Annotated in this window: 49 protein-coding genes and 3 pseudogenes (2 of these 52 running past the window's edge); 34 read left to right on the top strand and 18 right to left on the bottom strand. The window is 72.7% G+C overall.

Features of this window, described 5'->3' with window-relative positions; genetic code table 11:
• A protein-coding gene (locus AB0L75_RS01270) for a LysR family transcriptional regulator (RefSeq protein ID WP_365173700.1) crosses the window boundary here: on the bottom strand, positions 1–692 show its 5' portion. It extends 166 nt beyond the left edge of the window; the window shows 692 of its 858 coding nt (coding positions 1–692); it begins with the start codon at positions 690–692; its stop codon lies beyond the left edge, outside the window.
• Between the two features lie 247 nt (positions 693–939).
• Here AB0L75_RS01270 and AB0L75_RS01265 point away from each other — a divergent pair, with 247 nt between their 5' ends.
• From AB0L75_RS01265 to AB0L75_RS01235, 7 genes are all read left to right on the top strand, one after another.
• The gene (locus AB0L75_RS01265) at positions 940–1,773 is read left to right on the top strand and encodes a M55 family metallopeptidase (RefSeq protein ID WP_365173697.1); all 834 of its coding nucleotides are present in this window, start codon (positions 940–942) and stop codon (positions 1,771–1,773) included.
• Complete coding sequence (locus AB0L75_RS01260) at positions 1,766–3,070, top strand: M20/M25/M40 family metallo-hydrolase (protein WP_365173695.1); 1,305 nt, start codon at positions 1,766–1,768, stop codon at positions 3,068–3,070. Before AB0L75_RS01265 ends, AB0L75_RS01260 begins: the two co-directional genes overlap by 8 nt.
• Before the next feature lie 3 nt (positions 3,071–3,073).
• Positions 3,074–5,077 (top strand): prolyl oligopeptidase family serine peptidase, encoded by a 2,004-nt coding sequence (locus tag AB0L75_RS01255; protein WP_365173693.1) that lies wholly within the window; start codon positions 3,074–3,076, stop codon positions 5,075–5,077.
• Entirely contained in the window at positions 5,074–5,997 is a 924-nt protein-coding gene (locus AB0L75_RS01250; protein ID WP_365173691.1) for an LD-carboxypeptidase, read from the top strand. Before AB0L75_RS01255 ends, AB0L75_RS01250 begins: the two co-directional genes overlap by 4 nt.
• Before the next feature lie 167 nt (positions 5,998–6,164).
• Complete coding sequence (locus AB0L75_RS01245; RefSeq protein ID WP_365173689.1) at positions 6,165–7,937, top strand: CocE/NonD family hydrolase; 1,773 nt, start codon at positions 6,165–6,167, stop codon at positions 7,935–7,937.
• A gap of 131 nt (positions 7,938–8,068) precedes the next feature.
• On the top strand, positions 8,069–8,620 hold the full coding sequence (locus AB0L75_RS01240) for a GNAT family protein (RefSeq protein ID WP_365173686.1): 552 nt from the start codon (positions 8,069–8,071) through the stop codon (positions 8,618–8,620).
• An 86-nt stretch (positions 8,621–8,706) separates the two neighbouring features.
• Complete coding sequence (locus AB0L75_RS01235; protein ID WP_365173684.1) at positions 8,707–10,701, top strand: DUF5107 domain-containing protein; 1,995 nt, start codon at positions 8,707–8,709, stop codon at positions 10,699–10,701.
• Between the two features lie 4 nt (positions 10,702–10,705).
• Here AB0L75_RS01235 and AB0L75_RS01230 read toward each other — a convergent pair whose 3' ends face one another.
• The gene (locus tag AB0L75_RS01230; protein WP_365173682.1) at positions 10,706–11,053 is read right to left on the bottom strand and encodes a VOC family protein; all 348 of its coding nucleotides are present in this window, start codon (positions 11,051–11,053) and stop codon (positions 10,706–10,708) included.
• 214 nt (positions 11,054–11,267) lie between these two features.
• Here AB0L75_RS01230 and AB0L75_RS01225 point away from each other — a divergent pair.
• The 5 genes and pseudogenes from AB0L75_RS01225 to AB0L75_RS01205 form a co-directional block, all read left to right on the top strand.
• A pseudogene (locus tag AB0L75_RS01225) lies at positions 11,268–11,666 on the top strand (FAD-dependent oxidoreductase); the annotation flags it as partial.
• 167 nt (positions 11,667–11,833) lie between these two features.
• A complete protein-coding gene (locus AB0L75_RS01220; RefSeq protein ID WP_365173679.1) occupies positions 11,834–13,681 on the top strand; it encodes a transketolase in 1,848 nt (615 codons plus the stop codon).
• On the top strand, positions 13,678–14,613 hold the full coding sequence (ligD, locus tag AB0L75_RS01215) for a non-homologous end-joining DNA ligase (protein WP_365173677.1): 936 nt from the start codon (positions 13,678–13,680) through the stop codon (positions 14,611–14,613). Before AB0L75_RS01220 ends, ligD begins: the two co-directional genes overlap by 4 nt.
• A 301-nt stretch (positions 14,614–14,914) precedes the next feature.
• Positions 14,915–15,670, top strand: a complete 756-nt coding sequence (locus AB0L75_RS01210) for a GvpL/GvpF family gas vesicle protein (protein WP_365173675.1) — start codon at positions 14,915–14,917, stop codon at positions 15,668–15,670.
• A gap of 161 nt (positions 15,671–15,831) precedes the next feature.
• Positions 15,832–16,593, top strand: coding sequence for a GvpL/GvpF family gas vesicle protein (locus tag AB0L75_RS01205; protein WP_365174826.1), 762 nt, complete (start codon positions 15,832–15,834; stop codon positions 16,591–16,593).
• A gap of 6 nt (positions 16,594–16,599) precedes the next feature.
• On the opposite strand, the gene AB0L75_RS01200 is transcribed toward AB0L75_RS01205, so the two are convergent.
• The 3 genes and pseudogenes from AB0L75_RS01200 to AB0L75_RS01190 form a co-directional block, all read right to left on the bottom strand.
• Positions 16,600–16,767: a hydrophobic protein gene (locus AB0L75_RS01200; RefSeq protein ID WP_365173672.1), complete on the bottom strand. Its 168-nt coding sequence runs from the start codon at positions 16,765–16,767 to the stop codon at positions 16,600–16,602.
• Between the two features lie 42 nt (positions 16,768–16,809).
• Positions 16,810–17,631, bottom strand: coding sequence for a methyltransferase domain-containing protein (locus AB0L75_RS01195; protein WP_365173670.1), 822 nt, complete (start codon positions 17,629–17,631; stop codon positions 16,810–16,812).
• Positions 17,632–17,756: 125 nt separating this feature from the next.
• Positions 17,757–19,203, bottom strand: a pseudogene (locus AB0L75_RS01190) (phosphatase PAP2 family protein).
• Between the two features lie 81 nt (positions 19,204–19,284).
• Between AB0L75_RS01190 and AB0L75_RS01185 the strand changes: the two are divergent.
• From AB0L75_RS01185 to AB0L75_RS01175, 3 genes are all read left to right on the top strand, one after another.
• On the top strand, positions 19,285–19,941 hold the full coding sequence (locus AB0L75_RS01185) for a histidine phosphatase family protein (protein ID WP_365173668.1): 657 nt from the start codon (positions 19,285–19,287) through the stop codon (positions 19,939–19,941).
• A 365-nt stretch (positions 19,942–20,306) separates the two neighbouring features.
• On the top strand, positions 20,307–21,926 hold the full coding sequence (locus AB0L75_RS01180; RefSeq protein ID WP_365173666.1) for an ATP-binding cassette domain-containing protein: 1,620 nt from the start codon (positions 20,307–20,309) through the stop codon (positions 21,924–21,926).
• A gap of 188 nt (positions 21,927–22,114) precedes the next feature.
• Complete coding sequence (locus tag AB0L75_RS01175; protein WP_365173664.1) at positions 22,115–22,372, top strand: DUF6158 family protein; 258 nt, start codon at positions 22,115–22,117, stop codon at positions 22,370–22,372.
• A 150-nt stretch (positions 22,373–22,522) separates the two neighbouring features.
• Here AB0L75_RS01175 and AB0L75_RS01170 read toward each other — a convergent pair whose 3' ends face one another.
• Positions 22,523–22,900 carry a DUF2795 domain-containing protein gene (locus AB0L75_RS01170; RefSeq protein ID WP_365173662.1) on the bottom strand — a complete coding sequence of 126 codons (378 nt, stop codon included), beginning with the start codon at positions 22,898–22,900 and terminating at the stop codon, positions 22,523–22,525.
• A 262-nt stretch (positions 22,901–23,162) separates the two neighbouring features.
• Here AB0L75_RS01170 and AB0L75_RS01165 point away from each other — a divergent pair, with 262 nt between their 5' ends.
• Both AB0L75_RS01165 and AB0L75_RS01160 read left to right on the top strand, forming a co-directional pair.
• Positions 23,163–23,624 (top strand): cyclic nucleotide-binding domain-containing protein, encoded by a 462-nt coding sequence (locus AB0L75_RS01165; RefSeq protein ID WP_365173659.1) that lies wholly within the window; start codon positions 23,163–23,165, stop codon positions 23,622–23,624.
• A gap of 26 nt (positions 23,625–23,650) precedes the next feature.
• Complete coding sequence (locus AB0L75_RS01160) at positions 23,651–24,310, top strand: CBS domain-containing protein (RefSeq protein WP_365174823.1); 660 nt, start codon at positions 23,651–23,653, stop codon at positions 24,308–24,310.
• A gap of 530 nt (positions 24,311–24,840) precedes the next feature.
• Here AB0L75_RS01160 and AB0L75_RS01155 read toward each other — a convergent pair.
• Both AB0L75_RS01155 and AB0L75_RS01150 read right to left on the bottom strand, forming a co-directional pair.
• Positions 24,841–26,559, bottom strand: coding sequence for a GAF domain-containing protein (locus tag AB0L75_RS01155; protein ID WP_365174821.1), 1,719 nt, complete (start codon positions 26,557–26,559; stop codon positions 24,841–24,843).
• A 415-nt stretch (positions 26,560–26,974) separates the two neighbouring features.
• Positions 26,975–28,045: a zinc-dependent alcohol dehydrogenase family protein gene (locus AB0L75_RS01150; protein WP_365173657.1), complete on the bottom strand. Its 1,071-nt coding sequence runs from the start codon at positions 28,043–28,045 to the stop codon at positions 26,975–26,977.
• 190 nt (positions 28,046–28,235) lie between these two features.
• Between AB0L75_RS01150 and AB0L75_RS01145 the strand changes: the two genes are divergently transcribed.
• From AB0L75_RS01145 to AB0L75_RS01125, 5 genes are all read left to right on the top strand, one after another.
• Positions 28,236–28,961 carry a CBS domain-containing protein gene (locus AB0L75_RS01145; RefSeq protein WP_365173655.1) on the top strand — a complete coding sequence of 242 codons (726 nt, stop codon included), beginning with the start codon at positions 28,236–28,238 and terminating at the stop codon, positions 28,959–28,961.
• A gap of 56 nt (positions 28,962–29,017) precedes the next feature.
• A complete protein-coding gene (locus AB0L75_RS01140; RefSeq protein ID WP_365173653.1) occupies positions 29,018–29,719 on the top strand; it encodes a response regulator transcription factor in 702 nt (233 codons plus the stop codon).
• Positions 29,720–30,129: 410 nt separating this feature from the next.
• The gene (locus AB0L75_RS01135; RefSeq protein ID WP_365173650.1) at positions 30,130–31,095 is read left to right on the top strand and encodes a hypothetical protein; all 966 of its coding nucleotides are present in this window, start codon (positions 30,130–30,132) and stop codon (positions 31,093–31,095) included.
• Between the two features lie 223 nt (positions 31,096–31,318).
• Positions 31,319–32,575 carry an aminotransferase class I/II-fold pyridoxal phosphate-dependent enzyme gene (locus AB0L75_RS01130; protein WP_365173648.1) on the top strand — a complete coding sequence of 419 codons (1,257 nt, stop codon included), beginning with the start codon at positions 31,319–31,321 and terminating at the stop codon, positions 32,573–32,575.
• Entirely contained in the window at positions 32,458–33,735 is a 1,278-nt protein-coding gene (locus tag AB0L75_RS01125) for an MBL fold metallo-hydrolase (RefSeq protein ID WP_365173646.1), read from the top strand. Before AB0L75_RS01130 ends, AB0L75_RS01125 begins: the two co-directional genes overlap by 118 nt.
• A gap of 50 nt (positions 33,736–33,785) precedes the next feature.
• Here AB0L75_RS01125 and AB0L75_RS01120 read toward each other — a convergent pair whose 3' ends face one another.
• Positions 33,786–34,400: a VTT domain-containing protein gene (locus AB0L75_RS01120; RefSeq protein WP_365173644.1), complete on the bottom strand. Its 615-nt coding sequence runs from the start codon at positions 34,398–34,400 to the stop codon at positions 33,786–33,788.
• Positions 34,401–34,414: 14 nt separating this feature from the next.
• On the bottom strand, positions 34,415–35,188 hold the full coding sequence (locus AB0L75_RS01115; RefSeq protein ID WP_365174818.1) for an MBL fold metallo-hydrolase: 774 nt from the start codon (positions 35,186–35,188) through the stop codon (positions 34,415–34,417).
• Between the two features lie 124 nt (positions 35,189–35,312).
• Here AB0L75_RS01115 and AB0L75_RS01110 point away from each other — a divergent pair, with 124 nt between their 5' ends.
• The 4 genes from AB0L75_RS01110 to dnaK all read left to right on the top strand — a co-directional run bounded on the left by AB0L75_RS01110 (position 35,313) and on the right by dnaK (position 40,688).
• The gene (locus AB0L75_RS01110; RefSeq protein ID WP_365174815.1) at positions 35,313–35,714 is read left to right on the top strand and encodes a hypothetical protein; all 402 of its coding nucleotides are present in this window, start codon (positions 35,313–35,315) and stop codon (positions 35,712–35,714) included.
• 182 nt (positions 35,715–35,896) lie between these two features.
• Positions 35,897–38,128, top strand: coding sequence for a phage holin family protein (locus AB0L75_RS01105; RefSeq protein WP_365173642.1), 2,232 nt, complete (start codon positions 35,897–35,899; stop codon positions 38,126–38,128).
• Positions 38,129–38,271: 143 nt separating this feature from the next.
• Positions 38,272–38,697 (top strand): OsmC family protein, encoded by a 426-nt coding sequence (locus tag AB0L75_RS01100; protein ID WP_365173639.1) that lies wholly within the window; start codon positions 38,272–38,274, stop codon positions 38,695–38,697.
• 137 nt (positions 38,698–38,834) lie between these two features.
• Complete coding sequence (gene dnaK, locus AB0L75_RS01095; RefSeq protein ID WP_365173637.1) at positions 38,835–40,688, top strand: molecular chaperone DnaK; 1,854 nt, start codon at positions 38,835–38,837, stop codon at positions 40,686–40,688.
• A 102-nt stretch (positions 40,689–40,790) separates the two neighbouring features.
• On the opposite strand, the gene narJ is transcribed toward dnaK, so the two are convergent.
• The 5 genes and pseudogenes from narJ to AB0L75_RS01070 all read right to left on the bottom strand — a co-directional run bounded on the left by narJ (position 40,791) and on the right by AB0L75_RS01070 (position 44,162).
• Entirely contained in the window at positions 40,791–41,285 is a 495-nt protein-coding gene (gene narJ / locus AB0L75_RS01090; RefSeq protein WP_365173634.1) for a nitrate reductase molybdenum cofactor assembly chaperone, read from the bottom strand.
• Between the two features lie 22 nt (positions 41,286–41,307).
• Positions 41,308–41,382: pseudogene (locus tag AB0L75_RS01085) on the bottom strand (hypothetical protein); the annotation flags it as partial.
• Positions 41,383–41,520: 138 nt separating this feature from the next.
• Positions 41,521–42,330 (bottom strand): SAM-dependent methyltransferase, encoded by an 810-nt coding sequence (locus AB0L75_RS01080; RefSeq protein ID WP_365173632.1) that lies wholly within the window; start codon positions 42,328–42,330, stop codon positions 41,521–41,523.
• Positions 42,331–42,366: 36 nt separating this feature from the next.
• Entirely contained in the window at positions 42,367–43,230 is an 864-nt protein-coding gene (locus tag AB0L75_RS01075; RefSeq protein ID WP_365173630.1) for a helix-turn-helix transcriptional regulator, read from the bottom strand.
• Between the two features lie 98 nt (positions 43,231–43,328).
• Positions 43,329–44,162 (bottom strand): helix-turn-helix transcriptional regulator, encoded by an 834-nt coding sequence (locus tag AB0L75_RS01070; protein ID WP_365173628.1) that lies wholly within the window; start codon positions 44,160–44,162, stop codon positions 43,329–43,331.
• Positions 44,163–44,265: 103 nt separating this feature from the next.
• Between AB0L75_RS01070 and AB0L75_RS01065 the strand changes: the two genes are divergently transcribed.
• From AB0L75_RS01065 to AB0L75_RS01055, 3 genes are all read left to right on the top strand, one after another.
• Positions 44,266–45,339, top strand: coding sequence for an ADP-ribosylglycohydrolase family protein (locus AB0L75_RS01065; protein WP_365174813.1), 1,074 nt, complete (start codon positions 44,266–44,268; stop codon positions 45,337–45,339).
• Positions 45,340–45,481: 142 nt separating this feature from the next.
• Positions 45,482–45,790 (top strand): 4a-hydroxytetrahydrobiopterin dehydratase, encoded by a 309-nt coding sequence (locus AB0L75_RS01060; RefSeq protein ID WP_365173626.1) that lies wholly within the window; start codon positions 45,482–45,484, stop codon positions 45,788–45,790.
• 5 nt (positions 45,791–45,795) lie between these two features.
• Complete coding sequence (locus tag AB0L75_RS01055; RefSeq protein WP_365173623.1) at positions 45,796–46,545, top strand: class I SAM-dependent methyltransferase; 750 nt, start codon at positions 45,796–45,798, stop codon at positions 46,543–46,545.
• A gap of 29 nt (positions 46,546–46,574) precedes the next feature.
• Here the strand turns inward: AB0L75_RS01055 and AB0L75_RS01050 are convergent, their stop codons facing one another.
• Complete coding sequence (locus tag AB0L75_RS01050) at positions 46,575–47,009, bottom strand: heme-binding protein (protein WP_365173621.1); 435 nt, start codon at positions 47,007–47,009, stop codon at positions 46,575–46,577.
• A gap of 94 nt (positions 47,010–47,103) precedes the next feature.
• Positions 47,104–50,022, bottom strand: coding sequence for a glycoside hydrolase family 48 protein (locus AB0L75_RS01045; RefSeq protein ID WP_365173619.1), 2,919 nt, complete (start codon positions 50,020–50,022; stop codon positions 47,104–47,106).
• Positions 50,023–50,282: 260 nt separating this feature from the next.
• Between AB0L75_RS01045 and AB0L75_RS01040 the strand changes: the two genes are divergently transcribed.
• The 4 genes from AB0L75_RS01040 (at position 50,283) to AB0L75_RS01025 (ending at position 55,550) form a co-directional block, all read left to right on the top strand.
• A complete protein-coding gene (locus AB0L75_RS01040) occupies positions 50,283–51,758 on the top strand; it encodes a cellulose binding domain-containing protein (RefSeq protein ID WP_365173617.1) in 1,476 nt (491 codons plus the stop codon).
• Between the two features lie 75 nt (positions 51,759–51,833).
• Positions 51,834–53,549, top strand: a complete 1,716-nt coding sequence (locus AB0L75_RS01035) for a glycoside hydrolase family 6 protein (protein WP_365173614.1) — start codon at positions 51,834–51,836, stop codon at positions 53,547–53,549.
• Between the two features lie 219 nt (positions 53,550–53,768).
• A complete protein-coding gene (locus AB0L75_RS01030) occupies positions 53,769–54,689 on the top strand; it encodes a methyltransferase (RefSeq protein ID WP_365173611.1) in 921 nt (306 codons plus the stop codon).
• Positions 54,690–54,848: 159 nt separating this feature from the next.
• Positions 54,849–55,550, top strand: coding sequence for an SDR family oxidoreductase (locus AB0L75_RS01025; RefSeq protein WP_365173608.1), 702 nt, complete (start codon positions 54,849–54,851; stop codon positions 55,548–55,550).
• 13 nt (positions 55,551–55,563) lie between these two features.
• Here AB0L75_RS01025 and AB0L75_RS01020 read toward each other — a convergent pair whose 3' ends face one another.
• A complete protein-coding gene (locus AB0L75_RS01020) occupies positions 55,564–56,271 on the bottom strand; it encodes a glycoside hydrolase family 75 protein (RefSeq protein ID WP_365173605.1) in 708 nt (235 codons plus the stop codon).
• A 211-nt stretch (positions 56,272–56,482) separates the two neighbouring features.
• On the opposite strand from AB0L75_RS01020, the gene AB0L75_RS01015 reads away from it, so the two are divergent.
• Positions 56,483–56,739, top strand: partial view of a hypothetical protein gene (locus AB0L75_RS01015; RefSeq protein ID WP_365173602.1) — the start only. It continues 355 nt past the right edge of the window; 257 of the gene's 612 nt are visible here — the first part of the coding sequence; the start codon lies at positions 56,483–56,485; the stop codon falls past the right edge of the window.

The following is a 56,739-nucleotide window of genomic DNA, read 5'->3' as shown; positions in this document are numbered from 1 at the left end:
CCGATGCCCCGGCCCGCGGCGACGGTCTCCAGCCACTCGTCGTAGTTCGCCGTCTCGATGATCCGCTTCGGACGCTGGTCCGCCGGCCACGACCAAGGGCCGGTGGTGCCGCTGACCGTGTTGACCACCAGTGGCCAGTCCTGGACGTCCGTCCAGTCCAGCCGGCCGAGGCGGGTCAGATCGCAGTGCTCGGAGCATACGGCGATGCGCGGCTCGTCGAACAGATGCAAGGTCCGCGCCCCTCTGGGTGCGTCGAAGTCACCCCGGACCACCGCGATGTCGAGGGTGCGCCGGCGCAACGCCTGAAGGGGATCGTCGGTCCGGGTCAGGGCGACCGTCGCTCCCGTGCTCTCCTCGAAGCGGCTGACCGTCCGCTGCGTCCAGGGATCCGGCAGCAGCCAGCTGAAGCCGAGCCGCAGGGTGACGCGGTGGCGCGCGACGGCGAGGGCCTGGTCCAGGGTCGCGAGGACCTGCTCGACGTGCACCAGGAACTCCGCGCCCGTGTCCGTCAGTTCGACGTGCCGTGACGAGCGGTCGAGCAGGCGGACACTCAGATTGCCCTCCAGTTGCGCGATCGTACGGCTCAGCGCCGGCTGGGTGATCAGCAGTTCCTCGGCGGCCCGGGAGAACGAGCGATGGCGGGCCACGGACGCGAAGGCCCGCAGATGACGGAGTTCGACGTCCATGCTCATCGCGTTGCTCTCCAGCATTCATGCCTGCCGCGCACAGCGCCAGCTTAACCGGCATTTCACCGGCGCACGCGTGCTGCCTGGCGGGCTCGGCCTCCGCTCCGCCTCGTAGGAAGATCCTTCGCCCGCGCGTAACGTGAAACACCATGAAGATCCCCGCCACCGCTGCATGGTTCACCGCGGCATGGTGTCGCAAACTGCTGTCACCAGCCGGACGACAGGCCTCTGACCAGCGAGGGGACGGACCCGTATGAAGATCCTCATCAGTGCCGACATGGAGGGGGCCACGGGCGTCACCTGGCCGGCGGATGTGCTGCCGGGGACGCCGCAGTGGGAGCGGTGCCGGGGGATGTTCACCTCGGACGTGAACGCCGCCGTGCAGGGCTTCTTCGACGGCGGCGCCGACCAGGTGCTCGTCAACGAGGCCCACTGGACCATGCGCAACCTGCTCCTGGAGCAGCTCGACGAGCGGGTCGAGATGCTCACCGGGCGGCACAAGACGCTGTCCATGGTGGAGGGCGTGCAGCACGGCGACGTCGACGGCATCGCCTTCGTCGGTTACCACGCCGGCGCCGGCATGGAGGGCGTCCTCGCCCACACCTACCTCGCGGGGCAGATCACCGGCGTGTGGCTGAACGACGCCCGCGCCAGCGAGGGCCTGCTCAACGCACATGTCGTCGCCGAGTACGGCGTCCCGGTCGTCCTCGTCACCGGCGACGACGTGGCCTGCGAGGACGCGCTCGGCTACGCGCCGGAGGCACTGAAGGTCGCCGTCAAGGACCATGTGTCGCGGTACGCGGCGGTGTGCCGGACCCCGGCCCGCACCGCCGCCGACATCCGCGCCGCGGCCAAGGAGGCCGCCCGGCTGGCGGTGCGTCACGCGCCCTTCGAGGCCGGGCCGTTCACCGTCGCGGTCGAGTTCGACGCGGAACACCTGGCGATGGCCGCCACCGTCGTGCCCGGGGTCGCCCGGATCGGGGAGCGGAAAGTGGCGTACACCAGCGCCACCATGTACGAAGGGATCAGGACGTTCAAGGCGGTCACCACGATCGTCTCAGCCGCCGTGGAGGAGCAGTATGGCTGACCAGCTGGCCCTGGACGAGGTCGTGGAGTTCACCTCCGAACTGATCCGGATCGACACCACCAACCGGGGCGGCGGGGACTGCCGGGAGCGGCCCGCGGCCGAGTACGCGGCCGAACGGCTGGCCGGTGCGGGCCTCGCGCCTCTGCTGCTGGAGCGCACCCCGGGCCGTACCAACGTCGTCGCCCGGATCGAGGGCACCGACCCGTCCGCGGACGCGCTGCTGGTCCACGGCCATCTCGACGTGGTGCCCGCCGAGGCCGCCGACTGGAGCGTGCACCCCTTCTCCGGCGAGATCCGCGACGGGGTGGTGTGGGGGCGGGGCGCCGTCGACATGAAGAACATGGACGCGATGATCCTCGCGGTCGTCCGCGGCTGGGCCCGGCAGGGCGTACGGCCCCGCCGGGACCTCGTCATCGCGTTCACCGCCGACGAGGAGGCCAGCGCCGAGGACGGCTCCGGATTCCTCGCCGACAGCCACCCGGAGCTGTTCGAGGGCTGCACCGAGGGCGTCAGCGAGTGCGGCGGCTTCACCTTCCACGACGGCGCTGGCCGGCAGCTCTACCCCATCGCGGCGGGGGAGCGGGGCACCGGCTGGCTGAAGCTCACCGCGCGCGGCCGGGCAGGGCACGGCTCCACGGCGAACAAGGAGAACGCGGTGACCCGGCTCGCCGCCGCCGTCACCCGTATCGGCGCGCACGAGTGGCCGCTGCGGCTGACGCCGACCGTCCGGGCCGCGCTCGCCGAACTCGCCGCCGTGTACGGCATCGAGCCCGACTTCAAGAACGTGGACCGGCTGCTGGAGAAGCTCGGCCCGGCCGCCAAGCTGGTGGAGGCGACCGTCCGCAACAGCGCCAACCCGACCATGCTGAACGCCGGTTACAAGGTGAACGTCATCCCCGGCGAGGCGGTCGCCTTCGTCGACGGGCGGTATCTGCCCGGTACCGAGGAGGAGTTCACCAGCACCCTTGACCGGCTGACGGGCCCGGAGGTGAGCTGGGAGTTCGCACACCGGGAGGTGGCCCTGCAGGCGCCGGTGGACGCCCCGGCCTTCGCGAAGATGCGGGCGGCCGTCGAGGAGTTCGCGCCCGAGGGGCACGTGGTGCCGTACTGCATGTCGGGCGGCACGGACGCCAAGCAGTTCTCCCGGCTCGGTATCACCGGCTATGGTTTCGCTCCGCTGAAGCTGCCGGAAGGCCTCGACTACCAGGCGCTGTTCCACGGCGTGGACGAGCGCGTGCCCGTCGAGGCGCTGCACTTCGGCGTCCGGGTGCTCGACCGCTTCCTGCGGACGGCCTAGGGGATGGGGGGCGAGGTGCGGACGTCACCGTACGGATCGTGGCCGTCGCCCGTCGACGCGGCACTGGCCGCCGCGCACGACGGGCAGCCGGAGTGGGTGGGCTTCGTCGGGGACGAGGTGTGGTGGACCGAGCCCCGGCCGGCCGAGGGCGGCCGCCGGGCGCTGGTACGGCGCAGGGCCGAGGGCACCGAGGAGGTCGTGCTGCCCGCGCCGTGGAACGTGCGCAACCGCGTGGTGGAGTACGGCGGCCGGCCCTGGACCGGGGTGCTGCGCGAGGGCACACCGCTCATCGTCTTCACGCACTTCGCCGACCAGCGGCTGTACCGGTACGAGCCCGGCGGCGAGCCGCGCCCGCTGACCCCCGTCTCCGCGGTGGGCGGGGGCCTGCGCTGGGCGGACCCGCGGCTGGACCTCGCGCGCGGCGAGGTGTGGTGCGTGCTGGAGGAGTTCACCGGCGACCACCCCTCGGACGTACGGCGGGTCCTGGCGGCCGTACCGCTGGACGGGTCCGCGGCAAAGGACCGCTCGGCCGTACGCGAACTCACCGACGGCCGGCACCGGTTCGTCACCGGGCCCCGCGTCTCGCCCGACGGCCGCCGGGCGGCCTGGCTCGCCTGGGACCATCCGCGGATGCCGTGGGACGGCACGGAACTGCTCGTCGGCGAGATCGGCGACGATGGCCTGCTGCACAGCGCCCGCACCGTCGCCGGCGGGCCGCGGGAGGCGATCGCGCAGGCCGAATGGTCCGCGGACAACCGCCTGCTGTACGCGAGCGACCGCGACGGCTGGTGGAACCTGTACCGGGACGGCACTCCGCTGTGCCCGCGCGAGGAGGAGTTCGCCGGCCCGCTGTGGAAGCCGGGCCTGCGCTGGTTCGCGCCGCTGGACAACGGTCTGATCGCGGTCGTCCACGGCCGGGGGTCGACCGTGCTCGGGATACTGGATGCGGAATCCGGGGAGATCGTCGACGCCGCCGGACCGTGGACCGAGTTCGGCGCCACCCTCGCCGTCCACGGCGAGGGAACCGAGATGGGGGTACCCCCGGCCGGAGGCTGGGGGAGGGTCGTCGGCGTCGGTGCCAGCCCGCGCACCGGGCACGAAGTGGTCGAGCTGGACACCGCCACCGGCCGCGCCCGCGCCATCGGCGCCCGGCACCGGGACGCCGTGGACCCGGCGTACTACCCCGAGCCGCGGATCCGCACCTTCACCGGACCGGACGGCCGCGAGGTGCACGCCCATGTCTACCCGCCGCACCACCCCGAGCGGGCGGCGCCCGACGGCGAGGCCGCGCCGTACGTCATCTGGGCGCACGGCGGCCCGACCGGCCGGGCGCCCCTCGTGCTGGACCTGGCCATCGCCTACTTCACCTCGCGGGGCATCGGCGTCGCCGAGGTGAACTACGGCGGCTCCACCGGCTACGGCCGGGCCTACCGCGAGCGGCTGCGCGAGCAGTGGGGCGTGGTCGACGTCGAGGACTGCGCGGCGGTCGCCCGCGCCCTCGCCGAGGAGGGCACCGCCGACCGGGGCCGGCTCGCGATCCGCGGCGGCAGCGCGGGCGGCTGGACCGCGGCCGCCTCGCTGACCACGACCGACGTCTACGCCTGCGGCACCATCGTCTACCCGGTCCTGGACCTGGCCGGCTGGGGCCAGGGGGAGACCCATGACTTCGAGTCCCGCTATCTGGAGTCGCTGATCGGGCCGCTCACCGAGGCGCCGGCCCGGTACGCCGAGCGGTCGCCGACCACTCACGCCGACCGGCTCACGGTGCCGTTCCTGCTGCTCCAGGGCCTGGACGACGTGATCTGCCCGCCCGCCCAGTGCGAGCGCTTCCTCGCCCGGATCCAGGGCCGCGACCTGCCGCACGCCTATATCACCTTTGAGGGGGAAGGACACGGGTTCCGGCGGGCCGATACGATGATCCGCGCCCTGGAGGCCGAACTTTCCCTGTATGCCCAGGTCTTCGGGCTGGACGTACACGGTGTTCCGAGACTGGAGCTGCACACGTGAAGGAACTGACGCGTCCCGAGCGGCTGGCCCCGGGCGCCCGGGTGGCCGTCGTCGCCCCCAGCGGGCCGGTGCCCGAGGAACGGCTCCAGGCGGGGCTCGACGTGCTGCGCGGCTGGGACCTCGACCCCGTGGCCGGACCCCATGCCCTCGACCGGCACGCCGAGTTCCGCTATCTGGCCGGCACGGACGCCGACCGCGCCGCCGACCTCCAGAACGCCTGGTGCGACCCGACGGTGGACGCGGTGCTGTGCGCCCGCGGCGGATACGGCGTGCAGCGCATGATCGATCTGCTGGACTGGGACGCGATGCGGGCGGCCGGGCCGAAGGTCTTCGTCGGCTTCAGCGACCTCACCGTGCTGCACGAGGCCTTCGCCACCCGCCTCGGACTCGCCACGCTGCACGGCCCGATGGCGGCCGGCGTCGACTTCGTGAAGAACGCCCACGCGCAGGAGCATCTGCGGGCCACCCTCTTCGCCCCGGAGACCGTCCGCACCATCGCCTCCGGCGGCACCGCCCTCGTGCCCGGCCGGGCACGAGGTGTCACCCTCGGCGGCTGCCTGTGCCTGCTCGCCGCCGAACTCGGCACCCCGCACGCGCGCCCCTCGGCGGCCGGCGGGCTGCTGTGCCTGGAGGACGTGGGCGAGGAGACGTACCGGCTGGACCGGTATCTCACCCAACTCCTGCGCGCGGGCTGGCTGCGGGAGGTGCGCGGGGTGCTGCTCGGCTCCTGGGAGGGGTGCGCGGACCAGGCCGGGATACGGACGCTGATGGCCGACCGGCTCGGCGGGCTCGGCATACCGGTGGTGGAGGAGTTCGGCTTCGGCCACTGCGCGGGCGCGCTGACCATACCCTTCGGTGTGGCCGCCGAACTCGACGCGGACGCGGGCACGTTGACGCTCGACGAGCCGGCGCTGCGCTGACCCTGACATCCACTGAATCTTCGTCAAGAAACCACGTGCGGGCCGATTGACCCGTGCCTGACACGTGTCACAGCATGCTCCCGGCCAGACCTGCTGGTCGGTATCCGCGTGCCTCAGTGTGGAGGACCCCCGTGCCCCGACGTGTGCCCCGACCGGCGCCCCGCCGTGTGTCCCGATCCCGTGCCGCGATCGCCGCCCTCCTCGGCGCGGCCCTCACCGTACCCCTCACGCTCACCGCCGGCCCCGCCCACGCGGGCGGCCGGTACACCGTCACCCCGCTGCGGTTCAGTGTGCGGGCCGGCGGCCGCAACTGCGCGGTCGACGCCGACCTGTACCGTCCCGCCACGGTCGACCGCGCCCACCCGGCGCCCGCCGTACTCGCCACCAACGGCTTCGGCGGCAGCAAGTCCGACGCCTCCACGACCGCCCTCGCCAAGGTCTTCGCCGAGCGCGGCTATGTCTCCCTCGTCTACTCCGGCCTCGGCTTCGGCCACAGCGGCTGCCTGATCTCCCTCGACGACCCCGGCATCGACGGCAGGGCCGCCTCCCGGCTGGTCGACTTCCTCGGCGGCAAGCGCCGGGCCGACGACGGCACCCGCGCCGACTTCGTCACCCTCGACGGCCCCGGCGACCCCCGCGTCGGCATGATCGGCGGCTCCTACGGCGGCGCCATCCAGACCGCCACCGCCTCCGTCGACCACCGCGTCGACGCGCTCGTCCCGCTCATCACCTGGAACGACCTCGCCTACGCGCTGGACCCGAACAACGCCGTCGGTGCCCGCGGCGTGCCCGGTGCCTTCAAATGGCAGTGGACCAACGGCTTCTACCTGACCGGTGAGAGCCAGCCGCTGACCATCCCGAGCCTCGACCCGTCCCGGATCAACTCGCTGTCCTGTCTGCACTTCGTCTCCGGCGTCTGCGACACCGTGCACACGCTCAACTCCGGCAGCTACCCGGCCGATCGCACCGCCCGGATGCTCGCCTTCGCCCGCAGCGTCTCCCCGGCCGCCTACCTCTCCCGCGTCCAGGCGCCCACCCTGCTCATCCAGGGGCAGGCCGACACCCTGTTCAACCTCAACGAGGCGACGGCCAGTTACCGCGCGCTCAGGGCCCAGGGCACGCCGACCGCCCTCATCTGGCAGTCCTGGGGCCACAGCGGCGGCCTCCTGAAACCCGCCCCCGGTGAACTCAACCTGGCCCAGGACGACTTGGAGGCAAGCTATGTCGGCCGCCGCATCCTCGCCTGGTTCGACCGCTACCTGAGGAAGGACAGGACCACCGGCACCGGCCCCGCCTTCGCCTACTACCGGGACTGGATCACCGACCCCGCCCACACCTACGGCACCGCCGACCGGGTCCCCGCCCTCAGCCGGACCCTCTATCTCTCCGGGGACGGCACACTGGTCTCCCACCGCGCACAGGTGGTCCGGGGCAGTCGCGGCTACACCAACTGGGCGCTCCCGACGAGCCATTCGGAAAGCTCCCTGGTCGAATCCATCGGCCTGCCCGACCCGGCGCCGTACGACACCCAGGGCACCTACCTCGCCTGGACCGGCGCCCCCCTCACCAGGAGCCTCGATGTCGTCGGCGCCCCGCGGGTCACCCTCAGGGTCGACTCCCCGGCGGCCGCGCGCACCCAGAACTCCGGCGACGCCGCAGACAAGCTGGTGCTGTTCGCCAAGCTGTACGACGTCGCGCCCGACGGCACCCAGACACTCGTCCACCGGCTGCTCGCGCCGGTCCGGGTGCCGGACGTGACCAGGAGCTTCACCGTCACCCTGCCGGGCATCGTGCACCGCTACGCGGCCGGGCACCGGCTGCGCTTCGTGATCGCGGCGAGCGACGACGCCTACTTCGGCAACCGCGGCATCAAGCCGGTCACCGTGACCAGCGCCCCCGGCGACGCCGGCGTGCTGCGACTGCCGATCATCCCCGACTGACCCCCGCCACCGCCACCGTGCCGAAGGTGCCGCCCACCGGACCGGGCGGCACCTCTCAGCAGGCCCCGTCCGGTGCCCAGCGGGCGGAATCGCGTGCGACGCGGCCTGTGAGGGCGCCGTAAGCTGGGTGGATGCCGCATACCGAAGCCCACTACCTCGCCGAGGGGCCCCGCGTGGCCATCCGTCACTTCGGCCTCGCCGACGGCCCCGAGTTCACCGCGCGGACCCGTGAGAGCAAGGACCTGCACCGGCCCTGGCTGTTCCCGCCGGACACGGACGAGGCCTATGCCACCTACGCGGGCCGGCTGATCGAGGACCCGGCCAAGGCCGGCTTCCTGGTGTGCGAGAAGGACGGCGGGGACATCGCCGGGTTCATCAACATCAACAACATCGTGCGCGGCGGCTTCCAGTGCGGTGCCCTCGGCTACGGCGCCTTCGCGCACGCCGCCGGACGCGGCCTGATGCGCGAGGGCCTCGACCTGGTCATCGGCTACGCCTTCGGTCCGCTGGGGCTGCACCGGCTGGAGATCAACGTACAGCCGGAGAACACCGCCTCCGTCGCGCTGGCGCGAGGCGCCGGCTTCCGGCTGGAGGGGTTCTCCCCGGACATGATCTACATCGACGGCGCCTGGCGCGACCACGAACGCTGGGCCCTCACCGCCGAGATGCGCGACCCCCGCTGAGGCCGGCCGGCAGGGGTCCGTTTCCCGGGCCTTTGCGCAATCCTGACCGGCACGTCCCCTGGTCGACTCGTCGAGCGCCGGGTTCCATGGTGATCGTGACCAGGATCCGACGTGAGGAACTGACACTGCCCGCCGCGCGGTTGGGCCCGGACAACCCCCTGCCCCCACTGCGCCCCCTCGACGAGGTGCACCGCGTCGACGACCGCGACCGGGACGGCATGCCCGCGGACATGGCCCGCGGGCTCGGCCACGAGCCGCTCACCAGCCTGCTCCCGGTCCGCGTCCGCGACGGCTACGACAGAACCCGCGCACCACGCGCCCTCGACGCCCTCGTGATCGAGAACGACCGGCTGCGCGCCACCGTCCTGCCCGGTCTCGGCGGCCGTATCGCCTCCCTGCTCCACCTGCCCACCGGACGCGAACTCCTCTACCGCAACCCGGTGTTCCAGCCCGCCAACTTCGCCCTCAACGGCGCCTGGTACTCCGGCGGCATCGAATGGAACATCGGCGCCACCGGCCACACCACCCTCTCCTGCGCACCCCTGCACGCCGCCCGCGTCCCCGCCCCCGACGGTGGGCAGATGCTGCGCCTGTGGGAGTGGGAGCGGCTGCGCGACCTGCCTTTCCAGGTCGACCTGTGGCTGCCCGACGGCTCCGACTTCCTCTACGTCGGCGTCCGCATCCGCAACCCGCACGAGCGCCCGGTGCCGACGTACTGGTGGTCCAACATCGCGGTCCCGGAAGAGCGCCGGGTCCTGGCCCCCGCCGACGAGGCATGGCTCCCCCAGTGCCCTGAGGGCGTGGGAGATACCCCCGTCGGCTACGAACGCCGACTGCGCCGCGTGCCCGTCCCGTCGTACGACGGCATCGACCGCACCCACCCCCTCAACAGCCCTTACGCCGCCGACTACTTCTACGAGGTGCCGGACGGCCGCCGCCGCTGGATCGCCGCGCTCGACACCGAGGGCCACGGGCTGGCGCAGACCTCCACCGACATCCTGCGCGGCCGCAAGCTCTTCGTGTGGGGCCACCGGCCCGGCGGCCGGCGCTGGCAGGAGTGGCTCACCGCGCCCGGCACCGGCGGCTACTGCGAGATCCAGGCCGGACTCGCCCGCACCCAGCTGGAACACATCGGGCTGGACGCGGAGAGCGAGGTGTCCTGGCTGGAGGCGTACGGACCGATCGACGCGCCGCCCGAGGAGGAGTGGACCCGGGCCGTCCGCACCGCCGAGGACCGCCTGGCCGCCGTCCTTCCCCGCGCCCGCGTCGACGAGGCGTACGCGGAATGGCAGCCGTGCGCCGACACCGAGCCCGGCGAGATCCTGGCCGCCGGCTCCGGCTGGGGCGCGCTCGAAGTGCTGCGCGCCGACTGGAAGCTGCCCGGCACCCCGTTCCCCGAGGCCACCCTCGGCGAAGCCCAGGCGCCCTGGCGCGAACTGCTGCGCACCGGGTCCCTGCCGGAGCCGCGCCGGGTGCGGCCGCCCGGCGAGACGCTCGTCGCCCCGCACTGGCGGGACATGCTGGAGACCGCGCCCGCCACCCCGCACACCGAGTACCACCTCGGGGTCGCCCAGTGGCACGCAGGCGACCGCGCCCAGGCCGTCCGCAGCTGGGAGCGCGCCCTCCCGCTCGCCCCCTCCCTGTGGCCGCTGCTGCGCTGCCTGGCCGTGGCCGACCAGGAGTCCGGCCACCACGAGCGGGCCGCCGCACGGTACGCGGACGCCTTCGACGACCTGTGCCGCGAGCGGCGTGACGACGGCGAGACATGGACCGCCGCCGTGGCCGCGCTCGGCCGGGAGAGCCTTGAGGCGCTGCTCCGGGTACGGCGGACGGCCGACGCCCGGACCGTCTGGGACCGGCTGCTGCCCGCCGTCCGCCGACGCGGCCGCTTCCGCCTCCTCGAAGCCGAACTGCTGCTCGCCGAGGGACGCCCCGCCGAGGCGCGGGCCGTCTTCGACGCGGGGCTGGAGGTGGCCGATCTACGGGAGGGCGAGGAGGCGCTCGGCCGGCTGTGGGCCCGGCTCACCGACGAGCCCCTGCCCGCCCGCCACGACTTCCGGATGCGCCCCGACCTGCTGTGACCGGTCAGGCGCGCTGGTCGACGTACTCGAACACCGACCCGTCCGGATGCATCGCCAGCAGATTCCGGCCCGCCGGAGTCGGCACCGGGCCCGCGAGGATCCGGGCGCCCAGGTCGGTCAGCACCTGGTGCGCCTCCTCCACGTCCTGCACCGCGATGGTGGCCGTCACCTTCCGCAGGATCTCCAGTTCCGCTTCCGGCCCGCTCATCAGCAGAAAGGACCCGACCGCTGCCACCTGCACCCCACCGCGCTCGAACCGCTGGGCTCTGCCGCCCGCCAGCCGCTCATAGAAGGGGACGGCGGCTTCGAGGTCGTCGACGCAGATGCGCAGCGAGGCGCCTGTAATCTCCATACGCCCGAGATTAGTTGGGGTCGCGGTGACCTCGCAGCCGACGCGGGGGGAGCGGATCCTAGGGGCGCGGGGCCGTATCGACATGCGGCTCCGCCGCGGCGGGGGTCCCCCTCGACCTCCCCCGTAGCCATACGGGTGACCGGCGGAGCGTTTGCGTGCCGCGGCCCCGGTTACGCGGAAAGCCTCGGACGAGCCAGACCGCCGGAGGCGCACCGTGAGCCGACCTCACGTCGTGATCGTAGGCGCCGGTTTCGCCGGGTACCGGGCCGCCCGCACACTGGCCCGCCTGACCCGGAACCGGGCCGACATCACGCCGCTGAACCCCACCGACCACTTCCTGTACCTGCCGCTGCCGCCCCAGGTCGCCGCCGGCACCCTGGAGGCCCGCAGGATCACCGTGCCGCTGCCGGGCACCCTCGGTCACGACCGGCTGGTGCTGTGCGTCGGCAGCGTCAACAAGCTGTTGCCGGTCCCCGGCGTCGCCGAGCACGCGCACGGGTTCCGCGGCCTGCCGGAGGCGCTGTATCCGCGCGACCACGTCACCCGGCAGGTGGCACTCGTCGCCGTGGACGACGACGCCGGGACCAGCGCCGCCGGGTGCACGTTCGTCGTGGCCCGCCGACTGGCCGCTGGACGCCGTACTGCCGTGCCAGGGCGTCCAGTTGGGCCGAGCGGAGGACACGGACGCACCGGAGCGGGCCGCCCCCACCGCCCCCTCGGATCCCGCCGCCAAGTGACCCCGCGGGCCGCGGCCCCGACCGACTGTGTGCAAGGAGACTCATGAACACCGATGAACTCGCTGAACTGGGACAGCAGTTGCGCGTGGACAGTGTGCGGGCGTCCGCCGCCGCGGGATCCGGGCACCCCACGTCGTCGATGTCCGCCGCCGACCTGATGGCCGTCCTGCTCGCCCGCCGGCTGCGCTACGACTTCGAACGCCCCGAACACCCCGCCAACGACCGATTCGTGCTGTCCAAGGGGCACGCCACACCTCTGCTGTACGCCGCGTACAAGGCCGCCGGTGCCATCGAGGACGGCGAGCTGCTCACGTTCCGCAGGATCGGCAGCCGGCTCGAAGGCCATCCCACGCCCCGCCGGCTGCCCTGGGTGGAGACGGCCACCGGATCCCTCGGCCAGGGCCTGCCGGTCGGCGTCGGCATCGCCCTCGCCGGCAAACGCCTGGACCGCACCGGCTACCGGGTGTGGGTGCTGTGCGGCGACAGCGAACTGGCCGAGGGCTCGGTGTGGGAGGCCGCCGAACACGCCGGGTACGAGCATCTGGACAACCTGATCACGATCGTGGACGTCAACCGGCTCGGCCAGCGTGGCCCCACCCGGCACGGCCACGACCTGGACGCCTACGCCCGCCGTTTCCAGGCCTTCGGCTGGCACACCGTCGAGATCGACGGCCATGACGTCGACGCGATCGACCGGGCCTACGGCGAGGCGCTGTCCACGACCGGGCAGCCCGTGGTGATCCTCGCCCGCACCCTCAAGGGCAAGGGCGTCGCCGCCGTCGAGGACCGCGAGGGACACCACGGAAAGCCGCTGCCGGACGCCGAGGAGGCCGTCGCCGAGCTGGGCGGGCCGCGCGATGCGCGCGTCCATGTGAACGAGCCGCCGGCCGCCGCCGCACTGCGCGACCTGACCACCGAGGTGATCCAGCTCCCGCGCTACGACCAGGGTGACGAGGTCGCGACCCGGGACGCCTTCGGCGCGGCCCTCGCCGCGCTCGGCACCGCCCGCGGCGACGTGGTCGCCCTGGACGGCGAGGTCGGCGACTCCACCCGCACCGAGGAGTTCGCGCGGGCGCACCCCGACCGGTTCTTCGAGTGCTACATCGCCGAGCAGCAGCTGGTCGCCGCGGCCGTCGGCATGGCCGTGCGCGGCTGGCTGCCGTACGCCTCGACGTTCGCCGCGTTCCTCAGCCGCGCCTACGACTTCGTGCGCATGGCGTCCATCAGCGGCGCCGGGATCAACCTGGTCGGCTCGCACGCCGGAGTCGCGATCGGGCAGGACGGACCCTCGCAGATGGGCCTGGAGGACCTCGCCATGTTCCGCGCCGTGTACGGCTCGACCGTGCTGTACCCGTGCGACGCCAACCAGACCGCCCGGCTGGTCGCGGCCATGGCCGGCCTGGACGGCATCCGCTATCTGCGCACCTCGCGCGGGAAGACACCGGTGATCTACGGCCCCGAGGAGGAGTTCCCGGTGGGCGGCAGCAAGACGCTCCGCTCCGGTGAGGAGGACCGGCTGACGGTCGTCGCGGCCGGGGTCACCGTGCCCGAGGCACTGGCCGCGGCCGACCGGCTCGCCGACGACGGCATCCCGGTGCGGGTGATCGACCTGTACTCGGTCAAGCCCGTCGACGCGCAGGCCCTGCGCCGGGCCGCGGAGGAGACCGGCTGTCTGCTCACCGTGGAGGACCACCACGCCGAGGGCGGCCTCGGCGACGCCGTCGCGGAGGTGTTCGGCGACGGCCGGCCCGTGCCCCGGCTGGTACGGCTCGCGGTGCGCACCATGCCGGGCTCGGCCGCGCCCGACGAGCAGCTGCACGCGGCTGGCATCGACGCCGTGGGCATCGCGGCGGCCGCCAAGCTCCTCGTGGAGGAGGCGATCGTGCGATGAGCGACGCGGACGCCCGGACCATGCGGGCGGGCCGCCGCACGGTGGAGATCCAGCGGCCCGGGAAGGTGCTCTTCCCGGGCCGCGGGGGCGCCGCGGAGTACACCAAGGGCGACCTCGCCGACTACTACCGGTCCATCGCGCCGTATCTGCTGCCGCATCTGCGCGGCCGTCCGCTGATGCTGGAGCGGTATCCGGACGGTGTCGACGGGCAGCGGTTCATGCAGAAGAACACCCCGGACCACTATCCGGACTGGATCACCCGTGCCGAGGTCGCCAAGGAGGGCGGCACGGTCACGCATGTCGTCTGCGACGACACCGCCACCCTCCTCTACCTCGCCGACCAGGCCTGTCTCACCCTGCACCGCTGGCTCTCGCGCACCGACCGGAGCGGCGGCGTGGGCCACCCCGACCGCCTGGTCTTCGACCTCGACCCTCCCGGTGACGACTTCGCACAGGTCCGCGAGGCGGCCGGCTGGCTGCGGGAGCTGCTGGACGAACTCGCCCTGCCCGCCGCCCCCATGACCACCGGCTCGCGCGGACTGCATCTCGTCGTCCACCTCGACGGCCGCCACGACTTCGACGAGGTACGTGAATTCGCCCACGACGTAGCCGAGTTGGTCGCCTCCCGGCACCCGGACCGGCTCACCACCGCCGCCCGGAAGGACGACAGGGCGGGCCGCCTCTACCTCGACGTGCAGCGCAACGCCTACGCACAGACCGCCGTCGCCCCCTACGCCGTCCGCGCCCGCCCCGGCGCCCCGGTCGCCGTGCCCCTTGCCTGGGAGCAGCTGGACGACCCCGGGCTCGACGCCCGCCGGTGGACCATCGCCGACGCCGCCGACCAGGCCCGCACCGACCTCTGGGCCGGCCTGCCGAGCCGCGGCCGCTCCCTGGGCCCGGCCCGGCGGCGCCTCGACGGCATCCGCTCCTGAATGTTTGGCCGGGGGACGAGGGGCCACCCGCAGACGGAGGTGGCCATGCTGCCGAACGCCAGGAAAGCATCCCGGCGGCAGAGTTCGCGAGAGATCCGGAACTCACATGAGCCCCAGGACAAGGCACGCGGAACGGCGGACGAGCGACGGCCGGCGCCCAGGGAGATGCCGCATCAGGCGCGCGCCCGGCCTGCCGGCGGGCTACCGGGCCGTCCGACGTCGCCGAACAGGCCCGAGAGGAGGTCGCCGAGGCCCGGCCACGCACCCGTGAGGCCACGGCGCGCCGGAAGGAGGAGCAGGAGTGAGCACCTACGTCTACGGGATCACCGCCCGGACGCACCCGGCCCCGCCCGCGGACCTGACCGGAGTGGGCGAGCCGCCCGGTCCGGTGCGGGTCCTCACGGCCGGTGAGCTGGCCGCCGTGGTCAGCGACGCCCCCGAGGGGCTGCGGCCCGAGCGCCGGGACCTGCTCGCGCACCAGAACGTGCTCGCCGAGACCGGCACGGCCGGCTGTGTGCTGCCGCTGCGGTTCGGGAACGTGGCACCCGACGACGCCGCCGTCACCCATGTGCTCGACGAGCGCGCCGACCACTACCTGGAGCGCCTGACGGCCCTCGACGGCCGGGTCGAGTACCACGTCGAGGCCGGCCACATCGAAGACGCCGTCCTGCACCGGGTGATGGCCGAGAACGCCGAGATCCGCGCCCTCGCCGAGGCCGACCGGCGTGCGGGAGGCGGCGATCACGACGACAGGCTGCGCCTCGGCGAGCTGGTCGTGGCCGCCGTCCGGGCCCAGGCGGTCCGGGACGCCGCCGAGGTCCAGGCCCGGCTGGCGCCGGCCGCCGCCGCGGTCGGCGCCGGCCCGCAGTCCACCGGAGGGCTGCTCGACGTCTCGTTCCTGGTGGCCCGGGACGCGGCCCGGGACTTCCTGGCCGCCGTCGAGCAAGCCCGCGCATGCCACCCCCATCTCACACTGCACGTCGACGGCCCGCTGCCCCCGTACAGCTTTGTCGAGCCCGGCCCCGCCCAGCCGGCGGCCGACACGGAGACGCCGTGATCAACCGAACGGCACTCGGCGAACTGTGGCGCGGCCGGGGCCGCCGGGTCAGGCTGGAGCTGAAGAACCCCGCCCGTTTCGTCACCCTGAAGCGAGAGGCTGAGGAGGAGAGGTCCCGCGGAACCGACGCCGGGCCGCGCGCCGCGCGAGGAGGAGGCACCATGACCGGGCTGCGCTACGTGTACGCCGTCTGCCGCCCCTTCGGGACGCCCCTGCAGGTCCAGCTCACGGGCATCGGGGGCGCCCCGCCTGCCCTGCTGCGCCACCACGACCTGATCGCGGTCGTCAGTACCGTCCCGGCGGCCGACTTCTGCGAGGAGGCCCTGAAGGCGCATCTGGAGGACCTGGACTGGCTGGCCGCGACCGCCCGTGCCCACCAGGGTGTGATCGACGCGCTCACCACGGTCACCACCCCGCTGCCGCTCCGCTTCGCGACCGTCTTCCGGGACGACAGCGCGGTGCGGTGCATGATCGAGGCCCGCGAGGACGACTTCCGGCGGACCCTCGACCGGCTGGAGGGCCGGGTGGAGTGGGGCGTGAAGCTCTATCTGGAGCCCGAGCCCGCCGAGCCCGTCCCCGCCGGCGCCGCGCGGCCCGCGATTGGCCGGGACCAGCCGCACCGGAGCCGCGTGAGCACCCGTGCCCACGAGGAGCGGTGGCAGCACGCCGAGGCGTTCGCCCGGTCGCTGCACGAGCGCCTCTCCCGGCTCGCCGAGGATTCCCGGCTGCACGCGGCACAGAATTCCGCACTTTCCACGGTGTTCGGCTGTAACGTCCTCGACGCGGCCTATCTGGTGCCCCGCGCGCATTCCGAGGAATTCGTGGAGCTGGTGGACCGTACAAAGGACGAGGCGCCAGGAATCCGGGTGGAACTCACCGGCCCCTGGGCGGCCTATTCCTTCACGGGGGAGGCGGTGCCATGACTCGCCTCACCACCGGTACCAGCGGCCCCTGCCACCAGCGGTCGTGCTGCGGACCAGGAAACCCAGCAGCCAGACGACCAGCACTGCCAGGGCAATCCACCAGAGAATCTTCACCGCGAATCCGACCCCGAACAGAATCAGCGCCAGAAGCAGTACCAGCAGGATGGGAACCATGATGCGAATCTCCTGCAGTCCGGGTTTCCCCAAATCCGCGAATCAGACTTCTTTACGGCACAGAACCTCTCCGTGCAGGACCGCGAACCAGCCGTCCTCCCGCTCGCCCCACTCCCGCCAGGCCCGGGACACGGCACGCAGCTGCTCCGCGGTCGCATGGCCCCCCTGCGTGGCCCGCTCGGCATAGGCCGAGGCGAGCGTGCGGTCAGCCCACAGGCCGCTCCACCAGGCCCGCTCCTCAGGGGTGGAGTAGGTCCAGGTGCTGGAGGTGGCCGTGATGTCCCGCAGCCCCGCGGCCAGCGCCCACGCCTTCAGGCGGCGCCCGGCGTCGGGCTCGCCGCCGTTGGCCCGGGCCACCCGCTCGTACAGGTCCAGCCAGTCGTCCAGGCCCGTGACCGCCGGGTACCAGGTCATGGCCGCGTAGTCCGCATCGCGTACGGCGATGAACCCGCCCGGCTTCGTCACCCGCCGCATCTCCCGCAGCGCCTGCACCGGATCGCCGACGTGCTGCAGCACCTGGTGAGCGTGGACCACGCAGAACGTGTCGTCCGGGTACTCCAGCGCGTGCACGTCGGCCACCGCGAAGTCGACGTTGGCCAGGCCGCGCCCGGCCGCGGTGGCCCGGGCCCGGTCCAGGATGCCCGGTGCGTGGTCGACGCCGGTGACATGGCCGTCCGGGACCAGCGCCGCCAGGTCGGCGGTGATGGTGCCCGGTCCGCAGCCGATGTCCAGGATCTTCATGTGCGGCTTCAGTGAGCCGAGCAGATAGGCCGCGGAGTTGGCGGCGGTCCGCCAGGTGTGCGAACGCAGCACCGACTCGTGGTGCCCGTGCGTGTAGACAGCGGTCTCCTGCGTTTTCGGCATGGCTGTTCCCCTTCGCCCTCGTCGCGGCCGGTAGGCATCACGGTACGCGGACAAGCCGAATAATGAGACGTCCGTTTTGCATACTGGACTGATGGGGCGTCAGTTCACTACGTGCTGACGGTTCGTCAATATGCGGTGCGCAGAGGGCGGTAGACCGTCAGCGCCGCCGGCTGTTTCTCCAGGGTCACCTCGCCCGACACCGCCGTGACCTCGCCGTCGTACGCCAGCGGGGTGCCCGGCGCGAGCCCGGTCAGCCGGAGCCGTTCCGCCTGCACCGCCGTGTGCACGGAGGACCGGGTCAGCGGGCCCGCCGCGGCCGCGGCCGGCAGCCGCAGCGCGGGCCGGGGGCTGCCGTGCACCACCCGCACGTCCAGCAGCCCGTCCGCGAGATCGGTCCGCCGGCCGGGCGCGAGCCCCATGCGGTGGTAGACGCCGTTGCCGACGAACAGCAGCCACAGCGGCCGCCGTTCACCGCCCAGCTCCACCTGCAGCGGATGCCGGTCCGCGCGCAGTACCCGCAGGGCGCCCAGCAGCCCGGCAGGCCAGCCGCCCATCCGGCGCGCCCTGGAGGTCCCCGGGCGATACGTCGGTGCCGTACCGGACCACGTCCACCGCCTCGCCGTGCCGGACCGCACGGGCCAGATCGCGTACGTCCTCCACGCCCAGGTCGTAGGCGAAGTGGTTGAGCGTGCCGCCGGGCAGCACCGCGAGCGGCAGACCGTGCCGCAGGGCGATGCCGGCGGCCGCGTTCACGGTGCCGTCGCCTCCGCACACGCCCAGCACCCGGGCGCGGGCCGCCGCCTTCGCGAGCTGGGCACCGACCTCCTCCGGGGCACACCCGACGATCTCCGCCTTCGGCAGGGCGTCGTGCAGCGCGTCGTGCAGCGCGTGGACCCGGTCGGCGGTGCCGGAGGCCCGGTTGGCGACCACCACCAGACCCTCGCCCTCCGGCAGGGCGGGCGCCTCGGCATGCTGCCGGGCCGTCCGCCGCATCTGGGCGCGGGCCGGGACCAGCCGCCGTACCAGGAAGGCGGCACCCGCGCCGAGGGCCGCGCCGGCCAGCACGTCGCTCGGGAAGTGCACCCCCGTGTACACCCGCGAGGCCGCCACCGAGAACGCCACCGGAGCCACCGCCGCACCCCACGCCGGCGACTCCAGCGCGACCCCGGTCGCGAAGGCGGCCGCCGACGCGGCGTGCCCGGACGGGAAGGAGGTGGTGATCGGCTACCGCTTCAGCTGCCGCACCAGCGGCACCGGGTCCAGCACCGGCCGGGCCCGGCGCACCGAGCGCTTGCCGAGCGTGTTGACGGCCAGCGAGGCCACGCTGAGGGAGGCCAGGCCCCGGGCGGCCGCCCGGCGGGCCCTCGGGGTGCGGCTCGCGGCCAGCACGGCGGCCGTCGCACCCCACAGCACCCCGTGGTTCGCGCCGCGGCTGAGCCGGGGCAGCACCCGCTCGGCGCCGGGCCAGTGCCGGCCGGCGGCCGCCTCGAACAGCCGGCCGTCCAGGTCCAGCAGCCGGGCCAGCGGACTGTGGCCGGTCGTGCGGGCGGTCAGGTCCAGATCCGGGCTCATGGTGTCCGGTTACCCTGAAGTGCCTGTTTCCTGTGCCCGCCTGCGCCGGGCGTGCTACCGGCGCGTAAGGAGAACCCCCGGATGCGCCTGCTCCTCGTCCGTCACGGTGAGACCCCGTCCAACGTGGACCACCTGCTGGACACCACCGTCCCCGGCCCCGGGCTGACCCCGCTCGGCCAGGCGCAGGCCGCCGTGCTGCCCGAGGCGCTCGCCGGGGAGGACATCGAGGCCCTCTACGTCTCCACGCTGCTGCGCGCCCAGCTCACCGCCGCCCCGCTGGCCGCCGCCCGGGGCCTTGAGACGCGCGTGCGCGACGGCATCCGCGAGGTGTCCGCCGGTGACCTGGAGATGCTGCCCGGAGAGTCGCCCGAGGGCCTGGAGTACATGCGCACGATCTTCGCGTGGGCGGCCGGCGACACCGCGCTGCGCATCCCCGGCGGGGAGAGCGGCGAGGAGGCCCTCGCCCGGTACGACGCCGTGATAGCCGAGGCCGCCGCGAGCGGCGCGGGCACCGTCGCCATGGTCAGCCACGGCGCCGCGATCCGCATGTGGACCGCCGCCCGTGCCGACAACGTCGACGTCCCCTTCGCCGCCGCCCACCTCCTGCGCAACACCGGCGTGGTCATCCTGGAGGGCTCCCCGTCCGACGGCTGGAAGGCCCTTTCCTGGGCGGGCGCCACGGTGGAGCCGGCGGGCGAGCCCGGCCCGGCGGGCGAGCGGGTGGACACGACCGGATAACACCGCCTACCCACCGCCCACCCACCGCCCGCCCACCGCACACACGGCAGACGACAGGCCACCGGCCGGTGGTTGCTGGGGGCGCGGGCCGGTGGTTGGTGTGGGTGGGGTAGGTCGGTGGTTGCCGCAGGCGCGGGCAGCGGTGCCGGGGGCGCTGGTTGTCGGTTGCCGTGGGCGTGAGCCGGTTTTTGTTGTGGGCGCGGGCCGGCGGTTGCTTCAGGTGCTGTCTGGCGGTTGCCGGGGTGCGCGGGGCCGCGATTGCCGTGGGCGGGGGTCGGTGGTTGCCGTGGGCGGGGCCCGGCGGTTGCTGTGGGTGTGGATAAGCGTTTGCTCCGGGTGGTGGGTGACCCGGAGAATGCCTGCCCATGGGACATCTGGAAGCCGCGCATCTCGAGTATCACCTCCCCGACGGGAGGACCCTGCTCGGGGACGTGTCCTTCCGGGTCGGAGAGGGCGCCGCCGTCGCGCTGGTCGGACCGAACGGCGCCGGCAAGACGACTCTGCTGCGGCTGATCTCCGGCGAGCTGACGCCCCACGGCGGCACCGTCACCGTCAGTGGCGGCCTCGGCGTCATGCGCCAGTTCGTGGGCTCCGTCCGCGACGAGACGACCGTACGGGACCTGCTCGTGTCCGTCGCGCCGCCCCGCGTCCGCGAGGCCGCCCGCGCGGTCGACGAGGCCGAGCACGCCATCATGACCGTCGACGACGAGGCCGCCCAGATGGCGTACGCGCAGGCCCTCGCCGACTGGGCCGAGGCACGCGGCTACGAGGCCGAGACCCTGTGGGACATGTGCACCACCGCCGCCCTCGGCATGCCCTACGAGCGCGCCCAGTGGCGCCAGGTGCGCACCCTCTCCGGCGGCGAGCAGAAACGGCTCGTGCTGGAAGCGCTGCTGCGCGGCACCGACGAGGTGCTGCTGCTGGACGAGCCGGACAACTACCTCGACGTGCCCGGCAAACGGTGGCTGGAGGAGCAGCTCAAGGAGACCCGCAAGACGGTCCTGTTCGTCTCCCACGACCGTGAACTCCTCGCCCGCGCCGCAGAGAAGATCATCTCCGTGGAACCGGGCCCGGCCGGCGCCGACGCCTGGGTGCACGGCGCCGGCTTCGCCACCTACCACGAGGCCCGCCGCGAACGCTTCGCCCGCTTCGAGGAGCTGCGCCGCCGCTGGGACGAGAAGCACGCCCAGCTGAAGAAGCTGGTGCTGAGCCTCCGCCAGGCGGCCTCCGTCTCCCACGAGCTGGCGTCCCGGTACGCCGCCGCGCAGACCCGCCTGCGCAAGTTCGAGGAGGCCGGACCGCCCCCGGAGCCGCCGCGCGAGCAGGACATCACCATGCGCCTGAAGGGCGGCCGTACCGGCGTAAGGGCCGTCACCTGCAAGGGACTTGAGCTGACCGGTCTGATGACACCGTTCGACCTGGAGGTCTTCTACGGCGAACGGGTCGCCGTCCTCGGCTCCAACGGCTCCGGCAAGTCGCACTTCCTGCGGCTGCTCGCGGGCGAGGACGTCGCGCACACGGGGGAGTGGAAGCTGGGCGCACGGGTGGTGCCCGGCCACTTCGCACAGACCCACGCGCACCCCGAACTCCAGGGCCGCGCCCTGCTCGACATCCTGTGGAAGGAGCACTCCCAGGACCGTGGCGCGGCCATGTCGAGGCTGCGCCGCTACGAGCTGACCCAGCAGGCCGAGCAGCCCTTCGACCGGCTCTCCGGCGGCCAGCAGGCCCGCTTCCAGATCCTGCTGCTGGAACTGGCGGGCGTCACCGCGCTGCTGCTGGACGAGCCGACCGACAACCTCGACCTGGAGTCCGCGGAGGCCCTCCAGGAGGGCCTGGAGGCCTTCGAGGGCACAGTCCTCGCGGTCACCCACGACCGCTGGTTCGCCCGCGCGTTCGACCGCTATCTGGTCTTCGGCAGCGACGGCCGCGTCCGCGAGACCCCGGAGCCGGTCTGGGACGAACGCCGCGTGGAACGGGCCCGCTAGGGCCTGCCGGGTCCGGGCCCGCCCATGCGGAGGCCCGGGACCCCGGATGTTCGTACAGTGGACTGAAGGAACGCTAGCTCCGTGGATTCCTGCCGGAAACCGTTCGGGGACGGTGCACGCGCGGCGGGTACCCGGACCGGTACCCACGGACATGGACACGGACACGGACACGACGAGCGGGGCACCACATGACCGGAGTCGACCCCAGCCGACTGGACGACCAGCAGCTCATGAAGGAGCTGGAGACGATCCACCGCACGCGCCACGACACCCTCCTGTACGGCTCGAACGACGCGCTGCGGACCCACAACGAACGCATGGCACAGCTGGAGGGCGAGTATCTGCGCCGCAACCCGCGCCGCCTGGTCAGCGCGGGCCGCACTCGCGAGGGCGCTCGGGAACGCAGCTGCGCCGAGGCGGCGACTCCGGAGGCGTCCGGCACCTGACCGCCCCACCGGACGTTCCTACGACGGCGCACGCGCACGCGAATCCACGAACCCGCGGACCCGCGAACGCGAGGCCGCACACGAAAAGGGCCGGCCCACCCGGGCCGGCCTTCCACGGGTCGCGTCCGGTCCCGGTGGGCCGGCCCCGGCTCAGCCGCGGCCTGTCAGGGCCTCGGCCAGTTGCTGTACGTTCTCGTAACGTGCCGAGTGCGGCAACCCCGCCACCGCGTCGACCACCCCGGTCGGGGCGTTCTGCCGACGCAGCATCCGAGCCAGATCACGGGCGGTCGCCGGGAACGAGCCGCGGTGCAGGGTGCGGGCCAGCTCCGACCGCATCCGCTCCAGCGACGCCGGCGACCCCAGGCCGCCCACGGGTCCGCTCCACACCTCCGGGTCGTCGTCGGCGGCCGGTTCCGGATCGTGCCACTCCTCCACGCGCGTCGGGTGCCCGGACCTGAGCAGGTCCTTCAGCTCGTGCTTCATCTCGTCGTCCCGGTGGACGCTCAGCCGGTCACTGCCTCGCTGCATGTCTGCCTCCACAGGTGGTGGACGGTGCCGAGGAGTTCAGTGGCGAACCGGTGACCTCCGGTGACCGGACTCCTCGCGCACGTCCGTGCTGGTCGATCTGCGCACCGATCGGTTCGGTCGGCTGACGCGTACCCGGAAAGGCGATCGCGTAACGGCTCCGCGCACGTGGGCCGAACGACCCCGATCCGGGCCCGAGCGGCCCGTGGCGCCAGGGCCGGCGGCGGCACACGCTGGGAGCGGAGGCCCAGGAAGGGAGCCGGTGATGACCTCCGCCACCACCACCATGAACGCGGCGCTTCCCGTCGAACACCGTGCACGGCTGATGCGGGTCGCCCGGGAGGTCTCCTTCGAGGCAGGGATCCGCCTGTTCGAGGAGGGGCGGCGCGCCGACCGGTTCTGGATCGTACGCACCGGCACGGTCGCCCTGGACCTACATGTGCCCGGCCGGCGCGCCGCGGTCGTCGAAACGCTCGGGCACGGCGAGCTGATTGGCTGGTCCTGGCACTTCCCGCCGTACCTGTGGCACCTGGGTGCCGAGGCGATGAGCCCGGTGCGGGCGTGGGAGTTCGACGCCGAGTCGGTCCGTGCGATGTGCGCCGAGCACCCCGAGTTCGGCCGGGCGGTCGCGGTCTGGGTCGGCCGCGTGGTCGCCCAGCGGCTGCACGCCTCCCGGGTCCGGCTGCTGGATCTGTACGCCCCTTACGGCAGCGGTGGCCTGCGGTGACCGCCCGGCCCGGCGAGGAGGACGGCATGGGCGGCGGCCCGCACCGGGTGCGTGACGTGATGACGGGTGCCGCCGTCGCGGTGGGCCGGAAGACCCTGTTCAAGGACATCGTCGAGCGTATGGTGCAGTGGCAGGTCAGCGCGCTTCCGGTGCTGGACGGCGACGGCCGGGTGGTCGGAGTGGTGTCCGAGGCCGATCTGCTGCCCAAGGAGGAGTTCCGGGACAGCGATCCGGACCGGCTCACGCAGCTGCGCCGGCTGCCCGACCTGGCCAAGGCGGGGGCGGTGGCGGCGGAGCAGCTGATGAGCGCTCCGGCCGTCACCGTGCGCGCCGACGCCACGCTCGCCGAGGCCGCACGCGCCATGGCGCTGCACACCGTCAAGCGGCTGCCCGTCGTGAACGCGGAGGGCCTGCTCGAAGGCGTCGTCAGCCGGGGCGATCTGCTCAAGGTGTTCCTGCGCCCGGACGGCGATCTCGCCGACGAGATCCGACGGGATGTCATCGACCCCCTCTTCCCGGATCCCGTCGAGCCGGTGCACATCATGGTCACCGAGGGCGTCGCGACCCTGACCGGCCGTGTCCCCTCCGCTGCGGCCGAGCGGATTCCGCTCGCCCTCCGGCTCACCCAAGGGGTCGAGGGCGTGGTGGGCGTGGACTGCCGGCTCACCACGTCCGACCTGGTCTGACGCGCGGCCCCTGGACTGACGCCACACTCCGCCGCTGCCAGCCGGACACCCTCGGCCCGACGCCCGGTATGCCTGGCAGGGCGGGGCCGTACCGACTGCTGCTGACGATGCCGCTTGATCCCGCCGCGGGCCATGACACACGCGGCAGGGGCGAGGCCGGCCCCAGGCGCCACGTTGACGGCGGCGTGGCCGCAGGCTCCCCGGCGGCCACCGCGTCCGCCTTGCGCACGTCCGCGAGGTGCCGCCGCTGCCCGTGGTGGCCCGGGTCGCTCCCGCGCTACGCCTCCTTGGGCAGCCGATCGGCCTCGGCGACGATGCCGACGACCGTCCCGCGTCGTCCAGCACCGGCAGGGCGCTCACCCACCGTGCGTGCAGCGTCTCGACGAGGTCCTTGCAGGCCCCTTCGGTGGCCAGGGCGACGACCCTGCCTGCGGCGGCGGACGCGTGCGCGACAGGAGCCGAGTGGCCCGTCCCGGGGCCGATGCGGTCCGGCGACGGTGCCGAACGCCGATGATCCGGCGCCCCGCCGTCTACGTCGCGGGCAGCGGTACCCGCCAGGCCAGCAGGGCACCACCGCCGGCGGCACGGGACACATCGAGGCACCCGCCCAGCTGTTCCGCCCGCTCGGACATGTTGCGCAGCCCGCTGCGCCGGCCCTCGGCCGGGATGCCGACGCCGCTGTCCGACACCGTCAAGGACACCTGGCGACCGTCGGTCCTCAGCACGACCTCGGCCCGGTCGGCGTGGGCATGCCGGGCGATGTTGGTGAGGGCCTCGGAGAGCACGGCCATGACGTGGTCGGCGATCTCGCGCGGTACGTCGGTGTCGACCAGGCCTTCCATGCGCACGCTCGGGGCGAAGCCCAGCACCGGGGCGGCCTCGCCCACCGCGCGCACGACCCGGGCGCGCAGCCCGCTGCCGGCGGCCCCCTCCCGCGCGCGCAGCCCGAAGATCGTGGACCTGATGATCTTGATGGTCTCGTCCAGGTCGTCGACGGCCCGCAGGACGCGCTCGGAGGCCTCGGGGTGCTCGATGAAGCGGCCCGCGCTCTGCAGGGTCATCCCGGTGGCGAACAGCCGCTGGATGGCCAGGTCGTGCAGGTCGCGGGCGATCCGGTCGCGGTCCTGGAGCACCGCGATCTGCTCGGCGTCCTGCCGGCGCTCGGCCAGTTCCATGGCGATCGCGGCCTGTGCGGCGAAGCCCTGCAGCATCTCGGTCTCCGTTTCCGAGAACATCGCCCGGCCGGTCTCGCGCGCCAGCAGGAGCACGCCTCGGGTACTGCCCTCCGCCGTGCCGATGGGTACGGCGACGGCGGGGCCGAGCCCGGTGAAGCGCGGCGGCTCCGGGGAGATCCGCGCGTCGCTGAGGACGTCGTCGCTGGTGACCGGGGCAGCGGCGGTGTACGCCAGCCCCATCAGGCTGTACTGCACGGGCAGCACCAGACCCCGGTGCGCTCCCGCGTCCGTGCCGACCGCGATCTCGACGGTGAGCGACGCCGTGTCCTGCACCGGCATGGCGACCGCCGCCAGCGCCGAGCCCGCGATCTCCCGGGCACGCTCGGCGATCAGGGTCAGGGACTCGGCACGGGCGCTGCCCGACATCAGGCTGTGGGTGATCTCCGCGTTCGCCCGCAGCCAGCGCTCGCGCAGCCGGGAGTCCTCGTACAGTCGGGCGTTGTCGATGGCCACGCCGGCGGCGACGGCCAGTGTGGACAGCACGGACTCGTCCTCTTCGTCGAACTCGACCCCGCCGCGCTTCTCGGTCAGATACAGGTTGCCGAAGACCTGGTCGCGGACCCGGATCGGGACACCGAGGAAGCTGTGCATCGGCGGGTGGTTCGGCGGGAAGCCGTACGAGGCCGGGTGCTCGGAGATCTTCGCCAGGCGGAGCGGCTCCGGGCGGCGGATCAGCTCGCCGAGGATGCCGTGGCCCTCCGGGAACGGGCCGATCCTGGCGATGTCGTCCTCGCCGACGCCGACCGTGTGGAAGGCGGACAGGGTCCTGCCGTCCGGACCGATGACACCGAGGGCGGCGTACTCCGCGTCCACGAGCACCGCGGCGGCCTCCACGATGGAGTGCAGGGCCTGCTCCAGGTCCAGCTCCCGGCCGACGGCGAGCACCGCCTCCAGCAGGCTGTGCACGCGGTCGCGAGTGCCGCGGGCCGCGTCGATACGGGCCTGCAGCTCCTCCAGCAGCTCGTCCAGCTTCAGCTGCGGCAGCCGTACGCGAGGCCCCTCGCTCCTTGCCACCAGGTTCCTCCAGGTCACCTCACCGGGCGGCCCCGGACCGGCCGGGTCCTCCACCACCGTATCCGCCATCGGCGGGCGCCGGTGCGAGAGCAGGGTGCCTCGGCCGGCCGGGCAGGGACCGGACCCCGTGGTGGGGCCGGACGCGGCGTCGATCACACGGTGATACGGCGCCGGGTGACGGTGAAGGGAGCGATGCGCACTCACAGGGTGCGAGAGCCTTCGGCCCACGGGCGCCGTAGGCCCTTGCCGGGTACCGGAGTTGTTCCCTCCCGTGCATCGCCGGCAGGGCGCGGCACTCGCCCGGACCGGGCCGCATGAACTCCGGCAGCGGTCCGGGGCGCTCCTCCGGATACCGCAGGCAGGAGGCGGCTGCCCCGGCGCGTGCGGCCGTCCGGCATGCGTCGCGCCTCTCCTCTCAGGACGCGGGGACGGCCACTTCCGCGTGCTGCTGCCCGCCGAGGACCACCTTGAGCGCGCCGGTCTCGGCGGCCTTGGCGAAGACCTCGTACGCCTCCTCCATCTGCCCCAACGGGAAGGTGTGGGTGACCAGTTGCCCGGTCGGGAGCCGGCCGGCGGCGGCCATCCGCAGCAGCGTCGGCGTGGAGTAGGTGTCCACCAGGCCGGTCGTGATGGTCACGTTCCTGTTCCACAGGTCTTCGAGGTGGAGCAGGGCGGGCTTTCCGTGCACGCCGATGTTGGCCACGTGTCCGCCGGGGCGGACGACACGGGTGCACAGCCCGAAGCTCTCCGGGACGCCGACCGCCTCGATGACCACGTCCGCGCCGAGCCCGCCGGTCAGATCCGCGACCAGCTGGTCCGGTGCCTCGCGCCCATCGGCCACCGCGTCGGCACCGAGCCGCCGGGCGGCCTCCAGCCGGGCCGGGACCAGGTCGACGGCGATGATCCGCTCGGGCGAGAACAGGCGGGCCGTGGCGACGGCCGCGAGCCCGACGGGGCCGGCGCCGACGACGGCCACGGTGTCGCCGGGCGACACACGCCCGTTGAGGACACCCACCTCGTACGCGGTCGGGAAGATGTCCGCGAGCAGGACGGCGTCCTCGTCGCGGAGCGTGGCGGGCAGCGGGTGGACGGACAGATCGGCGTGGGGCACGCGGACGTACTCGGCCTGAGTGCCGTCGATCAGGTGGCCGAGGATCCAGCCTCCGCCGCCCCGGCACTGGCCGTAGGCGCGCTCCCGGCAGAAGCGGCACCGGCCGCAGGAGCTGATGCAGGACAGCAGCACCCGGTCGCCGGGCCGTACGGTGCGCACGTCGCCGCCGATTTCGACGATCTCGCCGACCGCCTCGTGGCCGAGCACCGTGCCGGGGCGTACCTCGGGCACGTCGCCCTTGAGGATGTGCAGGTCCGTCCCGCACACGGTGACGGCGCCGACCCGCACGATCGCGTCCGTGGGCGCCTTGACGGCCGGATCCGGGACGTCCTGCCAGGACGCCTCGCCGGGACCATGGAAGACGAAGCCTTTCATGCCGCTCCTCACCCCTTCTGGAACTGCCCCGCACGTCCAGCCTGCGGGCTGTCCGAGGGGCCGCGCTTGGGCCGACCGGCCCCGGCGAGGTCCAGGTGGCCCCTGGCCCGTGCCCGCGGTGCGGACACACGCTGGAAGCGGCACAACAGCCCCCGTACAAGCCCTCGCACGAGCCGCCGACGGAGTCGCCATGTACGGCAGTACCCGCATCGTCAGCGACGTCATGACCCACACGGTCGTCGCCGTGGGCCGGCCGGCGCCGTTCAAGGAGATCGTGCAGCTGATGCGGGACTGGCGGATCAGCGCCCTGCCCGTCATCGAGGGCGAGGGACGGGTGGTCGGCGTGGTCTCCGAGGCAGACCTGCTGCCCACGGAAGAGCTGCGGGACGCCCCGGGAGACGGCTACACCCGCCTGCGCCGGCCCGCCGACCTGGCCAAGGCGGGAGCGCTCACCGCGGCGGACCTGATGTCCTGCCCCGCGATCACGGTACGGGCGCACGCCACCCTCGCCGAGGCCGCACGGCTCATGGCCAGGAACGGCGTCAAGAGGCTTCCCGTGGTCGACGACCACGGGCTGCTGGAGGGCGTCGTCAGCCGCGCCGACCTCCTCAGGGTCTTCCTGCGCGCGGACGAGGACATCGCCGAGGAGGTCCGGCGCCGCGTCGTCGCGTGGCTCCTCCCGCCGCCCGGCTCGGCCGTCCAGGTGGAGGTGCACGACGGCGTCGTGACGCTCGCCGGCCGGATCCGCGACACCGCCCTGGTCCCGGTGGCCGCGCGCCTGGTCCGGGCCGTCGAAGGCGTGGTCGACGTGGAGTTCGACCTCGCGCACGGCCCGCTGGACGCGAGGGCCGACCGGAGCGCCGCCGCCCGGGGAGTGGGGCCGGTCGGCCCTGGTGCTCCCGCTGCCCAGGCGTGATGATCGGCCTCGTGGACAGCCGCAGTCCGCCCGCCCCCGGGGAACGAGAGGTCACGATGACCGAGACACGTACCTTCACGGAGCAGAACCCGATCCGCGTGTTCCTGCTGGACGACCACGAGGTCGTACGGCGCGGCCTGGCCGACCTGCTCGACGCCGAACCGGACATCTCCGTGGTCGGCGACGCGGACACCGCCGAGCACGCCCTCGCCCGTGGCCCCGCGCTGCGCCCGCACGTCGCCGTGCTCGACGTGCGCCTGCCGGACGGCGACGGCATCTCCGTCTGCCGGGAGCTGCGCAGCCGGATGCCGGAACTGGCCTGCCTGATGCTGACGTCCTTCGACGACGAGGACGCCCTGCTCGACGCGATCATGGCGGGGGCGGCCGGCTATGTCCTGAAGCAGATCAAGGGCTCCGACCTCGTCTCGGCGGTCCGCACGGTCGCCTCCGGCCAGTCGATGCTGGACCCGGCGACGACCGCGCGCCTCATGCGGTCCCTGCGCGCCGACCCGGCCGGGCCACCGTCCCTGCCGCCGGAGCTGGCAGGCCTGTCGCCACGCGAACGGGACATCCTCGCCCTGATCGGCGACGGCCTGACCAACCGCGAGATCGGCAAGAAGCTGTACCTGTCCGAGAAGACCGTCAAGAACCACATCTCCCGGCTGCTGGCCAAGCTCGGCGTGCAGCGCCGGGTCCAGGCGGCGGTCCTCGGCTCCCACTTCAACTCGCCAGGCTCCGCACGGAACGCTACGCGCTGAGCGCCGCCCGCGACGGTTCTTTCTTTATCAGATCGGATCGGATCGGATCGGATCGGCCGCTCGCGCCGCCCGCCGCCCCCTTCGTCCCGGGCCGGCGCCGGTGCCGCATGGTCGCGCACACCGCGTTCACCCGGCCGGGCGCCCGTGTCCCGCGAATGGGGTCCGGCCGCGCGCGCCGCGGCGCCGTGCGGGCTGTGATGGCAGCGAGGGCACGCCCCCCGTGCCCCGTACCCGTGACGCCGTCCGGCAGTGCCGCCGCACCGCCCGTCCGGTGCCCGCCGCACCGCCGTACGGTGCTCGACGCTCCGACCCGCCGGTGCCCGGGCACCGCCGTACCGATGCCCGGCGCACTGCCGACCGGTGTCCGGCGTACCGCCACCGACCCGCCGTGCCGCCGAGGAGCCCGTCTCATGCGCCGCACCGTCCGTGCCCTGTCCGTCGCCTTCGCCGCCGGTGCCGCGCTCGCCCTGGCCGGGCCCGCGGCGTCGGCCGCCGAGGTCGGCCCCGGCCCCGCGTCCCCGACCCACGCCGTCGCCCCCAGCGGCGTTCCCGACGGCGTTCCCGGCCTCGCCCCCGCCGGTGTCCCCGGCCCGTGCGCCGCGCCGCAGCAGTGCGCCGGGGCGTACCAGGACGGCCCCGCTCCGTGCCGGGACGGCGAGCCCTGCCCGGACGGCGTGGCCTGCAAGGGGGGTGAGCCCTGCCAGGACGGAGCCGACTGCCGCGGCCCGGAGCCCTGCCCGGGCCCGGACGGTGGGGCGGCTTGCAAGGGTGGTGAGTCGTGCTCGGACGGTGGGGCGGCTTGTAAGGGTGGTGAGTCGTGCTCGGACGGTGGGGCGGCTTGCAAGGGTGGTGAGTCGTGCTCGGACGGCGGGGCGGCTTGCAAGGGTGGTGAGTCGTGCCCGGACGGCGCGGGCTGCAAGGCGGGCCGGCCCTGCCAGGACGGCGCCGGCTGTACGGCGGGGGAGACCTGCCCCGGCCGGACCCCGTGCCGTGAGGCCGGCCAGTGCCAGGGCGGCGGCCACGCGTGCGCCGACGCCGGTGCGGGCCCCGAGGCCTGCTCCGACGACGGCCACTCCTGCGCGCAGACCCACGACCAGCCCTGCCTCGCCGGCCACACCTGCGGCGGCCCGGCGGGCCCCGATGACCGGCAGGTCCACGGCACCGACGGATGCGACCCCGCCGCCGCGGAACACCCGCCCACCGTGCAACACGGAGTCGAGGCCGGCGCCGGAGGCAGCTTCACCGACTCGGTTCCGGCCCTCGCCGCAGGCGCCGCCTTCATCGCCGCGGCCTGCGCCGGCGCCGGCTACCGGCTGTACGGCCGTCGGCTGCACGGCTGTCGGGCCGCCGCGGACGGACGGCCCACGGACATGTGACCGGGACAGCGCCGCCACGCCCATGGCGGCCCGCCCGGTGGGTACACACCCTCACGAGAACACCTCCAGACACGCCCCGGCCGACCGACACCTCAAGCCACGGACACACCCGGGTCAGAGACCCCCGGCACCCAGCAGCCCACGACGACACAGCCCGCCCCCGGCCGACACGGACCGGACCGGCGGCATACCCACCACACCCACCAGGACCGCGGAGGCGGACATGCGGCTGACGGACCCCGAGGGACACGGCCCGGTCCGCTACGGCCCGCCGCTGCCCGGCGACGGCCTCCCCGTGCTCCCCGAACTCACCGCCGTACTCGCCGCCGCGGCGGGCCGCGCCGACGCCCAGCCCGTCGGCGGCGCCCCCGCCCTCCTCGAAGCGGCCTGCGGCTACTGGACCCGGCGCGGACTGCCGACCGTCCCCGACCAGGCGGCGGCCGGCCCCGGCGCCCCCGCCCTGCTGCTCGCCCTCACCGCCGCGCTCGCCGGGGACGACGCCGACGTCCTCGTCCCCCGTCCCTGCGCCGCCTGGTGGGCGCCGTACGCCCGGGTGCTCGGCCGGCCCGCCTACCACGTGCCCACGCCCGCCGAGAGCGGCGGTGTCCCCGACCCCTACGCGCTGCTGGAGACCGTCCGCCGGGTCCGCGCCGAGGGCGGCGAGCCCCGGCTGCTCGTGCTGTCCGTCGCCGACGATCCCACCGCCACCGTCGCCCCGCCCGAACTGCTGCACGAGACCGTCGAGGCCGCCACCGCCGAAGGACTGCACCTGGTCAGCGACGAGACCTGGCGCGACACCCTGCACCACCTCCACGACACCGTTCTGCTCAGCCCCGCCGAGATGCGCCCGGACCAGGTCACCGTCGTCACCGACCTCGCCGGATCCCTGCTGCCCCCCGGCTGGCCCGCCGCCGTCGCCCGCTTCCCGGCCACCGAACCCGGACGACACCTCCACGCGCGCGTGCTCGACATCCTCACCGCGCTCGGCGCCCGCATCGCCGCACCCGTCGCCGCGGCCGCCGGCTACGCCCTCGACGAACCCCCGCCCGTCACCGAGCGCCGCGAGGCCGCCGTACGGCTGCACGCGCGCGTGGCCGCCGCCGCGCACGCCGCCGTCGTCGCCGCCGGCGCGCTCGCCCGCCCCCCGCAGGCCGGCCGCCATCTGTACGCCGACCTCGGCCCGCTGCGTGAACCCCTCGCCGCACAGGACGTCGGCGACGCACAGGAGTTGGAGGACCTGCTCACCACCCGGCTCGGCATGCCTGCCCCCGGCGGCCACCGCTTCGGTGACGACCTCGGGGCGCTGCGCGTACGACTCGCCACGGGCCCCCTGCTGGGCGCCACGGACGAGGAACGCACGGAATGCCTCACCTCACCCGCACCGTTGGAACTGCCACATGTGCAACGCGCGTTGATCTCCTTGACGTCGGTCCTCGACGATCTCCGCGACGACGCTCAGCGACGGGAGCCGCCTCGATGACGCAGCAGACGCACGAGCCCGAGACGCACGAGCCCGAGACGCACGAGTCCACCACGCCTGAGACCGCAGAGCCCGAGCCCGGACCGGCCCCGACGACGACCGCGACGACCACGAGGCCCCAAGCCGCTCCGGTGACCGCACCGCCCCACGGCACCCGCCCGCCGACCCTCTCGGCACCCGCACCCCCTTTCCCCCCGCTCGCCGAGCCCCGCCCGCTCGGCGAACACCGTGTGTGGCCGCGCACGTTCCACGACCGGCTCACCGCCCCGCTGCCCGGCCTCAAGGCCCTCGCCCGCTTCGCCCGCGAAGGCGCCGTACGCCCCGGCGCGGACGGCCTCGCCGACATCCACCGGCTCCCCCGGGAGCCCGCTCCGCTGCCGCGTGTCGGCACCCGCACCCTCGCCGTCACCTGGGCCGGGCACGCCAGTTGGGTCGTCCGGATCGGCGGCCTGACCGTCCTCACCGACCCCGTCTGGTCCCGCCGTATCCTCGGCACGCCGGAGCGCATCACCCCCGTCGGCATCCCCTGGGAAGCCCTGCCGCGCATCGACGCCGTCGTCATCAGCCACAACCACTACGACCATCTCGACGCCCCCACCCTGCGCCGACTCCCGCGGGACACCCCGGTGTTCGCACCGGCCGGCCTCGGGCGCTGGTTCCGTCGCCGCCGCTTCACCCGCGTCACCGAGCTGGACTGGTGGGAGGGCGCCGAACTGTCCGGCGTCCGCTTCGACTTCGTGCCCGCCCACCACTGGTCCAAGCGGACCCTCACCGACACCTGCCACAGCCTCTGGGGCGGCTGGGTCCTCACCGACGCCGACGGACAGCGCCTCTACTTCGCCGGCGACACCGGCTACGGCCACTGGTTCTCCCGCATCGGCCGCCGCTACCCCGGCATCGACCTCGCCCTCATGCCCATCGGCGCCTACGACCCCCGCTGGTGGCTCAGCGACGTCCACTGCGACCCCGAGGACGCCGTCCAGGCCACCCTGGACATCGGCGCCCGCCGCATGGCCCCCATGCACTGGGGCACCTTCATCCTCTCGGCGGAACCGGTCCTGGAACCGCTCACGAGGGCGCGGGCGGCCTGGGAGAAAGCGGGGCTGGAGCGCAAGGACCTGTGGGATCTGCCGGTAGGGGCTTCAAAGGTGCTCGAGTGAGGCCCGAAGCGGACCGGAACCCCGACGGCAGTGCCGGAACCCCAACGGCACTACCGGAACCGCCGCACCACACCCGGCATGGCACTGATCATCACCGTCAGTCCCACCGCCACCACGACCCCCTCCCACGGCTCCTCGAACAACGAGCCCCCCAGAATCCCGATCACTTGATACGTGGCCGCCCAGGCCAGACACGCAGGAAGGTTCCCCCGGGCAAACCGCCTCGACGGCCAATCCGCCATCAGACAAGCCAACATCACCGGTAGCCGCCCCGCAGGGACCAGCCGGGACAGCACCAGCACGGCAACCCCGTGCCCGGCCAGCTTCTCCCGTGCCGACGCCAGCCGCTCCTTTGGCGCCCGGCCCCGGATCGCCTCCAGCCACCGCGACCCGCCCCGCGACCGCATCCCGCGCCGCCCCAGCCAGTACAGCGCCGCATCCCCCAGGAACGCCGCCAGTGACGCCGTCACGAACACCAGGGCCAGCGAGAACGGCGCCGTCTGATGGAAGGCCACCACCGCCGCCGAACTCACCAGCGCCCCGGTCGGCACCACCGGCACCAGCGCCCCGAACAGCACCAGCAGGAACAACGACGGGTAGCCGATGGCCTGTTGCGTGGACTCCGGCGGCACGGTCGACGGGGAGGCGGCGGCGAGCACCGCCACACAGGCCGGCCATCTCACCGCGCGACCTCCAGCCGCACGCTCTCCCCGTGCCCCAGCTTGTGCACGGCCACCCCCGGTGCCGCCCGGGCCGCCAGCCGTACGAACTCCTCACCCGGCGCGTGGAACTCGTGCGGACGTACCGCGTCCATCCCGATCGGCCAGTACGTCCCGTAGTGCACCGGCACCGCGGCCCGCGGCGCCAGTCGCGCCAGCGCCAGCGCCGCCCGCGCCGGATCCAGATGCCCCGCACCGAGGAACGGCCCCCAGCCGCCCACCGGCAGCAGTGCCACGTCCACCGGCCCGACCTGCTCGGCCATCGCGTCGAACAGCCCGGTGTCCCCGGCGAAATAGGTCCGCGCCTCGCCCTGGACGACATAGCCGAGCGCGGGTGAGCGGTGCGGTCCGACGGGCAGCCGCCGCCCGTCGTGCAGCGCCGGCACCGCCCGCACCAGCAGCTCACCGATCCGCACCTCGTCCCCGGGCGCCACCTCCGTCACCCGCAGCTGCCGCAGCCTGCGCAGACCCGGCACCGCCTGGGGCGCGCCCCGGGGCACGAGCAGGCGCGTGCCGGGGGCGAGATGGGCCAGCGAGGGCAGATGGAGATGGTCGGCGTGCAGATGCGAGACGAGTACCAGGTCCGCGCGACGGGCCCCGGCCGGCGGCAGGGCACCCCGGCGGCGCCGCAGATGCGCCAGCCGGCGGGCGAACAGAGGATCGGTGAGCACGCGTATGTTCGCGTCCTCGACCGTGCAGGTGGCGTGACCCCACCAGGTGATCTCCACCGGCACCCTGTTCGCCTCCTTCACGCGACTCCCCGAAGCCTACGGGCAGGAGTAGGGTCAGCGGCGAAACCCGGAGGTGAGGGGGGACGCCATGGGACAGCTGCGGGGTTCCTCCGACACGCCCACGACGGTGCCGCCGGTGCGGGTCACCGCCATCGCGAGCCTGACGCCCCTGGAGGAACTGGAAGCGGACCCCTTCCTCGTCGACTCCCGCAGCCAGCACGCCATGTGCGCGCGCTGGGCCGCCGAACGCGGATACGTCATCGCCCGGGAGCTTCTCGTCGGCGGACTGCGCTTCGACCACAACGCACTGTGGGACGGCGTGCGGCCCGGCGTGGACGTCTTCGTCGCACCCAGCCTCCGCGTGCTCCGGCGGGCCCTGTCCTCGGTCGAGGCGTTCACCGCCGAGTGCGCGCGCCGCGGTGTACGCGTGGAGACCGTGGGACGCGCCGAACCGGCGTACGACGCGCAGATGAAGGCACGCGTCCACCGCCGGCTGTCCATGCCGACGGCGGGCTACGACGGCCGCTGACCCCCCTTTGCCGGACCGGCGTCGGCCAGGCCCCGCTCGCTCAATTGCGCCCGTTTCGATACGACCCGAGCGCGCCGCGCCGGTATGACAAGGTGGAGGGCGGCCCGCCGGGCCGACGAGGCGAGACGGGGTCCCTCCCGCCCAAGGGGCGGGGGAGGGACCGGACGTGAGGTGTACGAGGGGTGCGAGGCGTGCGGTGGCGGCGGGTCGCCAGCCAGATCGGGCGGAGCGTCGCCGTATGGGCGGTCTCCACCCTCACCATGCTGGTTCTCGCCGCTCTCCTGCCCGACTTCCAGCTCCAGTCCGCCGACGGCGACAGCGCCACCCGTATCGCCGTCACCGCCGCCTGCGGCGCCGGTGCCTTCGGTGTGCTGTCGGCCGTGGTCTGGCCGCTTCTGGTCCGGCTTCTGCTGCTCGTCCCCGCCCTCGTGCTCGGCCTGCTGGTCTTCTTCCTCAACGGCTCCCTGCTGCTGCTCGCCCTGCGCATCAACCCCTCCGGCCGTGGTGCCGCCGCCCCCGAGACCGCCGTGATCGTGGCCGCGGTGATGTCCGCCGTCGCCTCGGCCACCGGCGCGGCCCTCGCCGTACGCGACGACGAGACCTACCGGCGCCGGCTGCACCGCCTCGCCGCCCGCCGCCGCAGATCCGACCCGCCCTGTCCCGTCACCCCCGGCCTGGTCCTAGTCCAGCTCGACGGCGTGGGCCACGACGTCCTGGCGGACGCGGTCGGCAAGGGCCTGATGCCCACGGTCGGCCGCTGGCTGGGCGCGTGCGGCACGGAGCAGACCACCGTCCGCGTCCCTGCTGCGCGTGCGGGTGGCACGGAGCGGACCGCCGTCCGCGTCCCCGCGCATGCGGACGGCGCGGAGCAGACCGTCGATGCCGTCGCCGCCCATGGGGACGGCGCACCGTCGGCCGGCCACCGCCCGGAGCCGACCCACCGCCTCACCCGCTGGCGCACCGACTGGTCCAGCCAGACCGGCGCCAGCCAGCTCGGGATCCTCCACGGCAGCACCTTCGACGTGCCGGCGTTCCGCTGGTACGAGAAGGACCGCCGTGAGGTGATGGTGTGCAACCGGCCGACGAGCGCCGCCGAGCTGCAGCGCCGCGCCGTCCGGCGTACCGGCGACGGCGGACTGCTCACCGCGGACGGCGCGAGCCGCGGCAACCTGTTCAGCGGCGGCGCCGGCGAACAGGCCCTCGTGCTGTCCATCGCGGCCCGCCGCCGCAACCGGGAGAACCGTTCCCGTGCCGGTTACTTCGCCTACTTCTCCGACCCCGCGGGCGCCGTCCGCACCGCCCTGTCCTTCGTCGCCGAGGTGGTCCGTGAGATCGGCGAGTCCACCCGGGCCCGGCTGCGGGGGGAGCGGCCGCGGGTGAGCCGCGGCGGTCTGTATCCGTTCGTCCGCGCCTTCGCCACCGTCGTCGAGCGGGACGTCGTCGTCGCCGCGGTGATGGGCGACATGCTCGCCGGCCGCACCGCCGTCTACGCCGACCTCGTCGCCTACGACGAGGTCGCCCATCACTCCGGCCCGCACAGCCGGGACGCGGAGAAGGTTCTCCAGCGCCTCGACCGTTCCCTCGCCCTGATCGAGCGGGTCGCCGAACACGCCCCCCGCCCCTACCGCGTCGCCGTCCTCTCCGACCACGGGCAGAGCCCCGGCGAGACCTTCCGCGCCCGCTACGGCCTCACCCTCGGCGATCTGGTCCGGGCCGGCTGCGGACTGCATGTGCCGCGCCGGGCGGATCAGACGCACAGCGGTGCCGAGGCCCGGGCCGCCGTCCGTGCCGCGCTGCGCAGGCCCGTCGAGGAGGAGAAGAGCGACCGGCGCCGGGCGGCCCGCGGCACCGAGCCGATCGTGCTGGCCTCCGGCAACCTCGGCCTGGTCTCCTTCCCGGACGTGCCCCACCGCATGACCAAGGAAGAGATCGACGCCCGCCACCCCGCGCTGCTCACCACCCTCGCCAACCACCCCGGCATCGGCTTCCTGCTGGTGCGCAGCGAGAAGCACGACGGCGTGGTGCTGGGTGCCCACGGCGCCGAGATCCCGCTCGCCCGGCTGGACGCCGAACCGGGCCCGCTGGCCCGTTTCGGTGCGGGTGCCGCCGACGCGGTCCGCCGCACCCACTCCTTCCCGCACGCCGCCGACATCATGGTGAACTCCGCTCACGACCCCGACGACGGCGAGGTCCTCGCCTTCGAGGAGCAGATCGGCTCCCATGGCGGTCTCGGCGGCGCCCAGTCCCACCCGTTCCTGCTGGCGCCGCTGGAGCTGTCCGCACCGGTCGGGGAGGGGGAGGGGGAACTGGCCGGTGCCGAGCAGGTGCATCGCGTCCTGCGCCGCTGGCTGCACGAACTGGGCGCCGCGCAGGTCCCGCTGACCGCCGACGAGGAGCAGGAGAAAGCGGCCTGACCTCCGCGGGAAGCCGGCCGGAACGCGACGTCACCTCCCGTTCACCGCGTGTGGGCCGGTCTTCGGAGTGCGAGGGGCCCGGATGTGATCGGATAGGGGCACGGACATCCCCCGTAACGGGACCCGAAGCGAAAGGAACCATCGTGGCCACCACGCGCACCGCGCACACCGTCTGGGACGGCAACCTGCTCGAGGGCAACGGCGTCGTCACCTTCGACTCCTCCGGCATCGGCCGGCAGCCGGTCACGTGGGCCTCGCGCTCCCAGGACGCGAACGGCAAGACCAGCCCCGAGGAGCTGATCGCCGGTGCCCACTCCAGCTGCTTCTCCATGGCCCTCTCGCACGCCCTGGCCGGCGCCGGTACGCCGCCCACCCGGCTGGAGACCAAGGCCGACGTGACCTTCCAGCCGGGCGAGGGCATCACCGGCATCCACCTCACCGTGCGCGGCGAGGTGCCGGGCCTGGACGCGGAGGGCTTCGCCTCGGCCGCCGAGGACGCCAAGAAGAACTGCCCGGTCAGCCAGGCCCTGACCGGTACGACGATCACCCTGACGGCCGAGCTGGCCTGAGGTCCCGTAGGTCCCGGTGCCGCGTCCCGCTCCGAGGGGCGCGGCATCGCCGTATCCGGGCACCCGGGCATTGACAGGGCCGCGGGCACGTCTTGTGCTGGGAGTGCGGCAGGCACCCGGGCGGAAGGGGACGAACCATGGCACGCGCGGTCGGGATCGATCTCGGGACGACGAACTCGGTGGTGGCCGTCCTGGAGGGCGGCGAGCCCACCGTCGTCACCAACGCGGAGGGCGCGCGGACCACACCGTCGGTGGTGGCGTTCGCCAAGAACGGCGAGGTGCTGGTCGGCGAGGTCGCCAAGCGGCAGGCCGTGACGAATGTGGAGCGCACGGCCCGCTCGGTGAAGCGGCACATGGGCGATGCGGGCTGGCGCTTCCCGGACAGCGGTTCCATCGACGGCACTCGCCTGCGCGCGCAGGAGCTGTCCGCGCGGGTGCTGCAGAAACTGAAGCGGGACGCGGAGGCCTACCTCGGCGAGGACGTCACGGACGCGGTGATCACCGTACCCGCGTACTTCGACGACGCCCAGCGGCAGGCCACCAAGGAGGCAGGCGAGATCGCGGGTCTGAAGGTCCTCAGGATCATCAACGAGCCGACCGCCGCCGCCCTCGCCTACGGCCTGGACCGCGGCGAGGAACAGACGGTGCTGGTCTTCGACCTCGGCGGTGGCACCTTCGATGTGTCCCTGCTGGAGATCGGCGACGGCGTCATCGAGGTGAAGGCCACCAACGGCGACACCCATCTCGGCGGCGACGACTGGGACCAGCGGGTCGTCGAGCATCTGGTGAAGAAGTTCAAGGGGGGTTACGGCATCGATCTGGCCGCCGACAAGATGGCGGTGCAGCGGCTGCGCGAGGCCGCCGAGAAAGCCAAGATCGAACTGTCGTCGTCCTCGGAAACCTCGGTCAACCTGCCCTACATCACCGCCTCCGCCGAGGGCCCGCTGCACCTGGAAGAGAAACTGACGCGGGCTCAGTTCCAGGAGCTGACGGCCGACCTGCTCGACCGCTGCAGGAAACCGTTCCACCAGGCCGTCCAGGACGCCGGGATCCAGCTGTCCGCGATCGACCACGTCATCCTCGTCGGCGGCTCCACCCGGATGCCCGCCGTCACCGACCTGGTGCGCGACCTCACCGGCAAGGACCCGCACAAGGGCGTCAACCCCGACGAGGTGGTCGCCGTCGGCGCCACCCTCCAGGCGGGCGTCCTGCGCGGCGACGTCAAGGACGTCCTGCTCCTGGACGTCACCCCGCTGTCCCTCGGCATCGAGACGAAGGGCGGCATCATGACCAGGCTGATCGAACGGAACACCACGATCCCCACCCGCCGTTCGGAGATCTTCACCACCGCCACCGACAACCAGCCCTCGGTCGGCATCCAGGTCTACCAGGGCGAACGCGAGATCGCCGCCTACAACAAGAAGCTCGGCGTCTTCGACCTCACCGGGCTGCCGCCGGCCCCGCGCGGCGTCCCGCAGATCGAGGTCGCCTTCGACATCGACGCCAACGGGATCATGCACGTCTCCGCCAAGGACCTCGCCACCGGCCGCGAGCAGAAGATGACCGTCACCGGCGGCTCCGCCTTGCCCAAGGACGACATCGACCGCATGATGCGGGAGGCGGAACAGTACGCCGAGGAGGACCGCGAACGCCGCGAGGCCGCCGAGACCCGCAACCAGGCCGAGCAACTCGTCTACCAGACCGAGAAGTTCCTCCGTGACAACCAGGACCGCGTGCCCGCCGACACACGCGGCGAGGTCGAGGCGGCCGCCGCGGAACTGAAGACCCTGCTGGACCAGAACGCCGACACCACCGCCCTGCGCACCGGCGTGGAGAAACTCGCCACCGTCAGCCAGAAAGTGGGCCAGGCCATGTACGCGAACGCCTCCTCCACCGGCCAGGCCGCGCAGGAGCAGGAGAGCGAGCGCACGGCCGACGCGGACGGCGTGGTCGACGCGGAGATCGTGGACGAGGACAAGGACGCCAAGTAAGGCGCGACCGAGGACCCGGCGAGGGCCCAGCCGGCGTGGATCGCGGGTGCGGTGGACGATGTACGGCCGGAATGCGGGGCAGGGCGCCCCACAGGAGTGTCGTCATGGGTGCACGCCGGTGCTGTCGGTCGGCAGCGTGGCGCACACGGCATCCAGGACGGCCGCGTACGGCGTTCCGTAACCGGTCAACCGTGTACGCAACCGCTCCAGGCCGTCGCGGTATTCGGTCAGCAGGCCGGTGTCACCGGTCCGCGCGGTGAACTCCAGCACCGCCGGCAGGAAGTCCGGCAGCTCCTCGCCGCTGAACCGGAGTCCGTGCGCGCGGTAGACGTCCTTGAAGCGGGCCAGGGACATACCCCGCCGGCGGGTGTCACCGTCGTGCCACCAGCTCAGATACAGGCTGTGCCGGTTCTTGAAGTCGAAGACCCGCACGTAGTGCGCGGCCAGCTCCGGCAGCGGGGTGACGGCCGCGTGGTCGGTGAACGCCCGCAGCTGCGGGGCGGCTTCGCGCAGCAGCGGCAGCCGGGCCATCAGGTCGCCGTCCGGGTAGGTCAGGCAGAGCGCCGCCGCCTGGTACAGCACCGCGTCCGAGGGCATCAGACCTCCTTGGCTTCGCCGGCGACGCCCGCACCGGGGCGGCGTCCCCGGCGGTGAACACCTCCGCCAGGTACACCAGCGGGATGCGCAGGGTGTCCGTCACGTGCGCTCCCTCGGCTCACCTCATGGTCAGCAACCTAGAGGCGAGCAGGGGACGGCACCTGTTCACAGACCCGTACGGGTCATCAGGGCCACCGCACGCCGCACCGCACCGGCCGCGGGGCACCCGTACGGGTCACCGCTTGACGGCCACCCCCGCGTACACCGGCACGACCCCCTCCGCCTGGACCGTCACGTCCTTTGGCTCCGGGCGCCAGCCGTGGACCGGGATGACTCCGGGGCCGAGCAGGTCGAGGCCGGTGAAGAAGCGGGAGAACTCGGGCAGGGTGCGCGGGTGGAACGGCGTGCCGCCGCGGCGGAACAGCTCGGCGGCCCGGGCCACGCCCTCGGGGCTCAGATCCTGCGTGACCTGGGACAGGATCAGGAAACTGCCGGGTGCGAGATGCCGGACGTAGGTCTCGACCAGGCCGTACACATCGTCCTCGGCGTCCGACAGATAGTGGGTCAGCGCCACCAGCGACAGCGCGACGGGCCGGGCGAGGTCCAGGGACTGGCCGGCCTGCCGCAGGATGGCGCCGGGATCGCGGACATCGGCGTGGATGTAGTCCGTGCTGCCCTCCGCGGAACTCCGCAGCAAGGCCTCGGCATGCCGGAGCACGATCGGGTCGTTGTCCGCGTAGACCACCTTCGACTCCGCTGCCACCTGCTGCGCCACCTGGTGCAGATTGGGCTCGGTGGGGATGCCGGTGCCGATGTCGAGGAACTGCCGCACCCCGGCCTCGGCCGCCGTACGGACGGCCCGGTGCATGAACCGCCGGTTGGCCCTCGCCCCGCGCACCGCCGTGCCGTCCGCGGCGAGGATCTTCCGTGCCAGCTCCTCGTCCACCGGGTAGTTGTCCTTGCCGCCCAGCCACCAGTCGTAGACCCGGGCGGGGTGCGGACGGCTGGTGTCGATCGGCACGGCCGCGGAATCGGCTCCAGTCATGAGACGTGTCCCCCAGGGGTCGGTCCGTACGGGATGTCAGAGAGTCGCCCGGAACTCCCGCAGCAGGGTCCGCGTGCGCTGCGTCGACGCGGCCCGCGCCGTCATGTGGTCCAGCACCTCCAGGTGCGCGGAGACCTCATGGCGGGAGTCCAGATAGAGCGCGCCGGTCAGATACTCGGTGAACACCATGTCCGGCAGCTCCGGCTCGGCGAACCGGAACAGCGTGAACGGCGCGTACGTCCCCGGATGCGGGCCCGCCGCGAACTCGGCGACCTGCAGCGTGACCCGGTCCCGCTCGGCGTACTCCAGCAGCTTGTCCAGCTGGCCCCGCAGTACCTCGGGGCGTGTGCTCACCGGGCGTCTGAGCACCGTCTCGTCCATGATCACCCACAGGTGGGGCGGATCGTCCCGCTCCAGCAGCCGCTGGCGCTCCATGCGCAGCGACACATGCCGTTCCACGGTCTGCGGCGAGGTCTGCCCGATCGTGCCGGCCTCCAGCACCGCTCGTGCGTACGCCTCGGTCTGTAGCAGGCCGGGGATGAAGTGCGGCTCGTAGGAGCGGATGATCCGCGCGGCACCCTCCAGACTGACGTACAGGCTGAACCAGTCGGGGAGCACATCGTGGAACCGCTGCCACCACCCCGGCTGGTTCGCCTCCTCGGCCAGCCGCACGAACGCGGACGCCTCCTCCTCGGCCACCCCGTAGGTGTCCAGCAGCACCTGCACGTACGGGATCTTCAGCGCGACCTCGGCCATCTCCATCCGCCGCACGGTCGCCGACGCCACCCTGAGGACCCGGGCGGCCTCCTCCCGGCTGAGACCCGAGGCCTCGCGCAGTTCCTGCAGCCGTTTGCCGAGCACCACCTGGCCCACGGTGGGCGCAGCCCGCCGCTCACTCACGCCACGCCCTCCCCTACGCGCCGAGGTACCCCGGCAGTCTGCCATGTGATCCCTTTTCGCACACGGTTCCGAGGGGATCAGGGGTGCCGCGGGAGCGGTCAACCGGCCAGGGTGCGCAGATACTTGGCGGTCGCCGGGTCGGCCGGCAGAAACGTCTCGATGGCGAGTTCGGCGACGGTGACGTCCATCGGCGTGTTGAACGTGGAGATCGACGACACGAACGACAGGATCCGGCCGTCGTGCTCGATGCGCAGGGGCAGCGCGAAGTACGCGACGGGCTCGGCCGGCTCGTCGTCCTGCGCGTCCTCGGGCACCGGGTAGCCGGCCACCTCCTCGTACAGGGCGCGCAGCTCGTCCGAGCGCTGCAGGGCGATCTGCCGCTCCATCTGCGCCAGCAGATGCCCGCGCCACTCGCGCAGATTGCGGATGCGCGGCGCCATCCCCTCCGGGTGCAGAGTCAGCCGCATCGCGTTCGGCACCGGCGTCATCAGCTTCTCCGGCACGCCCTCCAGCAGCATCGCGATGCCCCGGTTCGCGGCGACGACCGTGTAACCGGCGTCCACCACCAGCGCCGGGTAGGGCTCGTAGCCCTGGATGAGGCGCTCCATGCCGTCGCGCAGCGCGTCCAGTGCCGGGTCGTCCAGCGGGGTCTCCGGGTAGTGCGGGGCGTAACCGGCCGCCAGCAGCAGCGAGTTGCGCTCCCGTACCGGCACGTCCAGATGCTCGGCGAGCCGCAGCACCATCTCCTCGCTCGGCCGGGACCGGCCGGTCTCGATGAAGCTGATGTGCCGGGCCGAGGAGTCGGCGCGCAGCGCCAGCTCCAGCTGGGAGACGCGGCGCCGCTCCCGCCAGGCGCGCAGCAGCGGGCCGACGCCCCTGTCGGCGGCGGGGGCGGGGGCGGACGCGGCGGGGCCGGTGGCGACAATGGTCATACATCCGACCGTAGTCGAGGAGTTGCTTCAGTTGCGCAGGAACGAGCCGTGGCCGAAGCCGTGGCGGACGTCGTCCCCCCAGGCCTCCCTTCAGTCCGCGGCCGTGTACCGGGCCAGGGTCCGTGGCTGTCTCCTCGGCGGCGCGGTCGGTGACGCCCTCGGCTACCCCGTGGAGTTCTCCTCCCTGGACCGGATCCGCGCCACGCACGGTCCGCGCGGGGTAACCGGTTTCGTACCCGGCGCATTCGGCGCGATCGGTCTGATCAGCGACGACACCCAGATGACCCTGTTCACCGTCGAGGCCCTGATCCAGGCGCACGCAGGGCAGCGCGAGAAGGGCGCCGGCGGCGCCTGGCCCCTGCTGCTGCGCCAGGCCTACGAGCGCTGGCTGGAGACACAGTCCAAGCCGGGCCCGGAGCAGCCGGCACCGCGGCAGCCCGGCGCACCGGCGGGCGTACCGGCCGGAGTACCGGGCGGCGGTCTGGTCACCGAGGCCTGGCTGTACGCCCGTCGCGCCCCCGGCAACGCCTGTCTGTCCGGCGTCGCCCAGATGTACGCGCCCGACCCCGCACTCCCGCTCGACGGCACACCGGGCGAGGTCAACCCCGACTCCAAGGGCTGCGGCACGGTCATGCGCTCGGCCCCCTTCGGTCTGGTCGGCCCCGCCGACCTGTCCTTCGCCATGGCCGCGCGCGGCGCCCAGATCACCCACGGCCACCCCACCGGCTACTACGCGGCGGGCGCGCTCGCCGCGATCGTGGCCCACCTGGTCGCCGGGGACTCCCTGGAGGGCGCGGTGCTGCGCACGCTGCGGCTGCTGCAGCGGCACCCCGGCCACACCGAGACCGCGGACGCCCTGCGCGGGGCCCTGGACCTCGCCGCAGACGGGGCGCCCACGGCCGAGAAGGTGGAGTCCCTCGGCGCGGGCTGGGTCGCCGAGGAGGCCCTCGCCATCGGTGTCTACTGCGCGCTCGCCGAGCCCGGTCCCGAGCAGGCGCTGCTGCTGGCCGTCAACCACTCGGGCGACAGCGACTCCACCGGCTCCATCTGCGGCAACCTGCTGGGCGCGCTGCACGGCGACACCGGCCTGCCGCACGCCTGGGTCGCCCGGGTGGAGGGCCGGGACCGCATCGCGGCGCTTGCCGACGACTTCGCGGCGGAGTGCGCGCAGGGCTGAGACGGGCCCCTGGGCGGGGTGATGACGACGGCCTCGTGGCGGAGTGAGCGCACGGCTGACGTGGCAGGCTGAACTCGTAATCGCTCACCCGGCGTTTCGTACCCGGCGTCCCGCCGCCCGCCGACTCGAAGGGAGCTTGGCCATGGCCGTAGAACCGCTGTCGCAGAAGGAGATCGAGGACCGGCTGGCGGAGCTGCCCGGCTGGTCGGTCGACGACGCCGGCCGGCTCACCCGCTCCTACCGCCTCGGCTCGCATGTCGCGGCGGCGGCGCTGGTCATGCACATCGCCGCCGTCCAGGACGAGCTGGACCACCACTCCGACCTCGGCCTCGGCTACAACACCGTCTCCCTCAGCGTCCACACACACAGCGCGGGCGGCGCACTCACCGCGAAGGACTTCGCGCTCGCCCGCAGGGTGGAGGACATCGCCCCAGGTCACGGCGGACACTGAGGCGCGTGCTCGACTACGACAAGGAAGCGGACGCCTATGACGCGTCCCGCGGCGGCGAGGCCCGTGCCGCGGCGGCCACCCGGGCGGTGCTCGGCCTCGTCCCCGAGGGGCCGGGTCGTCTTCTCGACGTGGCGTGCGGCACCGGCATCGTCACCCGCCGCCTGGCCGCCGACCGCCCCGAGCTGCGCGTGACGGGCGCCGACCTCACCGCCGCCATGGTGTGCAGGGCGGGAGCCCGGCTCCCGGGCGCGATCGTGCGGGCCGACAGCCGCCGTCTGCCCTTCCGCACCGGCGCCGTCGACGCGGTCACCAGCATCTGGCTGCTGCACCTGCCGGACGACCCCGAGGACGTCGGCGCGATCGTCGCCGAGTGCGCCCGCGTGCTGCGCCCCGGCGGTGTCTACGTCACCACCGTCGACAAGGCCGCGGCGCACGACGTCGGCAGCGACATCGACGCCGTTCTCGCCCCCCGCCCGCGCCGCCCCGCCCAGGACGCCGCGGCCACCGTCACCGCGCACGCCGTACGGCACGGGCTCCGGCCGGCCGGCGAGACCGCGTTCCCCGGCGTCGGCCAGGGCCGCAGCCCGCGTGCCACCATCGCCGACCTGCGCCGCGGCTGGTTCACGCTGCTGCCACCGGGCGAGGCGCGCACCGAGGAGTTCGCCGCGCGCCTGTCCCGTCTTCCGGACCAGGACCGGCCGCGCCCCGACCCGGTGTTCGCGGTGCGCGCGTTCCGGAAGCCGGCAGCGGGTTGACGGCCTGCCGGAGGATCCGCGGCGGCCGGCTATCCGGCGGAACCGCCCTCCTGCCACTGTCGCACCGCCGTGCGCACGGCCTCCTCGTCCTCCAGGGCATGGGCACCGGATGCGCCCGCGGCGCCGAGAACCAACTCACCGTCGGTCACCAGCACACCCCCGGCCCACGGGACGAAGTCGCCGCCGTAGAGGTGCTGGATGCTGTCGACGATTCCTGCGGGCAGGTCGATCTGGCCGGACGGCTTCAGCGCGAGCAGCGCGGTGCGCGCCTTGGCCACGGCGATCCGGCTGGTCATGGGCATGCCTCCGTCGGCCCGCCGCAGGGCGATCACCTCTCCGGCGACGTCGACGACGGCCACCGCCGGCGGCGGGAAACCGCGCTCCGCACCGACCGCCAGGGCGGCTTCGACCACCCGATCCGCCTCGGCCGGCCTCAGCCCGGGAAGACGTGGAGTGTCAGACATGACCACGAAATTATCGGCGACCGCACGAGGGAGGGCAGGAGAGCCGGGCGGCCCCCGTGGGTGGGGACCGCCCGGACTCCGGTGCGGCGACCGGCTATTCGACGAGTTCCGCGTACGAACCCATGGCCAGTGCGATGTCCGCCTGGGCCCAGAACCGGTGGTAGGTGAAGACGGGCGCGGCCCCGCCCTTGAGGTAGGCCTCGATCTTCGACCAGGCCGGGTCGTTCTTGTAGAAGGACCTGAGCGAGGCGAAGGTGGCCGAGGAGTTGATCGCGTCGCCGTTCGGCATCGTGCCGCTCCAGCCGCTCGGGACGGACACGCTGTCGCCGAACCGGCTGTAGTCGCTGCGGGTCTCGGGTACGGCGATGCCCAGGCCGTCCTGGTAGTTGTCCCACATGCCGTCCAGCAGCGCCTTCGCCGTCGACTTGGCCGTCGCGTCACCGGACTTGGCGCCGTAGTACGTCAGTGTCTTCGCGTACGCCGCCGCCACACCGACGTCGTTCGTGTAGTCGGCGACGGTCACGTGAAGTCCGCTGTTGGAGCCGGGACTTGACGGATTCCAGGTGTCGGGCTGACCGGACCACTGGAGCGTCGAGGGGAACTTGTAGGTGCCGTCCGGGTTGATCGTGGTCTGCGACAGCGCCCACTTCACCCACTTGTCGAGGATCGCCTTCGCGGTCGCGTTCCCCGTCTGCTGGTAGTACTCGGCGACCCGCTCCATCGACCAGGCCTGGAAACCGAACCACTGGTTGGAGGGCGGATCGTGGTAGACGGGCTGCCAGTCGTAGTACATGCCGTAGAACGTCGGCGTGCCGGCCGGCGGGGTGGCGTAGCGGCCCTGCCAGCTGTTGGTCGCGCCGCCCGCGATCGCGCCCTCGGAGGACTGCAGCCACTGGTAGAACTCCAGCTGCCGCTGCAGCGACTTGCCCCAGTCCGCCGCGCCCGTCGCCGACTTGGGCTTCAGATCGTCGTAGGAGCTGAGCGCGTATGCGGCGAGGGGGTTCTGGTAGCCGCCGTGGACATGGCTGGAGCCGATCCGCCAGGCCCAGCCCGCGCTGGAGTCCGTGGCACCGCCCCAGGCGTAGTACCAGGACAGCAGATAGTGCGAGGCGTCCTTGCCGGTGCCGGCCGCGCAGGTCGAGGCACCCACACAGTTGCCGATCTTCTTGAAGTACTTGTCGTACATTGCGTACCGCAGATAGTCGCCCATCTTCGCTGCCTTGGCGACCGTGGCGGACACATCACCGCCCTTGCCCTGCTGCTTCGCCCACACGTCCGCCCAGTACGCCGCCTGCACCGCCCGGGCGTCCGCGTCCGGGGCGTCGGTGTACTTCCACTGCTTGGCGTAGGAGTTGTCGCCGGTGAACAGGTCCAGGTAGCCGTTCTTGCCGCCGTACTTGAAGGCGTCGCAGGTCGGCTGCGGGATCGTCTCCCACACCGACTCCTGCGGGCCGCGCTGGAAGGTGTTCAGATACGACGGGCCACTCGCCGTCGGGCCGCCCTCGCAGGTGCCGCCTGGGGTGTCGCCGTAGCCGTAGACGTTGTCGACATCCTCGATCCAGTGCATACCGTAGACGTCGTCCGTGCCGTACGCGCTCTTCAGCTCACCGGCGAGCGGATCCGTGCCCACGGACACGCCCGTGTCCAGCTTCGCCGGATACTCGTTCGGGGTGTCCAGCTCGGGCGCGTAGGTCGCCGGTCTCGAAGCGTTGTAGAAGGAATTAGCCGGCTGGTCGGCATGCGTGGGGATCATGTACTTCTCCATCAGAGCCCACGCGCCGTTGAACTTAGACCAGTCCCCGGTGACCTTGCCGTACATCGCCTGCAGCCACAGCAGATAGCTGTACGCCTCCGACGTCGTCTCGTGGCCGTAGTCCGGGGCCTCTACGATCAGTGTCTCCACCGAGTGGTACGGAATGCCCGCGGGGGAGAAGTAACCGTTCGCCGGGTTGGTGATCTTCCCGTACAGGTCCAGGAAACGGGCGTCGTACGCTTTCGACGCGGCCAGCTCCGTGACGGTGACCGTTGCCTTCGTGTGACCGGTGGCCGAGGCGGTGAAGGTCGCGCTGCCGGTGCCGGAGGAGTCCGCCGTCACGGTGACCGTTTGCGCGGTGTTCCAGTTCGACGGCGTGAACGTGAGCGAGGAACCGCCGGTGACGGACAGGCCGGTGGTGCCGTCCGTGCGGGCGACGCTCACCGTCACGTCCCCGCTCGGCTGCGTCGACAGCCGCACGCCGAACGTGCCCGACTTGCCCTGCTGGACGCCCAGTTGGCCCGGAGAAGCCACCACCGCCGGCCCGGAGGCGACGGTGACGCCCACCGGCACGGACTCGGCGGACGCACCCAGACTGTCGTAGGCCTTGGCCACCAGTGAATGGCTGCCCACGGTCAAATTCGAGACGGGGAGCGAGTACGGCGCACTTGTGTCCGTCCCGAGCAGCGTGGTGTCGTCGTAGAACTCCACCTTGCTGATCGTCGCGCCGTCGGCCGCCGCCGCGGTCGCCGCGAGCGGCACCGCGTCCCCCTGCGTGTACACCGCGCCGGCGCTCGGGCTGGTCAGCACCGTCACCGGCGGCTGGTGCGCACCCGCGCAGGTCGTGCCGTTGACGGTGAAGGAGGCGGGGGCGGCGTTGGTGCCGCTGTAGCTGAACTGCGCGCCGGTGGAGACGGCGGAGCCGCCCGCGATGGTGCCGTTGTACGAGGCGTTCCGCACGGTGACGGTCCGGCCGGACTGGGACCAGGTGCCGTTCCAGCCGTTGGACAGTGTCTGGTTGCCGGTGTAGGCGTAACTCAGCGTCCAGCCGTCGATGGCGCCCGTGCCGCGGTTGGTGATCGTGAGGTCGGCGGTGAAACCGGTACCCCAGTCGTTGGTCTTGTAGTCGACACTGCACTGCACGGATGCCGCGTGCGCGGCCGTGGCGCCGGTGGCGAGCATCGACAGGGGCAGGGCGAACACGGCCGCCACGGCGGTCCACCACCGCCGCACGGCTCTGCGTCTGCGTCCGGGATCCATGTGCTGGTTCCTCCTTGCGGCGTGAGGCTCGGGGAGAAGACAAGGCTTGAACCAGTGGGAGCGCTCCCATAGTGGAGACGGCGCCGTGAGCGGTCAAGGGGCTTGAAGAGTCGAAAAGATTCGACCGACTCGGTTGGGGAAAAGTCAGCAACTCCCCTGGGCATCGCCGCCACTTGGCGCTACCTTCCTTCGCACCAGTGGGAGCGGTTCCAGCCAGTCGGCGCGCCCGTCACGGCGCGCCCAGCTGCAAGGAGTCGCTCATGCGACATCCCCCGCGTTCAGTACTTTTAGCCACCGCCGGTGCGGTCGCGCTCGTCGGGAGCGCAGTCGTGCCGGTGGTGTCGGCCCAGGGAGCCACGCCCGCGTGCACGGTGGAGTACTCCGTCACCAACCAGTGGGCGAACGGCTTCCAGGGTTCGGTGAGCATCACCAACAACCGCACCGCGCTGAGCAGTTGGTCGCTCACCTTCGACTTCGCCGACGGCCAGAAGGTCACCCAGGGCTGGAACGCCCGATGGTCCCAGTCCGGCACCACCGTGACCGCCGCGAACGAGGGCTACAACGGTTCCCTCGGCACCGGCGCGAGCGTCACCGCCGGCTTCCTCGCCTCGTGGTCGGGGTCGAACACCGTGCCGACGGTATTCAAGCTCAACGGCACCACCTGCAATGCCGCCTCGGATCCGACGCCACCCCCACCCACCGACCCGCCCCCCGCGACCGGCACCGCGCCCGCCCTGCACGTCTCCGGCAACCGGCTCGTGGACGCCGACGGAAAGACACGTCGGCTGCTCGGCGTCAACCGCTCCGGCGGCGAGTTCATGTGCGTCCAGGGCCGCGGCATCTGGGACGGACCGGTCGACGACGCGGCGATCAAGGCGATTGCCGACTGGAAGGCAGACGCCGTGCGCATTCCGCTCAACGAGGAGTGCTGGCTGGGCGTTTCCGGCATCAAACCCGAGTACGGCGGCGCCCACTACATCGACGCCGTCAAGGACCTGGTGGCCCGCGTCGAGGCGCACGGCCTGACCCCGGTCCTCGACCTGCACTGGTCCTACGGCCAGTACACCGGGAACTCGGCGGGCTGCTCCGACGTGCACGCCACCTGCCAGAAGCCGATGCCCGACCTGCGGTACAGCCCATCGTTCTGGGCGTCGGTGGCGAGCACCTTCAAGGACGACCCGGCGCCGGTGTTCGACCTGTTCAACGAGCCCTATCCGGACCGTGCGACCTCCAGTGTCACGGACGCCTGGAGGTGCTGGCGGGACGGCGGGACCTGCCCCGGGATCTCGTACGAGGTCGCCGGTATGCAGGATCTCGTGGACAGTGTGCGCGGCGCCGGAGCGAAGAACGTCATCATGGCCGGCGGTCTCGCGTATGCGAACGACCTCAGTCAGTGGACCGCATACAAACCCACCGACCCGATCGGCGATCTCGCCGCCGCCTACCACGGTTACAACTTCAACACCTGCTCGACCGAGAGCTGCTGGAACTCCACCCTCGCCCCGGTCGCGGCCCAGGTGCCGCTGATCGCCGGCGAGATCGGCGAGAACACCTGCGCACACGGTTTCGTCGATCAGGCCATGAAGTGGTTCGACGACCGGGACCTGTCCTACCTGGGCTGGACCTGGAACACCTGGGACTGCTCCTCCGGCCCGTCCCTGATCTCCGCCTACGACGGCACCCCCACCGCATACGGCATCGGCCTGCGCGACCACCTGCGCGCCCTGAACCCGTAGACAGACGGACGACAACCACCAACACCGACACCGATACCAACACCAACACCGCGGACGACAAAGGAAATCGCACTCATGAGCCGTACGAGAACACCGCTGCTCGCCGCCCTGGCGCTGGTCGCCGGGGCCTGTGGGACGGCGCTCACCACCACCCCGGCCTCCGCCTCGGCCGACGCCGTCCCCTGCACCGTCGACTACAAGGTGCAGAACCAGTGGGACACCGGCTTCACCGCCGCTGTCACCGTCACCAACAATACGGCCGCCAAGTCGAGTTGGTCGGTGAAGTGGTCGTACGCCGGCAATCAGCAGGTCACCAGCGGCTGGAACGCGAAGATCAGCCAGAGCGGCAGCGCCGTGACCGCCGCCAACGAGAGCTACAACGGCACGCTGGCGACCGGATCCTCGGTCAGCTTCGGCTTCAACGCCTCCTACAGCGGCACCGACGCCCTGCCCACCACCTTCACCCTCGACGGCGTGACCTGCAACGTCGATGACGGCAGCAGTGGCGGAGGGGGTTCCGGCGGCGGCAGCACCGGAAACCGCGTCGACAACCCCTACACCGGCGCCAAGGTGTACGTGAACCCGGAGTGGTCGGCGAAGGCCGCCGCCGAACCGGGCGGCAGCCGGGTCTCCAGCCAGCCGACCGGTGTCTGGCTCGACCGCATCGCCGCGATCAACGGCGTGAGCGGCGGCATGGGGCTGCGCGACCACCTGGACGCGGCCCTCGCGCAGAAGGGCAGCGGCCAAGAGGTCGTGCAGCTGGTCGTCTACGACCTGCCGGGCCGCGACTGCTCGGCGCTCGCGTCCAACGGCGAACTCGGACCCACCGAGATCGACAAGTACAAGACGCAGTTCATCGACCCGATCGCGGCGATCCTCGCCGACCCCAAGTACGCCTCCCTGCGGATCGTCACGACCATCGAGATCGACTCGCTGCCCAACCTCGTCACCAACACCGGCAGCCGCGCCACCGCCACGGACGCGTGCAACACCATGCTGGCCAACGGCAACTATGTGAAGGGCGTCGGCTACGCCCTCGCCAAGCTCGGCGCGATCCCCAACGTCTACAACTACCTCGACGCCGGCCACCACGGCTGGCTCGGCTGGGACGACAACTTCGCCGCCTCCGCGAACGTGTTCAAGCAGGCGGCCACCAGCGAAGGGGCGACTGTAGACGATGTACAGGGCTTCATCACCAACACCGCGAACTACAGCGCCCTGAAGGAGGACGACTTCACCATCAACGACACCGTCAACGGCACCTCGGTGCGCCAGTCGAAGTGGGTCGACTGGAACCGGTACGCCGACGAGCTGTCCTTCGCCCAGGCCTTCCGGGGCGAGCTGGTCTCGGTCGGCTTCAACTCCGGCATCGGCATGCTGATCGACACCTCCCGCAACGGCTGGGGCGGCACCGCCCGCCCGACCGGACCGGGCCCGAGGACCAGTGTGGACGCCTATGTCGACGGCGGCCGCTACGACCGCCGGATCCAGGTCGGCAACTGGTGCAACCAGGCCGGCGCCGGCCTCGGCGAACGCCCGCAGGCCAACCCGGCACCCGGCATCGATGCCTATGTGTGGATGAAGCCGCCGGGGGAGTCCGACGGCTCCAGCACCGCCATCCCCAACGACGAGGGCAAGGGTTTCGACCGGATGTGCGACCCGACGTACACGGGCAACGCCCGCAACAACTACAACATGTCCGGCGCCCTGCCCGGCGCGCCCTTGTCCGGACACTGGTTCTCCGCGCAGTTCCAGCAGCTGATGCAGAACGCCTACCCGCCGCTGCCGTAACCGCTGTCGTAACCGGGTGACCGCCGCCGGGGCCCTGACCGCTGTCCGCCGAGGCCCCGGCGGATCGCCCGTTCCACCGGCGAGTACGCCCCGTCGAGCCGGGGTCCGAGGTCCAGGACGGAGGCCCCCGCGGCGATTTTTTGCGGCACCGGCAACGAAAGTGGCGTCTGCCCGTGCGTCGCAGCAGGCTGGCCGCATCCGAGCGAGAGGCTGGCCACCATGGCACACGACCACCACGACCACAACGCGCACCCCGCAAACGACGGCCACAGCCATGGTCACAGTCACGGTCACGGCGACGACATCGACTGGGCTGCCATGGCGGCGCTGCTGGAATCAGAGGCCGAGGTGCACAGCCCGGCGTACGCGCGCGCCCTGGCCTGGCTGGGCAAGGAAGTGACCGAGCCCGGTCTGATCGTGGACGCGGGCAGTGGGCCCGGGGTGATCGCCTGCCTGATGGCGGAGACGTTCCCCGGCGCGCGGGTGGTCGCCGCCGATGGCTCCGCACCGCTTCTGGAGCGTGCCCGGGCCCGTGCCGCCCGCCGAGGCGTCGCCGACCGCTTCGACACCCTCGCCGGTGAACTGCCCGCGTCCCTGGTGGAGTTGGACTATCCGGCGGACCTGCTGTGGGCCAGCCGCAGCCTGCACCACCTCGGCGACCAGAAGGCGGCGCTCGCCGCGTTCGCGGCCCGGCTCGCCCCCGGCGGCACGCTTGCCATCCTGGAGGGCGGCCTGCCCGGCCGCTGTCTGCCCCGCGACATCGGCTTCGGCCGTCCCGGACTGCAGGCCCGGCTCGACGCGGCCCAGGAGGACCGCTTCGCGCGGATGCGCGCCGAGTTGCCGGGCGCGGTTGCGGAGACCGAGGACTGGCCCGCCCTGCTGTCCGCGGCCGGACTGAAGCACACGGGCACCCGCACCTTCCTCCTCGACATCCCCGCCCCCGTGCCGGACCGGGTCCGCGCCTTCGTCGTCGGTGCGCTGACCCGCCTGAGGGACGTCCTCGCCGAATCCCTGGACGCCGAGGACCGTGCCACCCTCGACCGCCTCCTCGACCCCGCCGATCCCGGCAGCGCCCACCGTCGCCCCGATGTGTTCGTGCTGGCGGCCCACACGGTGCACCGGGCGGTACGGCCGGTCTGACCGGGCAAGGCCCGTGCGCGCACGGACGCCGGTGCGAAGAACACCGAGTTGCACCTACCTGCCGTCGGCGCTGTTCCGTCGTACCTGCGACGGAGCTTGACTTCGAGAGTGCTCCAAGTGATGGACTCCCGGTCTCACCGTCACACAGGGGGACCTCACATGAACGACTCTCCGGTCGCACTCATCACCGGCGGCGCCACCGGCATCGGCGCCGCTGTCGCCCGGCAGTTGCTGGCCGCCGGGCACCGCGTCACCGTCACGGGCCGTACGGAGGCTCGGTTGCGGGACTTCGCCGACAGTCTCGGCAATCCCGGTGAACTGCTGACCGTCGCCGGTGACGCGTCGGCATTCGACGGCATACAGGATGCCGTCGACCGTACGCTGAAGGCATACGGCCGGCTGGACACCGTCGTCGCCAACGCCGGCTTCGCCACCCACGACAGCGTCGCGGACGGCGACCCGGCCGGCTGGACCGAGATGGTGCTGACCAACGTCCTCGGTCCGGCCCTGCTCGTCCGGGCCTCGGTCGAGGCCCTGAAGGAGACCCGCGGCCGGATCGTCCTCATCGGCAGCGTCGCCGGGTTCGTGAACACCCCGGGCAACATCTACGGCGCCACGAAGTGGGCGGTCACCGGCCTCGCCGAGAACACCCGGCGCCAGGTCACGGAGTTCGGGATCGGTGTGACGCTGGTCGCCCCCGGCCGGGTGGAGACCCCGTTCTGGGACGGCCTCGGCAGCCTGCCTCCGGGGCAGCTGCTGACCGCGGACCAGATCGCCGACTCGGTGGTCTGGGCGATCCGGCAGCCGGCTGGGGTGGACGTCAACACCGTGGTCGTACGGCCGCTGGGGCAGCCCAACTGACGTACAAAGACTGTCAGTTGTTGGCCAGGAACTGCTTGGCCAGCTGGTCCCCGAGCGAGACGGCCGCGCTGTGGCTCTCGATGGGGGAGACCTTGGAGTTCTTGAACAGGATGTAGGTCACGCCGGAGTCGGCCCCGCCGGTCTTGGGGTCGGGGTCGATGCCGAGTGCCTTGGCGGTGGCGTACGACGCCTCGCCGATGATCTTCGTGGGGCCGGTGTCGCCGACGACGGCGTACTCCACCTTGTTGTCGTAGATGACCGCGACCACGCCGCCGCCCTTGATTCCGGAACTGGAGTAGTTCCAGATGCTGCTGGAGCTGGGCACCACGATGTAAGGCAGTGATTCCGCCCTGAGCGGCTTGCCGTCGGACTGGTGGAAAGCGGTGTCGTCCTGATACCAGGGGTCGCGGTTCTCGTTGCAGTTGGTGGTGCGCTGGCCGTCGCAGTCGATGTCCATGTCGGCCTTCCAGAACACCGCCCCGTTCTTGCCGCACACGGGGACCGTGGCCGACGTCTCGTCGTCGGTCTTGTACTTGCCGTTCGATATCTGGCTACAGGATTTCACCTTGGCGAGCAGGTCGGCCGCGCTGACCGAGCCCTCCTGGGCGGAGGCCGGGGTGGTCCTCGCCGCCGAGCCGGCGGACGCGTGGGCGGGCAGCACTCCGGCGGCGAGCAGCGCGGCACCGGAGGCTGCGGCAAGGGTCAGGGTTCGAAGGCGCACGGTGGGGGCCCTTCTGTTAGGAAACTTTCCTTACTAGGTGCCGTACACGGTGGCGCTGTGTGCATGTCCCCGTCAAGACTCCGGTTGCGAACTCCCGAATCCTGTGCGGATTGCGGTGAATTGCGCCTATGGCAAGACTGAAGTAAGCGAATTCTTCGGATATGTCTGCCGCCGTCGGCCGCCATGGTCACGGCTCCGGGAGGCGAGGCGCATGTTCGTACGAACGGTGTACGCGACCGGCGATCCGGCACACCTGAGCACGGCCCTACGAGCCCTGAACACCCAGGGGCACGACCTGCTGGAGGAGCGGCCCGGCTATCGGGGCGCGGGTGTCTTCGTCGACCGTGACCTCGGCAAACTGCTCACGGTCAGCTGGTGGGAGTCCGCGGAGGCGCGCCACAACAGCGACGAGGTGATGAGCGTGCGGCGGCCGGAGCTGCTGCAGCCCTTCGCCGCGACCGTCACGGT

It is taken from the genome of Streptomyces sp. NPDC052101 (assembly GCF_040680235.1).
Taxonomy (GTDB): Bacteria; Actinomycetota; Actinomycetes; order Streptomycetales; family Streptomycetaceae; genus Streptomyces.
Note: the sequence above shows the minus strand (reverse complement) of the source record. Positions and strands in the feature narration are given on the sequence as shown.

Coding starts and splice junctions, on each gene's coding strand:
- AB0L75_RS01125 (WP_365173646.1), top strand. CDS start 32,458: ATGCCTCACCTCACCCGCACCGTTGGAACTGCCACATGTGCAACGCGC.
- AB0L75_RS01220 (WP_365173679.1), top strand. CDS start 11,834: ATGAACACCGATGAACTCGCTGAACTGGGACAGCAGTTGCGCGTGGAC.
- AB0L75_RS01025 (WP_365173608.1), top strand. CDS start 54,849: ATGAACGACTCTCCGGTCGCACTCATCACCGGCGGCGCCACCGGCATC.
- AB0L75_RS01160 (WP_365174823.1), top strand. CDS start 23,651: ATGGGCGGCGGCCCGCACCGGGTGCGTGACGTGATGACGGGTGCCGCC.
- AB0L75_RS01255 (WP_365173693.1), top strand. CDS start 3,074: ATGGGGGGCGAGGTGCGGACGTCACCGTACGGATCGTGGCCGTCGCCC.
- AB0L75_RS01060 (WP_365173626.1), top strand. CDS start 45,482: ATGGCCGTAGAACCGCTGTCGCAGAAGGAGATCGAGGACCGGCTGGCG.
- AB0L75_RS01140 (WP_365173653.1), top strand. CDS start 29,018: ATGACCGAGACACGTACCTTCACGGAGCAGAACCCGATCCGCGTGTTC.
- AB0L75_RS01070 (WP_365173628.1), bottom strand. CDS start 44,162: ATGACCATTGTCGCCACCGGCCCCGCCGCGTCCGCCCCCGCCCCCGCC.
- AB0L75_RS01145 (WP_365173655.1), top strand. CDS start 28,236: ATGTACGGCAGTACCCGCATCGTCAGCGACGTCATGACCCACACGGTC.
- AB0L75_RS01240 (WP_365173686.1), top strand. CDS start 8,069: ATGCCGCATACCGAAGCCCACTACCTCGCCGAGGGGCCCCGCGTGGCC.
- AB0L75_RS01170 (WP_365173662.1), bottom strand. CDS start 22,900: ATGCAGCGAGGCAGTGACCGGCTGAGCGTCCACCGGGACGACGAGATG.
- AB0L75_RS01205 (WP_365174826.1), top strand. CDS start 15,832: ATGACCGGGCTGCGCTACGTGTACGCCGTCTGCCGCCCCTTCGGGACG.
- AB0L75_RS01180 (WP_365173666.1), top strand. CDS start 20,307: ATGGGACATCTGGAAGCCGCGCATCTCGAGTATCACCTCCCCGACGGG.
- AB0L75_RS01040 (WP_365173617.1), top strand. CDS start 50,283: ATGCGACATCCCCCGCGTTCAGTACTTTTAGCCACCGCCGGTGCGGTC.
- AB0L75_RS01195 (WP_365173670.1), bottom strand. CDS start 17,631: ATGCCGAAAACGCAGGAGACCGCTGTCTACACGCACGGGCACCACGAG.
- AB0L75_RS01135 (WP_365173650.1), top strand. CDS start 30,130: ATGCGCCGCACCGTCCGTGCCCTGTCCGTCGCCTTCGCCGCCGGTGCC.
- ligD (WP_365173677.1), top strand. CDS start 13,678: ATGAGCGACGCGGACGCCCGGACCATGCGGGCGGGCCGCCGCACGGTG.
- AB0L75_RS01165 (WP_365173659.1), top strand. CDS start 23,163: ATGACCTCCGCCACCACCACCATGAACGCGGCGCTTCCCGTCGAACAC.
- AB0L75_RS01230 (WP_365173682.1), bottom strand. CDS start 11,053: ATGGAGATTACAGGCGCCTCGCTGCGCATCTGCGTCGACGACCTCGAA.
- dnaK (WP_365173637.1), top strand. CDS start 38,835: ATGGCACGCGCGGTCGGGATCGATCTCGGGACGACGAACTCGGTGGTG.
- AB0L75_RS01130 (WP_365173648.1), top strand. CDS start 31,319: ATGCGGCTGACGGACCCCGAGGGACACGGCCCGGTCCGCTACGGCCCG.
- AB0L75_RS01265 (WP_365173697.1), top strand. CDS start 940: ATGAAGATCCTCATCAGTGCCGACATGGAGGGGGCCACGGGCGTCACC.
- AB0L75_RS01235 (WP_365173684.1), top strand. CDS start 8,707: ATGGTGATCGTGACCAGGATCCGACGTGAGGAACTGACACTGCCCGCC.
- narJ (WP_365173634.1), bottom strand. CDS start 41,285: ATGCCCTCGGACGCGGTGCTGTACCAGGCGGCGGCGCTCTGCCTGACC.
- AB0L75_RS01080 (WP_365173632.1), bottom strand. CDS start 42,330: ATGACTGGAGCCGATTCCGCGGCCGTGCCGATCGACACCAGCCGTCCG.
- AB0L75_RS01030 (WP_365173611.1), top strand. CDS start 53,769: ATGGCACACGACCACCACGACCACAACGCGCACCCCGCAAACGACGGC.
- AB0L75_RS01150 (WP_365173657.1), bottom strand. CDS start 28,045: ATGAAAGGCTTCGTCTTCCATGGTCCCGGCGAGGCGTCCTGGCAGGAC.
- AB0L75_RS01260 (WP_365173695.1), top strand. CDS start 1,766: ATGGCTGACCAGCTGGCCCTGGACGAGGTCGTGGAGTTCACCTCCGAA.
- AB0L75_RS01050 (WP_365173621.1), bottom strand. CDS start 47,009: ATGTCTGACACTCCACGTCTTCCCGGGCTGAGGCCGGCCGAGGCGGAT.
- AB0L75_RS01185 (WP_365173668.1), top strand. CDS start 19,285: ATGCGCCTGCTCCTCGTCCGTCACGGTGAGACCCCGTCCAACGTGGAC.
- AB0L75_RS01200 (WP_365173672.1), bottom strand. CDS start 16,767: ATGGTTCCCATCCTGCTGGTACTGCTTCTGGCGCTGATTCTGTTCGGG.
- AB0L75_RS01035 (WP_365173614.1), top strand. CDS start 51,834: ATGAGCCGTACGAGAACACCGCTGCTCGCCGCCCTGGCGCTGGTCGCC.
- AB0L75_RS01175 (WP_365173664.1), top strand. CDS start 22,115: ATGACCGGAGTCGACCCCAGCCGACTGGACGACCAGCAGCTCATGAAG.
- AB0L75_RS01045 (WP_365173619.1), bottom strand. CDS start 50,022: ATGGATCCCGGACGCAGACGCAGAGCCGTGCGGCGGTGGTGGACCGCC.